Origin of the sequence: Labrys neptuniae (assembly GCF_040797145.1) — a bacterium.
Lineage (GTDB): Bacteria > Pseudomonadota > Alphaproteobacteria > Rhizobiales > Labraceae > Labrys > Labrys neptuniae.
Window position 1 is genome coordinate 1,222,924 of the sequence record NZ_JBFNQD010000001.1, and the last position, 56,073, is coordinate 1,278,996.

The 56,073-nt window shown below is 64.0% G+C and carries 55 protein-coding genes and 1 other RNA gene (2 of these 56 cut by a window edge); 17 read left to right on the forward strand and 39 right to left on the reverse strand.

Features of this window, described 5'->3' with window-relative positions:
- The 5 genes from lpxC to murB all read right to left on the reverse strand — a co-directional run.
- On the reverse strand, window positions 1–150 hold the 5' end (the start) of the coding sequence (lpxC, locus tag ABXS05_RS05835; protein WP_311941670.1) for a UDP-3-O-acyl-N-acetylglucosamine deacetylase. Its footprint begins 810 nt before the window's first position; only the first 150 of its 960 coding nucleotides appear in the window; the start codon lies at window positions 148–150; its stop codon lies off the left edge, out of view.
- Between the two features lie 326 nt (window positions 151–476).
- Window positions 477–2,141, reverse strand: coding sequence for a cell division protein FtsZ (gene ftsZ, locus ABXS05_RS05840; RefSeq protein ID WP_367623226.1), 1,665 nt, complete (start codon window positions 2,139–2,141; stop codon window positions 477–479).
- 239 nt (window positions 2,142–2,380) lie between these two features.
- Window positions 2,381–3,706, reverse strand: a complete 1,326-nt coding sequence (ftsA, locus tag ABXS05_RS05845; protein ID WP_068282115.1) for a cell division protein FtsA — start codon at window positions 3,704–3,706, stop codon at window positions 2,381–2,383.
- The gene (locus tag ABXS05_RS05850) at window positions 3,703–4,599 is read right to left on the reverse strand and encodes a cell division protein FtsQ/DivIB (protein WP_367623227.1); all 897 of its coding nucleotides are present in this window, start codon (window positions 4,597–4,599) and stop codon (window positions 3,703–3,705) included. The genes ftsA and ABXS05_RS05850 overlap by 4 nt, the downstream gene beginning before the upstream one ends.
- Window positions 4,600–4,960: 361 nt before the next feature.
- Window positions 4,961–5,878 (reverse strand): UDP-N-acetylmuramate dehydrogenase, encoded by a 918-nt coding sequence (gene murB, locus ABXS05_RS05855; protein WP_367623228.1) that lies wholly within the window; start codon window positions 5,876–5,878, stop codon window positions 4,961–4,963.
- Window positions 5,879–6,185: 307 nt separating this feature from the next.
- Between murB and ABXS05_RS05860 the strand changes: the two genes are divergently transcribed.
- Both ABXS05_RS05860 and ABXS05_RS05865 read left to right on the forward strand, forming a co-directional pair.
- Entirely contained in the window at window positions 6,186–6,707 is a 522-nt protein-coding gene (locus tag ABXS05_RS05860; RefSeq protein WP_311941685.1) for a nucleotidyltransferase family protein, read from the forward strand.
- Window positions 6,704–7,255 (forward strand): DUF4269 domain-containing protein, encoded by a 552-nt coding sequence (locus ABXS05_RS05865; protein WP_367623229.1) that lies wholly within the window; start codon window positions 6,704–6,706, stop codon window positions 7,253–7,255. Before ABXS05_RS05860 ends, ABXS05_RS05865 begins: the two co-directional genes overlap by 4 nt.
- A 33-nt stretch (window positions 7,256–7,288) precedes the next feature.
- Here ABXS05_RS05865 and ABXS05_RS05870 read toward each other — a convergent pair whose 3' ends face one another.
- From ABXS05_RS05870 to ABXS05_RS05890, 5 genes are all read right to left on the reverse strand, one after another.
- Entirely contained in the window at window positions 7,289–7,969 is a 681-nt protein-coding gene (locus ABXS05_RS05870) for a DNA alkylation repair protein (RefSeq protein WP_367623230.1), read from the reverse strand.
- 190 nt (window positions 7,970–8,159) lie between these two features.
- Window positions 8,160–9,563: a UDP-N-acetylmuramate--L-alanine ligase gene (gene murC / locus ABXS05_RS05875; RefSeq protein ID WP_367623231.1), complete on the reverse strand. Its 1,404-nt coding sequence runs from the start codon at window positions 9,561–9,563 to the stop codon at window positions 8,160–8,162.
- Between the two features lie 168 nt (window positions 9,564–9,731).
- On the reverse strand, window positions 9,732–10,823 hold the full coding sequence (gene murG / locus ABXS05_RS05880) for an undecaprenyldiphospho-muramoylpentapeptide beta-N-acetylglucosaminyltransferase (RefSeq protein ID WP_367623232.1): 1,092 nt from the start codon (window positions 10,821–10,823) through the stop codon (window positions 9,732–9,734).
- On the reverse strand, window positions 10,820–11,989 hold the full coding sequence (locus tag ABXS05_RS05885; protein WP_311941699.1) for an FtsW/RodA/SpoVE family cell cycle protein: 1,170 nt from the start codon (window positions 11,987–11,989) through the stop codon (window positions 10,820–10,822). The genes murG and ABXS05_RS05885 overlap by 4 nt, the downstream gene beginning before the upstream one ends.
- A gap of 178 nt (window positions 11,990–12,167) precedes the next feature.
- Window positions 12,168–12,785, reverse strand: coding sequence for a TetR/AcrR family transcriptional regulator (locus ABXS05_RS05890; protein WP_367623432.1), 618 nt, complete (start codon window positions 12,783–12,785; stop codon window positions 12,168–12,170).
- Window positions 12,786–12,863: 78 nt separating this feature from the next.
- On the opposite strand from ABXS05_RS05890, the gene ABXS05_RS05895 reads away from it, so the two are divergent.
- Complete coding sequence (locus tag ABXS05_RS05895) at window positions 12,864–13,832, forward strand: alpha/beta fold hydrolase (RefSeq protein ID WP_367623233.1); 969 nt, start codon at window positions 12,864–12,866, stop codon at window positions 13,830–13,832.
- A gap of 82 nt (window positions 13,833–13,914) precedes the next feature.
- Here ABXS05_RS05895 and ABXS05_RS05900 read toward each other — a convergent pair whose 3' ends face one another.
- Window positions 13,915–14,100 carry a 4-oxalocrotonate tautomerase gene (locus ABXS05_RS05900; protein WP_311942024.1) on the reverse strand — a complete coding sequence of 62 codons (186 nt, stop codon included), beginning with the start codon at window positions 14,098–14,100 and terminating at the stop codon, window positions 13,915–13,917.
- A 113-nt stretch (window positions 14,101–14,213) separates the two neighbouring features.
- On the opposite strand from ABXS05_RS05900, the gene ABXS05_RS05905 reads away from it, so the two are divergent.
- The gene (locus tag ABXS05_RS05905) at window positions 14,214–15,098 is read left to right on the forward strand and encodes a LysR family transcriptional regulator (RefSeq protein ID WP_367623234.1); all 885 of its coding nucleotides are present in this window, start codon (window positions 14,214–14,216) and stop codon (window positions 15,096–15,098) included.
- A gap of 11 nt (window positions 15,099–15,109) precedes the next feature.
- Here the strand turns inward: ABXS05_RS05905 and murD are convergent, their stop codons facing one another.
- From murD to rsmH, 6 genes are all read right to left on the reverse strand, one after another.
- Complete coding sequence (murD, locus tag ABXS05_RS05910) at window positions 15,110–16,516, reverse strand: UDP-N-acetylmuramoyl-L-alanine--D-glutamate ligase (RefSeq protein WP_367623235.1); 1,407 nt, start codon at window positions 16,514–16,516, stop codon at window positions 15,110–15,112.
- 14 nt (window positions 16,517–16,530) lie between these two features.
- Window positions 16,531–17,652 carry a phospho-N-acetylmuramoyl-pentapeptide-transferase gene (gene mraY, locus ABXS05_RS05915; RefSeq protein WP_311941710.1) on the reverse strand — a complete coding sequence of 374 codons (1,122 nt, stop codon included), beginning with the start codon at window positions 17,650–17,652 and terminating at the stop codon, window positions 16,531–16,533.
- 211 nt (window positions 17,653–17,863) lie between these two features.
- Entirely contained in the window at window positions 17,864–19,315 is a 1,452-nt protein-coding gene (locus ABXS05_RS05920; protein WP_367623236.1) for a UDP-N-acetylmuramoyl-L-alanyl-D-glutamate--2,6-diaminopimelate ligase, read from the reverse strand.
- Between the two features lie 151 nt (window positions 19,316–19,466).
- The gene (locus ABXS05_RS05925; RefSeq protein ID WP_367623237.1) at window positions 19,467–21,272 is read right to left on the reverse strand and encodes a peptidoglycan D,D-transpeptidase FtsI family protein; all 1,806 of its coding nucleotides are present in this window, start codon (window positions 21,270–21,272) and stop codon (window positions 19,467–19,469) included.
- 11 nt (window positions 21,273–21,283) lie between these two features.
- Entirely contained in the window at window positions 21,284–21,640 is a 357-nt protein-coding gene (gene ftsL, locus ABXS05_RS05930; protein WP_311941718.1) for a cell division protein FtsL, read from the reverse strand.
- Window positions 21,637–22,674: a 16S rRNA (cytosine(1402)-N(4))-methyltransferase RsmH gene (gene rsmH, locus ABXS05_RS05935; RefSeq protein WP_367623238.1), complete on the reverse strand. Its 1,038-nt coding sequence runs from the start codon at window positions 22,672–22,674 to the stop codon at window positions 21,637–21,639. Before rsmH ends, ftsL begins: the two co-directional genes overlap by 4 nt.
- Before the next feature lie 251 nt (window positions 22,675–22,925).
- Between rsmH and ABXS05_RS05940 the strand changes: the two genes are divergently transcribed.
- Window positions 22,926–23,960, forward strand: coding sequence for a DUF4424 family protein (locus ABXS05_RS05940; RefSeq protein WP_367623239.1), 1,035 nt, complete (start codon window positions 22,926–22,928; stop codon window positions 23,958–23,960).
- A 40-nt stretch (window positions 23,961–24,000) separates the two neighbouring features.
- On the opposite strand, the gene ABXS05_RS05945 is transcribed toward ABXS05_RS05940, so the two are convergent.
- The 7 genes from ABXS05_RS05945 to ABXS05_RS05975 all read right to left on the reverse strand — a co-directional run bounded on the left by ABXS05_RS05945 (window position 24,001) and on the right by ABXS05_RS05975 (window position 29,883).
- A complete protein-coding gene (locus tag ABXS05_RS05945) occupies window positions 24,001–24,831 on the reverse strand; it encodes a transglutaminase-like domain-containing protein (RefSeq protein WP_311941725.1) in 831 nt (276 codons plus the stop codon).
- 147 nt (window positions 24,832–24,978) lie between these two features.
- Window positions 24,979–26,508 carry a PAS domain S-box protein gene (locus ABXS05_RS05950; protein WP_367623240.1) on the reverse strand — a complete coding sequence of 510 codons (1,530 nt, stop codon included), beginning with the start codon at window positions 26,506–26,508 and terminating at the stop codon, window positions 24,979–24,981.
- A 154-nt stretch (window positions 26,509–26,662) separates the two neighbouring features.
- A complete protein-coding gene (locus tag ABXS05_RS05955) occupies window positions 26,663–26,845 on the reverse strand; it encodes a CsbD family protein (RefSeq protein ID WP_068282065.1) in 183 nt (60 codons plus the stop codon).
- A 171-nt stretch (window positions 26,846–27,016) separates the two neighbouring features.
- The gene (locus ABXS05_RS05960) at window positions 27,017–27,268 is read right to left on the reverse strand and encodes a GlsB/YeaQ/YmgE family stress response membrane protein (protein ID WP_068282064.1); all 252 of its coding nucleotides are present in this window, start codon (window positions 27,266–27,268) and stop codon (window positions 27,017–27,019) included.
- Between the two features lie 211 nt (window positions 27,269–27,479).
- Window positions 27,480–27,882, reverse strand: an RNA gene (gene rnpB, locus ABXS05_RS05965) — RNase P RNA component class A.
- A gap of 155 nt (window positions 27,883–28,037) precedes the next feature.
- Window positions 28,038–28,793: an N-acetylmuramoyl-L-alanine amidase gene (locus ABXS05_RS05970; RefSeq protein WP_367623241.1), complete on the reverse strand. Its 756-nt coding sequence runs from the start codon at window positions 28,791–28,793 to the stop codon at window positions 28,038–28,040.
- Window positions 28,794–28,854: 61 nt separating this feature from the next.
- On the reverse strand, window positions 28,855–29,883 hold the full coding sequence (locus ABXS05_RS05975; protein WP_367623242.1) for a CorA family divalent cation transporter: 1,029 nt from the start codon (window positions 29,881–29,883) through the stop codon (window positions 28,855–28,857).
- 203 nt (window positions 29,884–30,086) lie between these two features.
- On the opposite strand from ABXS05_RS05975, the gene ABXS05_RS05980 reads away from it, so the two are divergent.
- The 3 genes from ABXS05_RS05980 (at window position 30,087) to ABXS05_RS05990 (ending at window position 32,389) form a co-directional block, all read left to right on the forward strand.
- Window positions 30,087–30,794 (forward strand): B3/B4 domain-containing protein, encoded by a 708-nt coding sequence (locus ABXS05_RS05980; protein ID WP_367623243.1) that lies wholly within the window; start codon window positions 30,087–30,089, stop codon window positions 30,792–30,794.
- Window positions 30,795–31,022: 228 nt separating this feature from the next.
- Window positions 31,023–31,556: a GNAT family N-acetyltransferase gene (locus ABXS05_RS05985; protein ID WP_367623244.1), complete on the forward strand. Its 534-nt coding sequence runs from the start codon at window positions 31,023–31,025 to the stop codon at window positions 31,554–31,556.
- A 26-nt stretch (window positions 31,557–31,582) separates the two neighbouring features.
- Window positions 31,583–32,389 (forward strand): AAC(3) family N-acetyltransferase, encoded by an 807-nt coding sequence (locus ABXS05_RS05990; RefSeq protein WP_367623245.1) that lies wholly within the window; start codon window positions 31,583–31,585, stop codon window positions 32,387–32,389.
- 117 nt (window positions 32,390–32,506) lie between these two features.
- Here the strand turns inward: ABXS05_RS05990 and metF are convergent, their stop codons facing one another.
- Window positions 32,507–33,400, reverse strand: coding sequence for a methylenetetrahydrofolate reductase [NAD(P)H] (gene metF, locus ABXS05_RS05995; RefSeq protein WP_311941752.1), 894 nt, complete (start codon window positions 33,398–33,400; stop codon window positions 32,507–32,509).
- Entirely contained in the window at window positions 33,400–34,398 is a 999-nt protein-coding gene (locus tag ABXS05_RS06000; protein ID WP_367623246.1) for an ArsR/SmtB family transcription factor, read from the reverse strand. The genes metF and ABXS05_RS06000 overlap by 1 nt, the downstream gene beginning before the upstream one ends.
- A 202-nt stretch (window positions 34,399–34,600) precedes the next feature.
- Here ABXS05_RS06000 and ABXS05_RS06005 point away from each other — a divergent pair, with 202 nt between their 5' ends.
- Window positions 34,601–35,158, forward strand: a complete 558-nt coding sequence (locus tag ABXS05_RS06005) for a dihydrofolate reductase family protein (RefSeq protein WP_367623247.1) — start codon at window positions 34,601–34,603, stop codon at window positions 35,156–35,158.
- A 34-nt stretch (window positions 35,159–35,192) separates the two neighbouring features.
- Here the strand turns inward: ABXS05_RS06005 and ABXS05_RS06010 are convergent, their stop codons facing one another.
- From ABXS05_RS06010 to ABXS05_RS06035, 6 genes are all read right to left on the reverse strand, one after another.
- Window positions 35,193–35,804: an MOSC domain-containing protein gene (locus tag ABXS05_RS06010; protein ID WP_367623248.1), complete on the reverse strand. Its 612-nt coding sequence runs from the start codon at window positions 35,802–35,804 to the stop codon at window positions 35,193–35,195.
- 83 nt (window positions 35,805–35,887) lie between these two features.
- Entirely contained in the window at window positions 35,888–36,262 is a 375-nt protein-coding gene (locus tag ABXS05_RS06015) for a hypothetical protein (RefSeq protein ID WP_367623249.1), read from the reverse strand.
- A gap of 96 nt (window positions 36,263–36,358) precedes the next feature.
- Window positions 36,359–37,441, reverse strand: coding sequence for a 3-deoxy-7-phosphoheptulonate synthase (locus tag ABXS05_RS06020; RefSeq protein ID WP_367623250.1), 1,083 nt, complete (start codon window positions 37,439–37,441; stop codon window positions 36,359–36,361).
- Between the two features lie 250 nt (window positions 37,442–37,691).
- Window positions 37,692–38,330, reverse strand: coding sequence for an SGNH/GDSL hydrolase family protein (locus ABXS05_RS06025; RefSeq protein ID WP_367623251.1), 639 nt, complete (start codon window positions 38,328–38,330; stop codon window positions 37,692–37,694).
- Between the two features lie 106 nt (window positions 38,331–38,436).
- Complete coding sequence (gene tam, locus ABXS05_RS06030) at window positions 38,437–39,207, reverse strand: trans-aconitate 2-methyltransferase (protein ID WP_367623252.1); 771 nt, start codon at window positions 39,205–39,207, stop codon at window positions 38,437–38,439.
- A 169-nt stretch (window positions 39,208–39,376) separates the two neighbouring features.
- The gene (locus tag ABXS05_RS06035; protein WP_367623253.1) at window positions 39,377–40,102 is read right to left on the reverse strand and encodes an SDR family oxidoreductase; all 726 of its coding nucleotides are present in this window, start codon (window positions 40,100–40,102) and stop codon (window positions 39,377–39,379) included.
- Window positions 40,103–40,480: 378 nt separating this feature from the next.
- On the opposite strand from ABXS05_RS06035, the gene ABXS05_RS06040 reads away from it, so the two are divergent.
- Entirely contained in the window at window positions 40,481–41,818 is a 1,338-nt protein-coding gene (locus ABXS05_RS06040) for an Hsp70 family protein (RefSeq protein ID WP_367623254.1), read from the forward strand.
- A gap of 21 nt (window positions 41,819–41,839) precedes the next feature.
- Here the strand turns inward: ABXS05_RS06040 and ABXS05_RS06045 are convergent, their stop codons facing one another.
- The 5 genes from ABXS05_RS06045 to ABXS05_RS06065 form a co-directional block, all read right to left on the reverse strand.
- Complete coding sequence (locus ABXS05_RS06045; protein ID WP_311941782.1) at window positions 41,840–42,154, reverse strand: hypothetical protein; 315 nt, start codon at window positions 42,152–42,154, stop codon at window positions 41,840–41,842.
- 250 nt (window positions 42,155–42,404) lie between these two features.
- Entirely contained in the window at window positions 42,405–44,060 is a 1,656-nt protein-coding gene (gene ettA, locus ABXS05_RS06050; RefSeq protein WP_311941785.1) for an energy-dependent translational throttle protein EttA, read from the reverse strand.
- Between the two features lie 113 nt (window positions 44,061–44,173).
- Window positions 44,174–44,938, reverse strand: coding sequence for a site-2 protease family protein (locus ABXS05_RS06055; protein WP_311941788.1), 765 nt, complete (start codon window positions 44,936–44,938; stop codon window positions 44,174–44,176).
- 75 nt (window positions 44,939–45,013) lie between these two features.
- Complete coding sequence (locus ABXS05_RS06060) at window positions 45,014–46,045, reverse strand: transporter (RefSeq protein ID WP_311941791.1); 1,032 nt, start codon at window positions 46,043–46,045, stop codon at window positions 45,014–45,016.
- Window positions 46,046–46,198: 153 nt separating this feature from the next.
- The gene (locus ABXS05_RS06065) at window positions 46,199–46,651 is read right to left on the reverse strand and encodes an NUDIX hydrolase (RefSeq protein WP_311941794.1); all 453 of its coding nucleotides are present in this window, start codon (window positions 46,649–46,651) and stop codon (window positions 46,199–46,201) included.
- A gap of 619 nt (window positions 46,652–47,270) precedes the next feature.
- Here ABXS05_RS06065 and ABXS05_RS06070 point away from each other — a divergent pair.
- The gene (locus ABXS05_RS06070) at window positions 47,271–47,567 is read left to right on the forward strand and encodes a hypothetical protein (protein WP_367623255.1); all 297 of its coding nucleotides are present in this window, start codon (window positions 47,271–47,273) and stop codon (window positions 47,565–47,567) included.
- Between the two features lie 125 nt (window positions 47,568–47,692).
- Window positions 47,693–48,460, forward strand: coding sequence for a glucose 1-dehydrogenase (locus ABXS05_RS06075; RefSeq protein ID WP_367623256.1), 768 nt, complete (start codon window positions 47,693–47,695; stop codon window positions 48,458–48,460).
- A 43-nt stretch (window positions 48,461–48,503) separates the two neighbouring features.
- On the opposite strand, the gene ABXS05_RS06080 is transcribed toward ABXS05_RS06075, so the two are convergent.
- Window positions 48,504–49,463: a hypothetical protein gene (locus ABXS05_RS06080; protein ID WP_367623257.1), complete on the reverse strand. Its 960-nt coding sequence runs from the start codon at window positions 49,461–49,463 to the stop codon at window positions 48,504–48,506.
- A 235-nt stretch (window positions 49,464–49,698) separates the two neighbouring features.
- Here ABXS05_RS06080 and ABXS05_RS06085 point away from each other — a divergent pair, with 235 nt between their 5' ends.
- The 5 genes from ABXS05_RS06085 (at window position 49,699) to efeO (ABXS05_RS06105) (ending at window position 54,860) form a co-directional block, all read left to right on the forward strand.
- Window positions 49,699–50,208 carry a hypothetical protein gene (locus ABXS05_RS06085; RefSeq protein ID WP_367623258.1) on the forward strand — a complete coding sequence of 170 codons (510 nt, stop codon included), beginning with the start codon at window positions 49,699–49,701 and terminating at the stop codon, window positions 50,206–50,208.
- 470 nt (window positions 50,209–50,678) lie between these two features.
- Window positions 50,679–51,518 carry an iron uptake transporter permease EfeU gene (gene efeU / locus ABXS05_RS06090; RefSeq protein WP_367623259.1) on the forward strand — a complete coding sequence of 280 codons (840 nt, stop codon included), beginning with the start codon at window positions 50,679–50,681 and terminating at the stop codon, window positions 51,516–51,518.
- On the forward strand, window positions 51,515–52,684 hold the full coding sequence (gene efeO / locus ABXS05_RS06095) for an iron uptake system protein EfeO (protein ID WP_367623260.1): 1,170 nt from the start codon (window positions 51,515–51,517) through the stop codon (window positions 52,682–52,684). Before efeU ends, efeO (ABXS05_RS06095) begins: the two co-directional genes overlap by 4 nt.
- Before the next feature lie 13 nt (window positions 52,685–52,697).
- Window positions 52,698–53,990, forward strand: a complete 1,293-nt coding sequence (gene efeB, locus ABXS05_RS06100; protein ID WP_311941815.1) for an iron uptake transporter deferrochelatase/peroxidase subunit — start codon at window positions 52,698–52,700, stop codon at window positions 53,988–53,990.
- A 39-nt stretch (window positions 53,991–54,029) separates the two neighbouring features.
- Window positions 54,030–54,860, forward strand: a complete 831-nt coding sequence (efeO, locus tag ABXS05_RS06105; protein WP_311941818.1) for an iron uptake system protein EfeO — start codon at window positions 54,030–54,032, stop codon at window positions 54,858–54,860.
- A gap of 90 nt (window positions 54,861–54,950) precedes the next feature.
- Here the strand turns inward: efeO (ABXS05_RS06105) and ABXS05_RS06110 are convergent, their stop codons facing one another.
- Window positions 54,951–56,073, reverse strand: the 3' portion of a protein-coding gene (locus tag ABXS05_RS06110; protein WP_367623261.1) for a hypothetical protein. It continues 92 nt past the right edge of the window; only the last 1,123 of its 1,215 coding nucleotides appear in the window; its start codon lies off the right edge, out of view; the stop codon is at window positions 54,951–54,953.

Below are 56,073 nucleotides of genomic sequence, written 5' to 3' on the forward strand. Positions count from 1 at the left end.
GCGCCCGTTCTCCAGATGCGTGCGCAGGAAAACGATGCCGCTGTCGGCCTCGCTGGGATGCAGTGTGATGGAGACAGGCTTGCCAGAATGGACCCCGATCCCTTCGAGGGATACACGGTCATTCAAAGTCGTCTGGAAACCAGATTTCATGTGCGTATTCCACAAGCCGTCCGCCAGGGTGGCGGTACCCAACCGAAACTAGACCGGCCTGCTTTCTGTTTGACCCTTTGGTCCTTTCATTCCCTGCCACGGGGGCATGGACTCGGACCTTTCTTCGAAAATACGTAAAGCAAAAACCAAAGCTTTAGCCAAATCACGCTTTCTTACGGTCTGTAACACAAGCTCGCCAAGTTCCGGCTTGTGAGCCTAGTTTTAAAATCCTTAATCATTTCAAAAAATTACGGCCCGGGCGATGGACCCGGGCCGTCATTGATCCGCACTATGGTTACGATTTCGTCACGAAGGCGAAATCGGCCTCAATTCGAATGGCGGCGCAGGAAGGCCGGAATCTCGAGCTGATCGTCCTCGATCGAGCGGGACTGCTGCGGGGCCGGACGCGGCGCCGGCGGACGACGCTGGGCTTCGGGCGGACGCTGCGGAGCCGGGCGCGGCTCGGGCTGGCGCGCCACGGGCGCCGGCTCATGTTCGACTTCATCCGTCTCGGGACGGCCGAGGCCGACGGCAGCCAGGCGTTGAAGCAGCGTCATGCGCTTCTTGTCGCCAGCCTGGGGGGCTTCCGGACCACGCTGGGCGGCAATCTGGGCCTGCGCCGGCATCGGCAGATCCTCGATGCGCGGCATGCGCGGCGGGCGAACGACGGCCCGCTCCGGCGCCGGCGGCACGAAATGCTCGGGCTCGGGATGATGCTCGGGCGCACGCGGGGCTTCTTCGACCACCGGCTCGCGGAACAGGGTCGGCTTGGGCGCCAGCGGGCGCAGCGTCACGTCATTGGCAGCAGCCACCGGCTCCACCGGAGCGGCCGGTACCGGCTGGGCGATTTCCTGCTGGATCGGGGCGGGCTCGACCGCCACCGGGGCCGGAGCCGCCGGCGCGACATTGCGTGGCGCGGCAACGCGGGCAGCCTGAGCGGCCTGGGCTGCAGCCTGGTCACGCACGCGCTGGGTCATTTCCGCCAGGCGAATGTCGTCCTTGGAGGGCGAAGCCTGAGGCAGGATGGCCGAGTCGATGCCGGTGGCGACCACCGACACCCGCATCGTGCCTTCCAGCGACGGATCCTGGGTCGCTCCCAGAATGATGTTGGCTTCCGGATCGACCTCTTCACGAATGCGGGTCGCCGCCTCGTCGAGCTCGTAGAGCATCATGTCGGGGCCGCCGGTGATCGAGATCAGCAGGCCGCGGGCACCCTTCATCGAGACGTCGTCGAGCAACGGGTTGGCGATCGCCGCCTCGGCGGCCAGGATCGCGCGGCGCTCACCCGACGCTTCGCCGGTGCCCATCATCGCCTTGCCCATCTCGCGCATCACGGCGCGCACGTCGGCAAAGTCGAGATTGATCAGGCCGGGCTTGACCATGAGGTCGGTGATCGAAGCGACACCCGAATAGAGCACCTGGTCGGCCATGGCGAAGGCGTCGGCGAAGGTGGTCTTGTCGTTGGCGACCCGGAACAGGTTCTGGTTCGGAATGACGATGAGGGTATCGACGCTCTTCTGGAGCTCTGCGATGCCGGACTCGGCCAGGCGCATGCGGCGCAGGCCCTCGAAATGGAAGGGCTTGGTGACGACGCCGACGGTGAGGATACCGACCTCACGAGCGACGCGGGCGATGACCGGCGCAGCGCCAGTACCCGTGCCGCCGCCCATGCCGGCGGTGACGAAAACCATGTGGACGCCGTTGAGATGATCGCGGATCTCGTCGATCACTTCCTCTGCGGCGGCGCGACCGACCTCAGGCTGCGAACCCGCGCCGAGACCCTCGGTAACCTGGATGCCCATCTGCACGATGCGATCGGCCTTCGAAAGGGTCAGCGCCTGCGCGTCCGTGTTGGCGACGACGAAGTCGACGCCTTCCAGTCCGGCCTCGATCATGTTGTTGACGGCGTTGCCGCCAGCCCCACCAACGCCGAACACGGTGATACGCGGCTTCAACTCCCGGATATCCGGCATTTTGAGGTTGATCGTCATGGTTCGCCTCTTTTGCAAGACGCGTCGCCGCGCCCCTTAATTGACCTTCATCAAGGCCTTACGACCCCTTCCTGCCCTTTGAATCAGAAAGTTACTGATTTGCGAAGCAGGCATTTGTGTAATCCGGTTAAATTTGACCGGAAAAATTAGTCAAAATGGCCTTGAAAAACCGGCCATTCTTCATGTCTCAACGTTACCTTTGCGATTCGAAACTCGATTTCCCTTTTGCAAATCGAAGTTTAGAAACTGTGTTTCAACCAACGCCCGACCCGACCGAAATAACCGTCTGTTCCGGTAGCCTGCGCACGCGTCCGAACCTGCGGTTCGAAATGCTCGACTCCGGCGATTTGCGGATAGACCAGCAGGCCAGCTGCCGTAGCGAAAGGTGGCCCCTTGGCGGCTTCGGGCATGCCAGCGATGCCGAGCGGACGCCCGATGCGGACCTGCCGATCCAAAATCTTGCGCGCCAGTTCCACCGTGCCCGTCAACTGGCATGCGCCCCCGGTCAGTACGACACGGCGGCCCGCCTCGGCCCAGGCACCGGACCCGCGCAGGCGGTCGCGCACCATTTCGAGGATCTCCTCGATGCGCGGGCGGATGATGCGCACCAGCCGCGAACGCGGCACGTGATGGATGCCGTCGCCCTGCTCGTCCCCGACGGGCGGCACGGCGATCGTCTCGCGATCATCCGAGGGGCTGGCGATGGTGGCGCCATAGAGAACCTTCAGGCGCTCGGCTTCCGACAGCTTGGTCGACAGGCCGCGCGCCACGTCGGTCGTGACATGCGCCCCGCCCACCGGCAGGCTGTCGGCATGCACGAAGGCACGATTGGCGAAGACGGCGACAGAGGTGGTGCCAGCGCCCATGTCGATCAGGGTCACGCCCATCTCGGTCTCGTCGTCGACGAGCGCCGACAGGCCGGCGGCGTAGGGCGTAGCGACCATCGCCTCGACATGGAGATGGCAGCGCTCGATGGCGAGCATCAAATTCTTGGCCGGCGTCGACTCCGCCGTCACCACATGCATGTCGACACCGAGCTGGCGGCCCAGCATGCCTCGGGGATCGGAGATGCCGCCGACGCCGTCGAGCATGTGGCCGATCGGCAGCGAATGCAGCACGGCGCGTCCGTCACGCACCGAATGGCTGGCGCCGGCATCGAGAACGCGATGAATGTCGAGATCGCAGACCTGATGGCCGCCGACTTCCACCGTGGCCGAATAGTGCTCGCTCGCCACCCGCCCGCAGGAAATGTTGACGATCACCGAGTCCACCCGCACGCCGGCCATGCGCTCGGCGGCATCGACCGCATGGCGGATCGCCTGTTCGGCGGCCTCCATGTCGACGACGGCGCCGGACTTCAGCCCGCGCGAACGCTGATGGCCGATACCCAGGATCTGGGCCTGGTGACTGCGACCCGGCAGGAGATCGGCCCCTTCGAGCGGACGCAGCCGCGCGATCAGGCAGACGATCTTGTTGGTGCCGACGTCGAGCACCGACATCACCGTGGTGCGACGCGGCGCCAACGGCTTGAGCTTGGGGGTCAGGCCATTCTCGAAGGGGCTCATGCCTTGCCCCCCTTTGCCTTCTTCTTGGACAGCGCGTCGGCCCGGGCAGCCGCGGCCTGCTCACTCAAACGAAAGGTAGCGCGATCGGGCATACGCATGTCGACTGCCAGAATATCCTTTTCCAAAACCTTGCCCTTCCGCTCGAGGCCGGCCAGGCTCTTCAAGGCCTGGTCCGGATTGTCCTCGGGGAGGCGAACGACCACGCCATTGTCGAGCGTGAGATTCCAGCGGCGCTGGGAAACGAGCGTTGCCCCTCTGACCCGGCCGGTCAGTTCGGGCGTGGCGGCAACCGCCGCAACGATTTCGCTGGCCCGCTTGTCGGCCCCCTCGCCCACCACCAGCGGCAGAGCGGCAAAACGGGCCTCGACATGATCCTCGATCACGACGCCGTCTTCGGCGATCACGCTGACCGAGCCGTCACGCTGCCACAGGGCGTAGGGCGCGCGCTCCTCGATGGTGACCGAGAGCGTGGAGGGAAACAGCTTACGGACCTGTGCCGATTTCACCAGCGGCAGCTTCTCGAGCCCTTCGCGCGCCGCCTCGGCATCGAGAAACAGCAGCGACGAGGTGTTGGTGACCCCGGCAGCGGCGAAGATCTTCTGATCCGTCAGCTCGCGCTGGCCGGTGACGGCGACGGTCTCGACCCGGAAACCGAACAGATTGGCCGCCATGTCGAGCGGCGCGCCATACTGAACCTTCATCTGCGGCCAGACCGGTCCGGTCTGGGCACCATAGACGATGGTTCCCACCAGAAAGGCGGCCGACAGCATGAGGCCCAGTCCCCGCGGGGGCTTTGCCAGCAGACGCTGCAGCCGCGACGAGCGCTGATCCACGAACGTCCTGGTCGTGAATCCGGCTTGGCGCAGGGAGGACAGATTGAACAAACGCAGCATATGCTCGAAGCCAACGCTCTTGAGGAACCGCCGGTTGGGACGGTCTTTTGAAGGGCGATCTCAGGAGCTGACCACCCCCCTCAAGCGGGAAATGCTTCATGCCCCATTAAGGTTAGCTTTCGGACAAATCAGTAAACAATCGGTTAGCAGCGCTTCAGCTTTGCCGCTTTAGGCCCTGGCGCGGCTCAGAAATCGACACCACTTCCGGCTCGACATGCCGCAAGGTCACTCTGCACCCGGCAAACCGGGATTGTCGGCAGGGCCCATGACCGGATCACGCCGGGAATTTCCACGGACGTTCGTGTCTCGCGAGCTGCTCCCAGGCATGCCCGAGGCTCGATCGAGAGAAACGTGGTCGGGGTCAGGCCGCCCGTCCCACACGCTTGATTTCCCATTCGAGCTCGATGCCCGCATGGTTCCGTACGCGCTCGCGAACGGTCTCGCCCAGCGCTTCGATGTCGGCCGAGGAGGCCGTGCCAAGATTGACCAGGAAATTGGTGTGCATCGGCGAGACCTGGGCGCCGCCGACGGTCAAGCCGCGGCAACCGGCCTCGTCGACCAGCTTCCAGGCCGAATGGCCGGGCGGGTTCTTGAAGGTCGAGCCGCCTGTGCGGGTATTGACCGGCTGGGAAGAGGAACGCGCCTCGGTGATCTTCTGCATCTCCGCCAGGATCACCTCGCGATCCCCCGGCTTGCCCCGGAATGTCGCCTGCGTGAATACGACGTCCGTCGGCACGGCACAGCGACGATAGCTGAAGCCCATGGCGGGTGCGTCATAGATCAAGATCGAGCCGTCGCGGCCGACCGCCCGCGCCGAGGCGAAGACATCCTTGGTCTCGCCACCATAGGCGCCGCCATTCATGCGCAGCGCCCCACCGATCGCGCCGGGAATGCCGCGCAGGAAGGACAGGCCCTGGATGCCCGCTTCCGCTGCCGCACGCGCCACCTTGACATCCGGGGCTCCCGCGCCGGCCGTGATGGCGAGGCCATCGACGGCGATAGCGCCGAAACCCTTGCCGAGGCGGATCACCACGCCCTCGACGCCGCCGTCACGGACCAGAAGATTGGAGCCGAGTCCTACCACCATCCAGGGTGTCTGTGCGGGCAGGCCGGCCATGAACTGCGCCAGATCCTCCTCGTCCACCGGCGTGAACAGCAGCTGCGCCGGACCGCCGGTGCGAAACCAGGAGAGCGGCGCCATCGGCGCATTGGCTTCCAGCGTACCGCGCAATCCCGGCATGAGTGGGCGAAGCGAGGGAATGAGGTCGGGAAAGGTCATGGGGTCCGAAAAGATCCAATGGCGGAATATCTCAATGTTGCCCACGAATGGGCAGCATTGAGATATTCTGCAAGTGTTTAAAATCCTGCAGGGTCTTCTTGATCGCCCCATAGCGGGATCAGGGATTTGGAATGCCGGCCTTATCGCCTACATTCGCTTAAAAAGCCCAGCGATTCTGCCAAGGCGTCTTGCGATTTGCGGAAGCGCAAAGACGTGTCGAACCAACGAGTTGGAGCGAACATTGCCGGATCGGTCCACCTCCCCGGAAGAACGCCTCCGCGCCATCGTCCGCACGGATGAGAACCTCATGGCCTTTCTCGTCGCCGCCCGCTCGCTGCGTCTGCCGCAATGGCGGCTGGCGGCGGGCTGCGTCTACCAGAGCGTGTGGAACAGCCTGACCGGGAAATCCACCGGCACCGGCATCAAGGATTATGATCTCATCTATTTCGACGCCACCGATGTGAGCTGGGAAGCCGAGGATGCCGTGATCCGGCGTGCTGCTCCCCTCTTCGACGGGCGCTGGCCGGTCGAGATCCGCAACCAGGCCCGGGTCCATCTGTGGTTCGAGCAGCGTTTCGGCCTGCCCTATCCGCAACTCCATTCGGCCGACGAGGCCTTCGGGCACTATGCCGCTATCGTGCATGCGGTCGGCATTCGGCTGGAAGAAGACGACACGATCGACATCGCCGCCCCCTTCGGCCTCGATGACGTCTTCGGCATGGTCATCCGCCCCAATCCGGGGCGCCCGGGTGACAAGGGCCTGGCCGCCAAGGCTGCACGCGCCCAGGCGATCTGGCCCGAACTGCGCCTGGTGGATTTGCAGCCATGACGGCAAGGCCGGGCTATGCGCAGGCCCTGCAGGCAACCAGGCTGCTCGAATTGTTGCAGGCCTACGATCCGCATGTCGCGGGCACGCCCCCTCTCGGCGTCGACCTGCCCGCCAGCGACATCGACATCCTCTGCCACGCCCCGGATACCCTCGCCTTCACTCGGACAGTCTGGGAGGCTCTTGCTGAAGCGCCGGCCTTCTCCATCCATCAATGGACCGCAGGTGGGCGCCCGGTGGTCGCCACCTTTACGGCGCGGGGCTGGTGCTTCGAGATCTTCGCCTCCATTCAACCGGTGGCCGAACAGGCAGGCTGGCGCCATTATTTGGCAGAGCGGCGCTTGCTCACGCTGGGAGGAGAGCCCTTCCGCAGCAGCGTCATGCATCATCGCCGGGCCGGCCTGAAGACCGAACCCGCCTTCGCCGCGGCCCTGCGCCTGAAAGGCGATCCCTATCAGGCCCTGATCGAGCTCGGGCAATGGGAGGACGGTCATCTCCAGGTGCTCCTCGCCGCCGCCGGCTACCCTGCTCCCATCGCGCAAAGGGAATGACCCTTCGGAACCACTAATGAGCCCCGGTCAACCTCACCCTGCGATATGCTTCAAGGCCTCGCGACGGCTGAGATTGCTGAGTTCGGGGTGCTCGTCGACGTAACGGGCAACCTCCGCGGGATCGATGCGTGCATAATGCCTGAGAGCCCAGCCGATCGCCTTGCGCAGGAAAAATTCCTTGGAGCCGATCAACGGTGCGATGCAGGCGTAGAGAAGATCGAGATCGGTCTGCCCCTTGGCGTCGAGCTGGCAGAGGATCGCGCTTCGGCGCTTCCACATATCGGCATCGACGGCCCAGGCGAGCATCGCCTGCCGCATCGTCGCGCCGTCACTGCGCAGGATCGGCAGGAGACGGTGCGCGGCGATCGCATCGACATAGTCCCACCAGGCGCCGGTGACGATCAGCTCCTCATACATCGGCAGGACGTCGAAGCGCTGGAACGCCCTGGCGGCCCGCAGGCCGGTCAGCTCGATGGCGGCATAGCGCTCTTCGCGAAAACCGGCGCCACGCCAGATGGCGAGAACCTCTGCCTGCCAGTGCCCTGCGGTCTCGAAGCGCAGATCTGCGAAGATGGTCTTGCAGATCTGCCTGAGCGGCACAGCGGAAACACCGAGATAGGGCATCGCCGATTTCATATAGGCTTGCATGCCCGGCGCACGCGAGGGATCGGCAGCGGCCGCCAGACGTGCGCGGATCGTCTCGGCCAGGCGCATGCCCATTCTCCCAGCACCGCATCGGCGCTGCATGAGGGAACGCCGGATCAGTGGAGTGTCAACCTCCCGGCTGACACCCCGCTTGCCGACGAGCGTTCCTTTTCAAGATGTCAGCCGGGAGGCTGACACTCCAACCCCTCTTGGTATGAAAACGCGACCGAAGTGCAAGACCCCACTTACGGTTTGCATCTCACCCGAGCGCCGCCAGTTCCCCCGGTAGTGCATAGGCCCATTGCGTGATGTTACCGGCACCGAGGCAGATCACGTAGTCACCGGGCTTGGCCGCCGAAGCGACCAGGCCGGCAAGCGAGCCGGGACCATCGAGCGCGACGACATGGCGGTGGCCGCGCGCCCGGATACCGGCGACGAGGCCTTCCTTGTCGGCTCCCGGGATCGGGGCCTCGCCGGCCGCATAGACATCGGCGACCACGACCATGTCGGCATCGTTGAAGCAGGCGGAGAATTCGTTGAACAGGCTCGCCAGGCGGCTATAGCGATGCGGCTGCACCACCGCGATCACCTGCCCGGTGGTCGAGGCCCGCGCCGCCTTGAGCACGGCGGAGATCTCCACGGGATGGTGGCCGTAATCGTCGAACACGGTAACGCCGTTCCACTCCCCGGTGCGCGTGAAGCGCCTGTTGACACCGCCGAAGCCTTCCAGGCCCTTGCGGATCGCTTCGGCGTCCATGCCGAGATTGTGGGCAACGGCGATCGCAGCGGTCGCGTTGAGGGCATTGTGGCCGCCCGGCATGGGCAGGCCGAGATCGGGAAGCTCGACCACCGCGCCGGTCTTGCGGTCGCGAATGACGACACGAAAGCGCGAACGGCCTCCCGAGAGGTCGAGATCGAGAAGGCGCACATCGGACTGCGGGTTCTCGCCATAGGTGACGACGCGGCGGTCCTCGATGGTGCCGACCAGCTCCTGCACCACGGGATGATCGAGGCACATCACGGCAAAGCCGTAGAAGGGAATGTTCTCGACGAACGTCCGGAAGGCATCCTTGATGGCATCGAAGGTCTTGAAATGATCGAGATGCTCGGGATCGATATTGGTGACGATGGCGACGTCGGTCGGCAGCTTGAGGAAGGTGCCGTCGCTCTCGTCGGCCTCCACCACCATCCAGTCGCTCGAACCGAGCCGTGCATTGGTGCCATAGGCGTTGATGATGCCGCCATTGATCACGGTGGGATCGAAACCCCCGGCATCGAGCAGCGTCGCCACCAGCGAAGTCGTGGTGGTCTTGCCATGCGTGCCGGCAATGGAGACGCAGGTCTTCAATCGCATCAGCTCGGCCAGCATCTCGGCGCGGCGCACCACCGGCAAGCGCATCTCACGAGCAGCGACGAGCTCCGGGTTGTCGCGCTTGATCGCGGTGGAGACCACCACCACCTCGGCATCGCCGATATTCTCGGCGGCATGGCCGATGAAGGTCTTCACGCCCTTATCCTTCAGGCGCTTGACGTTGTAATTGTCGGCAGCGTCCGAGCCCTGCACCGTGTAGCCCAGATTGACCAGCACTTCGGCAATGCCGGACATGCCGATACCGCCGATGCCGACAAAGTGGATGGGGCCAATTTCACGGGGCAGCTTCATGAGGTCTCTCGAAAAGATGGGATTTCGGTTCGTATAGGGGCGACAGGGCCGGGAGGCAAATTTGGAGAAAATTCGGAGCGCGGACTTCCAGTCCGCCTCTTGGAGACGCCGCGCTTGCGAGACTGCAAAGAGCGGACAGGATGTCCGTGCTCCGAGGACCCGCCCCCGTCACATCGCCGCCAGCTTCACCACCCAGTCGGCGAGGCGATCGGCAGCGTCGGGAATGCCGGCGTTCCGGGCATTGGCGGCCATGGCCTGCAGCCCCACCGGATCGGCGAGCAGCGCGGTAAGATCGGCTGCCAGCGTTTCCGCGGTGAAGTCCGGCTGCATCACCATCCGGGCGCCATCGACATTGGCGAGCGTACGGGCGTTGGCAGCCTGGTCCTGGTCGAGCGCTCCCGGCAGCGGCACGAGGATCGATGGGCGGCCGATGACCGAAAGCTCGGCCACGGTCGAGGCACCGGAGCGGCTGATCACCAGATGGGCCCCCGCGATACGGGCGGGCAAGTCTCGGAAGAAATCCTGCACGTCCGCAGCAACGCCGAGGCCGGCATAGGTCTCACGCACGGCGGTAAGGTCCTCCTGGCGCGCCTGCTGCACGATCCTGAGCCGGCGGCGCAATGGTTCGTCCAGCCGCGCGATCGCCGACGGCACGATCGCCGACATCACGGCGGCGCCCTGGCTGCCGCCGAAGACCAATAGGTTGATGGGCCCGTCCAGGTCCGGATACGGCGTTTTGACCGCTTCCATCACGGCCGGCCTGACCGGGTTGCCGGTGTGGACGAGCTTCGACTTCGGCACATTGTCCATCATCGCCACATCGGCAAAGCCGGTGGCGATGCGGGTTACCTTGGGCGCCAGCATGCGGTTGGCCCGGCCCATCACCGCATTGGCCTCATGGATCATGGTGGGGATCCTGCGCCAAGCCGCAGCCGTCAGCGGCGGCAGGGTCGGATACCCGCCGAAACCCACCACCACGGCGGGGGCCAGACGCCCCAGCATGCGCCAGGCCGAAAACGTCCCCGTGCCGAGCTGCCAGAGCGTATTGGCCATGGCGAGCGGCGAGCGGGAACGCACGGTCTCGGATGGGATGACGTGGATGTCCTCCCAGGCAAAGGTGCCGGTATAGCGCTCCACCCGTTCGTCGGTGGCAAGATGCGGACGAAAGCCGAGCGGCATGAGCGCTCCCGCCAGCGCTTCGGCCGGGAACAGGTGGCCGCCGGTACCGCCGGCACAGAGCAAGATGATCTTGCCGCTCACGACGACAATCCGATACCAGCTGCGCCCTGGGCCCTGCGGTCGCGGAAGCTGAAGGCGCTTTCGAGCATGTCGGTACGTGGGCGGCGGCGGGTGAGCGCCAGCACCATGCCCATGCCATAGGCCACCGAGATCAGCGAGGAGCCGCCATAGGAGATGAAGGGCAGCGTCATGCCCTTGGCGGGCATCATGTGGAGATTGACCATCAAATTGATCGAGGACTGCATTCCGAACAGGAGGGTGAGGCCGGCGGTGGCGAAGCGGCAGAAGGGATCTTCGACCTTGTAGGCGTGCCAGAAGCCACGCAGCACGATGAGGGCGAACATCGCCACCACCACCATGACGAAAAGAAGGCCGAATTCCTCGCCGGTCACCGCCATGATGAAATCGGTGTGGGAATCCGGCAGGATCAATTTGTAGGTGCCCTCGCCCGGCCCCTTGCCCAGCCAGCCCCCCGACAGGAAGGCGTCACGCGCCACGTCGACCTGGAAGGTATCGGTGCCCTCCGGCTTGAGGAAGCGGTCGATGCGGGAGGTGACGTGCGGAATGAACTGATAGGCCGCCACGATGCCGACGACGCCGACGCCGCCGAGCCCGACCATCCAGAACCAGTGCAGCCCGGCCATGAAGAACAGCGCACCCCAGACGATGGAGATCAGCATGGTCTGGCCAAAGTCGGGTTGCAGGATGAGCAGTCCCGCCGAGCAGGCCAGCAGCAGCATGGCGAGGATGTTGGCGGGAACGTCCGGCCGCTTGACGTTTTCGGAAAACAGCCAGGCCGCCAGCACGACGAAGGCGGGCTTGAGGAACTCGGAAGGCTGGATACCGGCGATCCAACGCCTGGAACCCTTCACCTCAGCGCCGAACAACAGCGTCGCCGCGACAAGCGCGATCGAGATCAGGAACATCACCAGGGCCAGCCGACGGATGGACTGCGGCGACAGGAAGGAAATCCCGATCATTACCATCAGCGCCACCGGGATCATCATCGCCTGGCGGTTGACGAAGTGGAACATGTCGGAGATGCCGATACGCTCGGCGACGGCGGGGCTCGCCGCCAGCAGGAGGACGATACCGGTCAGCATCAGGGCCAGGATCGTCATCAGCATCAGCCGATCGACGGTCCACCACCAGGCATTGAAGGCTGAACGTTCGGTACGCGAGGCCATGAACAGGGAGTCCGTCAGCTGAGGGAGGATCGCCCTAGCAGTGCTCCCGACAGGGTTTAGGAACGGTTAAATGCGAAGGCCTCGTCGCGTTTTTGCCGGCAATGCCCCTGGAAATGCCGATTGAACCGGCTCGCCTTCCGTTCGCAACGGCCGGCATCGGCTGCCGCCTCGCCCTGTTCTATCGTGATGATTGGCTCCTGGATTGCCGGCGGTCGAGTCCCGCCACCACGTCCTCGACGATCTCCTGCAACTCGGCACGGCTGCTGCCGTCCCGGGCCTGGATCGAGATCCCCTGCATCACGGCCGCTAAATGGCGAGCCAGCCCGGGGATCGTCTCGTTGTCGCCAAAAGGCTGCAGCGCCTGCACGATCCTCATGCGGATATCCTCGCGTCGCGCAGCAAGGTCACGGGCGAGCGCGGCATGGTCGGGATGGCAGGTAACCATCCCGCTCGAGATCATGCAGCCACGCTCGCGATCGGGATGGGTGACGGCCTCGATCGCCGCTTCCAGCAGCAGGCGCACCGCCTTTGGCCGATCGTCCGCCTGCGCGACAGCGGCGAAATCGAGCCGGCCGATGCTACCCTCGTAGCGGGCCAGCGCTTCCTGGTAGAGCCCGGCCTTGCTGCCGAAGGCGGCGTAAAGGCTGGGGGGCGCGATCCCGATCGCCTTGGTGAGATCGCCGACCGAGACGCCCTCATAGCCGTGGCGCCAGAACAGCCGCATGGCTGTCTCGACCGCCTGTTCCCGATCGAAGCTCCAGGGTCGTCCGCCACGCGATTTCGAACCGCGTTCCATATCGAACACTAAACAACATCTTGACAGGCATCGTCAAGCAAGTTGAATAGTGATTGATAAACAACATCGGAGATCGCTATGGATCCTTCAAGACGCCTTTTCCTGGGTGCCGCCGCCGCCCTCACCGCCCTCGCCGTCGAATCGGGACTTGCAGGTTCCGCGGCGGGCGCAATCGGTAAGAAACACTCCGATGTCGCGAACGGAGGTAAACCAGGCTCAGGGCGTGAAAGCTTCTTCACCCGTTCGGCCGATGGCACGCTGCTGGCCGGCGAGGCGCAGGGCGACCCGGCGGCCCCTGAGATCCTGTTCATCCACGGCCTGCGCCAGAGCCGGCTGAGCTGGGACAAGCAGTTTGTCGATCCGGCCCTGACCGGCTTTCGACTGGTGAGGTTCGACCTGCGCGGCCATGGCGATTCCGACAAGCCTGCCTCGCCCGACGCCTATTCCGACCCGGATCGCTGGGCGGACGACGTGGCCGCGGTGATCGCAGCCGCGAAGCTGCGCCGTCCCATCCTGGTGGGCTGGTCACTGGGCGGCCATGTCGCCGGCACTTATCTGCGCAAATATGGCGGCTCGCGCATCGCCGGGATCAACCTGGTCGATGCGGTCACCAAGCTGTCGCCCGACCTTCTGACCCCGCTCGCCGTGAGCTTCGCCAAGACGGCGGTCTCACACGACCTGGGCGAACGAACCGCTGCGACGGCCGATTTTCTCGCGGCCTGTTTTCACAAACCGCTCACCGATATCGAACTGCAGCGTATGCTGGTGGTCAACGGCATGACCGAACGCGCCGTGAACGAGGGGTTCGTCAAGACGGCCACGCCCGATCTCGAGCCGGTGTTCCAGGCCTATCCCGGCCCGGTCCTGCTGACGCATGGCGTCCACGACCGACTGGTACGCCTCACCATGTCCGAGCGCATCAAGGCCCTTCATGCCGATAGCCGGCTCTCGGTCTATGCCGACAGCGGCCACAGCCCCTTCTACGAAGAGCCCGCGCGGTTCGGACGGGAACTCGCTGCTTTCACAACTGCATCGACAAGAGGCTGATGCCCGCGTGGAGCCGGCGCGATCCTGCCCGGCTCCCGCATATGCCACAGCAAGACTGTCGTCCCGCCGTGGAAAGGCACGCTCAACCGTCTGATTTCAGCTTCCCGGCAACGGCCCAGGCGTCCTTCGGAACTTCGATGATGATGATCTCGACGGATTCCGGCGGGCAAACCAGGGTTTCGACGACGGCCTTCGTCGCCGCCTGCACGAAATCGCGCTTTTGTTCGAGCGTCCGTCCGGGGTGCATTTCCACTCGCAGCACAGGCATGGTCACTTCCTCATGAAAAGGTCCGTTAGTCGACCTGCCGCAATGTTCTCCAAACCGATTTGCTGATAAATAGCCGCTTAGGCCTTTCATTCAGAACCGCATGGGTTGCAATCATGGACAAGCTCGCCGGCATGGCCATGTTCGTCAGGGTGGTGGAGGAAGGCAGCTTCGCCGCCGCAGCAGAGACCAGCCGGGTATCGGCGACAATGGTCGCCAAGCATGTCCGCCAGATCGAACAGCGCCTGGGTGCCCGACTGCTTCATCGCACCACCCGCCGCCACCAGCTCACGGAAGTCGGCAGGCTCTATTACGAACGCTGCAAGACGGCCCTGGCGGAGGTGGCCCTGGCCGAAGCGAGCGCCTCCGAATTGCAGGCCAATCCGCGCGGACGGTTGCGAATGGTCGCGCCGGTGAGCTTCGGCAGCGAAAGCCTGGTGCCGGCCCTGGTCGACTATCTGCAGCGCCATCTCGACGTCACCGTCGATCTCGTGCTCGACAACCGCACCGTGGACCTGATCGGCGAGGGCTGCGAACTCGGCATTCACATCGGCGACCTCACGGACGAAAACCTGGTCGCCCGCCCGCTGAAGCCCTATCGTCGCATCCTGGCCGCCGCGCCTTGCTACCTGGATCGACGCGGGCGGCCGCAGCATCCCCGCGAACTCGGCGATCATGATTGCCTTGGCCATGCCTATTGGCGCACGCAGGGCATCTGGCACCTTGTCGGCCCGGATGGGGAGACCTGCACGGTGAATATCGGCGGCCGCTTCACCACCAACCAGGGTTCGGCGCTGCGCGTGGCGGCGCTGCATGGGGCGGGCATCGTGCTCCAGCCGGAACTGCTGCTGATCAACGACATCGAGGCCGGCCGGCTCGAGCCCGTGCTGCCGCTCTGGTCCTATCGCCCCACGCCGATGCATCTGGTCTACGCGCCGGATCGTCGGCCGACGGCCATGCTGCGCAGCGCCATCGACTTCCTGCTGGCCCGCTTCGGCTGACCGAAAGGCCGTCAGGCCTTGCCGATACCCGGCAAGGATAGCACGGCCCGGGAGAAGGCCTTGCCCCGTTCCTCGAAATTGCGGAACTGGTCGAAGGAAGCGCAGGCCGGGGAAAGCAGGACCACGGCCTCGTCGAGGCCGGACGCTGCCGCATCAGCAGAGGCCAGCGGCACCGCCTTTTCGATCGTCTCGGCCCGCACATAGGGTACGTGCCCTTCAAGCGTCGCCGCGAATTCGTCCGTTGCCTCGCCGATCAGATAGGCCTTGCGGATCTTGGGAAAATACTTGGCCAGGGACTCGATGCCGCCGGTCTTGGGCTTGCCGCCGGCGATCCAGTACAGGGTCGGGAAGGATGACAGGGCCTTGGCCGCGGCATCGGCATTGGTGGCCTTGGAATCGTTGACGAACAGCACGGGGCCGAGCCGACCCACCTGCTCCATGCGATGGGCTAGGCCCGGGAAGCTACGCATGCCGGTCTTGATCTGATCCAGTGTCAACCCACCTGCGTGCGCTGCCGCCAGCGCCGCGCAGGCATTCTGGGCATTGTGCGCGCCACGCAGGGAGCCGATACCGGCCAGGCTCGCCACCTCGACCGCCCTCCCCGCTTGCGCGGAAAACAACCTGTCGCCAATGGCATAGACACCATCGCTCAATTGTCTCTCGACCGAGATGCGGACGGGCCGGCCACCCTTGGCTTCGATCTCGTCGGCGATGGCAGCGCACCAGACATCGTCGACGCCGACGACCGGCGTGGCCGCGCCTTCGACCAGGCGCGCCTTCACGGCCGCATAATGTTCCAGCGTGCCGTGGCGGTCGAGATGATCCTCGGTGACATTGAGCAGGATGGCGACGGAGGGATCGATGCTCGGCGCCAGGTCGATCTGGTAGGAGGAGCACTCGACGACATAAACTCTTTCGATCCCTTGCACCTTGTCGGGCGACGGCGGCTCCAGCGACAGGATCGCCGTGCCGATATTGCCGCCGAGCTGCACGTCGCGGCCGGCGGCCGCGAACAGATGCGCGATCAGCGCCGTGGTGGTGGATTTGCCGTTGGTGCCGGTGATGGCGATGAAGGGCGCGCCCGGCGCCCTCGCCCGGCGCTCGCGCACGAAGAGCTCGATATCGCCGATCACTTCCACCCCATGCGCAGCGGCAAGCTTGACCGACCAATGCGGCTCGGGATGGGTGAGCGGCACGCCGGGCGACAGGACCAGCGCGGCGACGGAGGACCAGTCGACCTCATTGAGGTCACGGACGTCAAGCCCCTTGTCGGCGGCGGCCTTGCGGCCGGCCTCGCCATCGTCCCAGACGATCGGCCTGGCGCCCCCGGCGGCGAGAGCCTCGGCCGTCACCAGGCCCGACCCGCCGAGGCCGAAGACGGCGACAGCACGGTCGCCGAAGGAAGTGATCGGGATCATGACGATCTTTCGTCCTATCTGAGCTTGAGCGTGGCAAGCCCGAGCAGGGCCAGCACCACCGCGATGATCCAGAAGCGGATCACGACCTGCGGTTCCTTCCAGCCGAGCTGCTCGAAATGGTGGTGGATCGGCGCCATCTTGAACACGCGCTTGCCGGTATAGCGGAACGACAGCACCTGGATGATCACCGACAGGGTTTCCGCCACGAACAGGCCGCCGACGACGAGCAGCACGATCTCATGCTTGGTCGCCACGGCAATCGAACCCAGCATGCCGCCGAGAGCGAGCGAGCCGGTATCGCCCATGAAGATCTGCGCCGGCGGCGCATTGAACCAGAGGAAGCCGAGCCCCGCCCCGATCATGGCGCCGCAGATCACCGCGAGCTCGCCGGTGCCGGGCACGAAATGGAGCTGCAGGTAATTGGCGAAATTGGCGTTGCCGACGAGATAGGCGATGACACCGAAGGTTCCGGCCGCCACCATCACCGGCACGATGGCAAGACCGTCCAGGCCGTCCGTCAGGTTCACGGCATTGCCGAAGCCCACGATGATGAAGGCACCAAAGACCACGAAGAAATAGGAGAGGTTGATCAGGAGTTCCTTGAAGAAGGGAAAGGCAAGCGATGTCGCCTGCGAGATCGGCGCTCCGCTGCCCCAGAGGAAGCCGAGGAAGCGCGCCCCACCTGCCTGTGCCATCAGGATCACGGCAACGCCGGCGATCAGGAATTCCAGACCGAGCCGCGCCCGCCCGGAAAAGCCCTTATGGCTCTGCTTGGTCACCTTGAGATAGTCGTCGTAAAAGCCGATAGCTCCGAAGCCGAGCGTCACCAGGAGCACGGCCCAGACATAGACATTGGCGAGATTCCCCCACAGCAGGGTCGACACGCCCAGCCCAGACAGGATCATCAGCCCGCCCATGGTCGGCGTGCCTCGCTTGGACAGATGCGACTGCGGGCCGTCGTCGCGGATCGGCTGGCCCTTGCCCTGCTTCACCCTGAGCCAGGAGATGGTCCACGGCCCGAAGAAGAACACGAACAGCAGCGCCGTGAAGATCGCCCCACCGGTCCGGAAGGTGATGTAGCGAAACAGGTTGAGGAGCTCGAAATGTTCGCTGAAGCGACTCAGCAGATAGAACATGGAAATCCTTTCAACCTCAGGCGTTTCGTCGGTAATTCTAGCCGTAATTTGTCCCGGGATTTGCGTCGCTGATACCAGCCCGTATGGCGATCGCCTCGCCCTGGGATCGCAGGCATCCTCGCCTGCTCTTGGAAGCGTCGCCGCTGGCGGGTGAGGAGAGCAGGCGAGGACGCCTGCGATCCCAGGATGCCATGTCGCACCAAACCGTCCATCATCCGGCCCTCGCCGCGATCGCCTCGCGGGCGACGTCGTGATCGGAGAAAGGCAATACAGTCTTGCCGACGATCTGGCCCGGCTCGTGCCCCTTGCCGGCGATCAGCAGCACGTCGCCCCGCGCCAGCTCTGCGACGGCCGTCTCGATCGCCTGGCGCCGGTCGCCGATCTCGATCGCATCGGGTGCAGCCGCCATGATGGCCGCTCGGATGGCGGCGGGATCCTCGCTGCGGGGATTGTCGTCGGTGACGATGACCTTGTCGGCCAACCTCGTGGCGATCTCGCCCATGATCGGACGCTTGCCGGCATCGCGATCGCCGCCGCAGCCGAAGATCACCACCAGCCTGCCCTGCGCGAAGGGGCGCAAGGCCTCCAGCGCTTTCTCGAGCGCATCGGGCTTGTGGGCGTAGTCGACGAGCACCGGAGCTCCCTCGACGGTACCGACGAGATCGAGGCGGCCCTTGGCGCCCTCGAGGTGCTCGAGGGCAGCGAACACCGCATCCGGCTCGCCGCCGGTCGAGAGGCAGAGGCCCGCGGCGACCAGGGCGTTCTCCACCTGGAAGCGTCCGGCGAGCGGCAGCCTGACCCGATAGGCCCGGCCCTGATAGTCGAGTTCGAGATGCTGGATGAAGCCCTCGATCTCGACCGATTTCAGGCGGATGCCCTCGCCCGTCTCACCGACGCTGAGGATACGCAGGCCCTTCTGGCGTGCGGCAGCCAGCACGGCGCCGGCCTCGGCATGATCGGCTGCCACGACGGCCCCTGCGCCGGCGGGCAGAAGGTCGCGGAACAGGCGCAGCTTGGCTTCGAGATAGGCTTCGAAACTCGCGTGATAATCGAGATGATCGCGCGACAGATTGGTGAAACCGCCGGCAGCAAGGCGCACGCCATCGAGCCGGAACTGATCGAGGCCGTGCGAGGAGGCCTCCATGGCGAGATGGGTGATACCCCGGCCCGCGAGTTCGTCGATCAGACGGTGCAGCTCGACCGGATCCGGCGTGGTGAGGGAACCATAGGTCTCGCCCCAGGGCGCCACGACGCCGACGGTACCGATCGACGCCGATTGATGACCGAGCCTGGCCCAGATCTGTCGCACGAAGGCGGCGACCGACGTCTTGCCGCTGGTACCGGTGACGGCAATGATGGTTGCCGGCTGGCGATCATAGAAGGCTGCCGCGATCTCGCTCAGAGCCTTGCGGGCATTGTCGACCCTGATCAGTGCGACAGGCGCAGGCACGTCGATCGCGGCTTCGGAGACGATCGCCACCGCACCGGCGGCGATGGCCTGCGGGACATAGGTGGCGCCGTCGCTCTTGGTGCCGGGAATGGCGACGAAGACGAAGCCGGGCTTCACCGCGCGGGAATCGGCTGTGATCCCCGTGACCTCGAGCGCGCGGGCATCGGCGGCAAGGGAGCCTTCGGAAACGATGTCGGCGAGGCGCTTGGTCATGAACGTCCTGTTTTCGGCGATTCGGAATCGGCGGCTTTATTAGAGTGCCTATGAGGATTGGCAATGCAGTTTCAATGGCCGATCGATGCATCCCGGCCATGCATCGACCGAACTGCAATGGGCGGATCTTGTGACCCGCCCATCGAATGGCCTATCGAGCCGCCAGCCACGCCATGCTCTGGTTGAGCTGGTCCTTGGGCGCGTAGAGCGGCGGGACCGGATTGGGAACCTCCATGAAGCGGGGTTTGACGCCGAGCAGCGGACCGACACGCTCCAGGATCTTGCCGGTGGTGACGCCGGCGTTCCAGGCGGCCGTGGAGTAGCCATAGGTCTCGGGCAGGCCCTTGGGCTCGTCATAGAGCACGGTGATCAGATATTTCGGCTTGTCGAAGGGAAACACCGCCATGAAGGTGGTGAAGTTCAGGTTCTTGTTGTAGCGCCCGCCGATCAGCTTTTCGGCCGTACCGGTCTTGCCGCCGACCTGGTAGCCGAAGATGTCGACCTTCTTGGCCGAGCCATTGGTGGCGTTGAGGCGCATGATGTAGCGCATCACGTCCGAGGTATGCGGCTTGAGCACCGTCTTGGACAAGGCCAGGGCTTCGTCCTGGTTGCGCTTGATGAAGGTCGGCTTCATCAGATGGCCGCCATTCATCATCGCGCCGACCGCCATGATTGCCTGCAGGGGCGCAACGGTGATGCCCTGGCCGAAGGCGATGGTGGCCGAGTTCAGCGTACCCCAGCGCCGCGGCAGAATCGGCGCGGCGTTTTCGGGCAGCTCCGTCACCAGGCGGTCGAGTTGGCCCATCTGGCGCAGGAAGGCCTGATGGGCGGGCACGCCGAGGCCCAGCGCCATGCGGATGACGCCGATATTGGACGAATAGGTGAACACTTCCGGCAGGCTCAGCATGCGGCGCTGCGGATGGTAGTCGCGAATGGTCCAGCGCCCGATGGTGACGCTGCCGGCTCGGGCATCCAGCATGGAATTGGTGGTGAAGCGGCCCGATTCGATCGCCATGGCCAGCGTCAGCGCCTTGAAGGTCGAGCCCATTTCATAGGTGCCGACATTGATGCGGTTGATCCGGTTGGGATCGAGGGCATCGGCGGGATTGTTGGGATCGAAATCAGGCAACGACACCAGCGAGATCATCTCGCCGGTGGTCACGTCCATGATGACACCGCCCGCGGCCTTGGCCTTGAAATGCTCCATGCCGGCGATGAGCTCGTCGCGCATCACCGCCTGGGCGCGCAGATCGATCGAGGTCTGCACCGGCTTCATCGCATCGGAGGTCGAGGCATAGCCGAGCGCCTGCAGTTCGGAGAGGCCGCGCTTGTTGTCGATATATTTCTCCAGGCCCGCAATGCCCTGGTTGTCGATGTTGACGGCGCCCAATACGTGGCTCACCGTCGGCCCGTTGGGGTAGATGCGCTTGTTCTCGTTGATGAAGCCGATGCCGGGAAGGCCAAGGGCGTAGATACGGTTGCGCTGCTCGGGCGTGATCTCGCGCTTGAGCCAGATGAAGCCCTTGCCGGAGGCGAGCTTGGCCCTGAGGTCGCGAGCATCGAGCTCCGGCATCTGGGCGGTGAGCAGCTCGGTCGCCTCGTCGACGTCGATGATCTTCTTCGGCTCGGCATAGAGCGAGGGCACCTGCACGTCGGTCGCCAGGATCCGTCCGTTGCGGTCGAGGATATCGGGGCGAGCCGCCGCCAACTGGTCGGCCGCCGAGCGGCGTGCATCATATTGCTGGTCGGGAGCGGTGCCGAACTGGGTAAGCCGCGCCATGATCGCCATGTAGATGCAGACGAACCCCACCACGATCAGCACGATGCGCCCAGCGCTCTTCTCGAGCTTGGACAGGCGCCGAGGCGGCGCCTTGGCGGGGCTGGTGGCATCAGGGTTCGCGCCGGTTTCCGGCACCGGCGTGCTTGCCGGATTATCCACGATGGTCCCGTCGCTCATGTTCCCCTCACTCATGGGGTCGATCCTGTGACTTGCGGCGCCCCGGCCAGGCCGAGCCCTTCGAGTTTTTCGGCAATCAGATCGCCTTCACGCGCTTTTTCGGGCAGATCGGCGACATCGACGGACTGGACGACCTTCATCGGCACGAGGTCGAGATGGCGCTTGGCCAATGCGCCGATACGATCGGGCTGGCTCATATAGGCCCATTCGGCCTTGAGCGATTCGATGGCCCGGCGTTCGGTCTCGATGGAGCGGCGGAGTTTCGCCACCTTCTCGGCCTGCAGGGTCGATTCATACTTGATCGAATAGACGCCGATGGCCGAAGCCACCAGCAGGCCGACCAGGATGAGATTGAGAATACGGGTCAACGGCCTCTCCCGGATTGAAGACTTACCTCAGGCAATCCGAGGAAACTGGTGCCGGTGTCACGAGCGGGAGCCTCGCTGCGGACAGCGAAGCGCAGCTTGGCGGAACGGGCGCGGGGATTGAGCTCGGCTTCCGCCTCGCTCGCCGCCAGCGCCCCCCGATGGGTCTGAACGAAGGTCGGGGGTGGCACCGCCGCCACCGGCTGATGGCGCGAACCGCCGGCCTGGCTGCGGGTACGGTCGGCGAAGAAGGTCTTGACGATGCGGTCCTCGAGCGAATGGAAGGTCACCACCACCAAGCGCCCACCGGGCTTGAGTGCCCTCTCGGCGGCCAGCAAAGCCTGGCCGAGCTCGTCGAGCTCGCCATTGACGGCAATGCGCAGGGCCTGGAAGGCACGGGTTGCGGGATGAATGTCGCCGGGCTTGGAACGGATCACCCGGCCACACAGATCCGCCAGTTGCATGGTGGTGAGAAAGGGTTCCTTCTGTCGGTCGGTGACGATGGCGCGGGCCAACGCATGGGCCCGGCGCTCCTCGCCCAGCACCTGGAAGATGCGCGCCAGCGCCTCTTCGGGCAATTGCGCCACGAGATCGGCGGCACTCAGCCCGGCATGCGAGCCCTCGCGCGACATGCGCATGTCGAGCGGCCCGTCCCTGCGAAAGGAAAAGCCGCGGTCGGCTTCGTCGAGCTGCATCGAGGACACCCCGATGTCCAGCACCACCCCATCGACGCCGCCCTCGCCCAGCATGGGAGCGAGCTTGTCGAGATGGGAGAAACGGTCCTCGACCAAAGTCAGGCGTCCCTGCATTTCGGACACCAGCGCCATGCCGTCGGTGATGGCATTGCGGTCGCGATCGATGGCGAGCACCTGCACGTCGGGCGCGGCCGCCAGGATGGCGCGCGTATACCCCCCTGCCCCGAAGGTGCCGTCGATGAAGCGCTCGTTTGCCCTGGGCTCGAGCGCCTTCAGCACCTCGGCGAGCATCACCGGCACATGCCGGGCGGCATCGTTGGCGGTTGCGGAGGAAGCGGGCATCGAACTCTCAAAGGCAGGAATTACAGGCGGAACCGGCCCGCAAATCGGGCAGATTTCTCCAATCCCATTAACGCCCATGAAAGGTTAATGAAGGGTTCGTGGAGCCCGGCTCGTCCCTTGAAAATTCCGTTACGTCATCATCCTCGCCAAGCAGTTGAGCCGCTGCCTTCTCTCCCTGCCTCTTTCGCACTGCCGCAAAGGCGGGCACTATCGCCGCCGAACCGTTTCGACGGTGTGGAGATTCGCAGCCGATGCCCCGACCCGCCAAAGCGCTCTATTGCGCTGCAGCCCTGACCCTCACGCTACCCATGACGGGTGTCTCGGCCGAGGAGAGCCTTGCCAATCTCGATGCCGGCGGGCTGATCGTCGAGCCGGCGGACCAGCTCGAATTGAAGGCGGAGGACATCTTCCTCTCGACCAGGCAGGTCCGGGCTGCCTATCGCTTTCTCAACAAGGCCAGCCAGGACCTGACGCTGACCGTCGCCTTCCCCTTGCCCGAGGTGACCGGCGAAACCGATCTCGATCTGGCCATTCCCAATCCGGCATCACCGAATTTCCTGAATGTCCAGGCCAGGGCCGCCGGCAAATCGGTCGAGACGAATGTGGAACAGCATGCCTTCTTCACGGCCGACGGCGGCAAGGAGAGCGAAATCACCGATCTGCTCAAGGGCATGAACATACCGCTGCTACCCGCCGGCACGACGACGGCCGAGGCCCTCAAGCGCCTGAGCAGCGAAGACCGAGCCAAGCTGAGCACGCCGGGCTACATCGAGCAGGCGGGCGAAAACTGGGTCCCGCTCTGGACCCTGCGGTCGAGGATCGTCCGCCAGCAGGTTCTGGCGGCCGGCAAGGAGATCATCCTGCAATACAGCTACACGCCGAGCGTGGGCTCGGCAGCCGGCCTCTATTTCGACCGCGCCAACCTGACAGGCGAGTCCCTGACGCAATATCAGAAGAAATACTGCGTCAATGAGGGCTTCCTGCGCGCAGCCGATGCCTTGACCAAGCGCCTCACCGCAGCCAAGCCGCAGCCGGGTGAGACCGCACAGGCACCCAAGACCCGCCAGACCTATTTCGGCTATGCCTTTATCGGTGGCGGCCGCTGGTCCGGCCCTGCCGGCCGATTCGGCCTGGTCATCGACAAGGCCTTTCCCGACAATCTGGTCTCCTTCTGTGCAGACGGCGCCAAGAAGGTCAGCAGCACCCGCTACGAGCTCAAGCGCAACAATTACGCGCCGGACCGCAATATCGACATCCTGATTCTCGACAAGAACGTCGCACCATAAACTCCTTGCGGATCACGCTTTTCAGCCGAGAGCGCTGCCGCTATGCACTCGCGGCTTCCTGCTCTTCCGCGGCCAGCTCGGTCACAACCTCGAATTTGCTCAGGCTGTGGCGGCCGAAGGAACTGATCATCGGGACGTCAGCGGCATCGCGGCCACAACCGATCAGGATCCGGCCGATCCGGCGCTGGTTGTGGCGTGGGTCGAAGCTGTACCATTCCCCGCCGAGATAGGCCTGGAACCAGGCGCTGAAATCCATGGCGGCGGGATCGGCAGGCACGCCGATGTCGCCGAGATAGCCATTGCAGTAGCGCGCCGGAATGTTGAGGCAGCGGCACAGCGCAACCGCCAGATGGGCGAAGTCGCGGCATACGCCGACCTTCTGCTCCAAGGCCTGCAGGGCCGAGCGCGTCGCGCTGGCATGCTCGTAGCCAAAGCTCAGATGCGAATGGACGAAGTCCGTGACGGCCTGAACCCGCTGCCAGCCATCGGTTATCTCTCCAAAATGCTTCCAGGCGAAATCGGCCAGGAGATCGGTTTCGCAATAGCGGCTGCCCTGCAGATAGATCAGCGCTTCCTTCGGCAGGGCCATGATGGGCAGGATTCTCGCTCTCTGCACCGCTTTGTCGGGCTCGCCACTGTCGCGGATGATGCCATCGCAATGCAGATGCAGGAAACCATCCTCGACATGGATGCGCCGACTGAGATTGCCGAAACTGTCGATATGGGCCTGGGTCGGATGGTTCGACAAGGCAGAGAGGTCCTGCTCGCGGACGATATCGCCGCGCCGCGATGGATGAACATCGAGGACGGTGATCAGCGTGGTCGGTTGCGAGAACTGCATCTCGATATCGAAACCGTAGCGGATATGCATCTTGGCTTTCCCATGAGCGGCGCCGGCCTGCATCCTCGTCCCGCTGGAGAGGTGGCGGCACGCCGAGGATTGCAGGCTAGCGCCAGGGAACCGACAGCAATAGAAGCCGCTATATCAGCGTTGCTAGTATGGATGCATCAGGTCACTTCAGCTCAAGCGGCGCGGTGCAGCCCTTTGCGAAGCCCCGGTAAATCCGCGCTCGCGCGCCCACACCACCGCGGCAGCCCGGCTGTGCACGCCAGCCTTGCCATAGATGCGCGCAACGTGGTTGCGCACCGTATTGCGGGTGAGCTTCAGGGCCTTGACGATCTGAGCATCACTCAGCCCCTGGCAAAGCAGGCCGAGCACTTCCAACTCCCTCGGAGTCAGGTCGGCGAGTTCCGTGGAAGCTCCATTCGACGCTCCTCCGTCGCGCAGATTGGCCAGTTTCTCGATCACGGTGCGGCTGAACCATGAGGTATCCTGCATCACAGCCTCGATCGCGGACATCAGCTCGACTTCCGATCGCTTGCGATCGGTAATGTCCTGCAGGACGATCAGCACGCAATCCTGGCCCTGGATGCCGACGGTCTCGGCCGAGACCAGGCAATCCAGGCTTTCGCCGTGCCGGCTGCGCAGCTCGAATTCCCTGTTGCGCAGGGTTCCATCGCTTTCGATGTCCCGTTCGAGCTGCCGCCACGATGCACTCGAAGACCAGATCGGCACCAGAGCTATGGGCTTGTCGATCACCTCATCAGGCGCATAGCCCAGCACCACGGCGAAGGCCTCGTTGACGTCCAGTACGCGGAAATCCTTGCGGGCCATCACAATGGTCGGCACGGGGGTCATGCGAAAGGCCCGGGAGAAGCGCTCCTCGCTCTGTCGCAAGGCCAGTTCGGCCCGCCTGCGCGGCTCCATGTCCATGAAGGTAAAGAGCATGCAGGGCTCCTCGCCAACCTCGATGGGCTGCCCGGCAACGATGACCAACTTCGGCTCACCGTCGGCCATGCGCAGGGTGGCCTCGGTCTGCGGAATCGTGCGCCCTTCGCGCAGGGCAGCGATGGCGCTGTCCCGACCGGCGGCATTCTCCAGCACGTCGATTTCATAGGTGGAGCGGCCGAGGACCTCCTCGCGCTTGTAGCCGGTCATTTCCAGGAAACCGTGATTGACCTTCACATAACGCAGATCGGCCAGCCGGCAGATGATCGCCGGCGCAGGGTTAGCCGCAAAAGTACGCTCGAAGCGCTCCTCCGCCGTAAAACGCTCGGTCAGATCCTGGATGACCAGGACATAGGATTCAGGATCGCCGGCGGAATCGGCAAGAGCCAGTCCCCGGAGCTGATGGATGCTGCGCCATCCCTCTTTCCCTTTGGGCGGCGCCGCCTTGACGACTTCGACGACCACATCCTCGAACACCTCTCCCGCCAGGAGGCGATCCAGCGGATATTGTTCGGGAGCCAGCGCGTGGTTGTTGCGGTATTTCAGCAGATAGGTCTGCCGATATTCAGCCGGCGTCCTGCCCAATGCGGCCAGTTCTTCGGCATCATGCAGGTCGAGTGCTCTCTCATTGGCCCAGACGATCCCCCCGGCAGGATCGATCAGCAAGATGCCTTCGGCCAGCCCTGCAATGATCTCCTGGAGCTGCCGTCGGTCCACCTGTCGCCGCAGGATGTTCACATCCGGAACCTCGTTCGCCATAACCCGTTCCCACTTGCCGGCAAGAGCCGCGGCACGCCACTTCTTGTAGGCGGAACCATAGTCCGGAAAGGTATGGGGCGAAAGGAACGGCGCCTGCTGGCAGGCGCCTAAATGACTGCTGCGGGGGAGCGCGTTGCGGCGCTCCCCGCCCTTCTCATTTCTTCAGCGCATCCCGCGCCGCATCCTTGGCGCCGCCCACCGCATTCTGGACCTTGCCCGCCAGCTTTTCGGCCTTGCCCTCGGCCTGGGTCTTTGTATCGCCAGTCACCTTGCCGACGGCCTCCTTGATGGTGCCCTTGACCTGCTTTGCGGCCCCTTCGACGCGATCCTTGTCCATGTCCGTCCTCCTGAGTTGCCACGGCCGGCGCGCCTGCGTCCGGCTACCTTTCCGATTGCCGCATGTCGCGCGCAATCGCGAAAGACGCCATGGCATCAAGCGGCCTGATCCATCTGTATCAGGAGCGGCAAGGCCAATTGTCGATAGGGCCGGGGCGAAGGCTTCGGAAACTCACGCACTGCGGGCAAAGGCCCGCCAGACCAGCAGCACGATGACAGCCCCGACGACGGCGCCGATGAAGCCCGCCTTTTCGCCGATCGTGTACCAGCCGATCTGCTGTCCGAGCCAGGTTGCCAGTGCGGCACCGACCACGCCAAGCACCGTGGTGAGGATGAAGCCGCTGGGATTGTGCTGGCCCGGCGAGAGGAAACGCGCGATCAGGCCAACGATGAAGCCGATAAGGATGGTCCAGACGATACCCATGATGTTACCCGGTTCGAAGTCCGCAGAAACTCGCCGGACCGCCACAGGCGGCTCGTTCCCGAATTCCGCGCGATTTCAACTGACTGCAGCGCCTCCCTGAATCGGAATCATACCCGCTGGGGAAGTCACCCGGCTGCAATGTGGCGGCGTTCGGTGACAAAAACAAGAACGGCCGGGCTCAAGGCCGGATCGCTTCATCTGCAGGAAAGGCAAGGCTAGCTGGCCTGTAAGCCGGGTTCTGTATGGCCCGCTTGCGCGGACGTGGCGACCATTCATCTGGGGCCACCGTCACCGGTGACCTCAACGCAACCAACCCGGACGGCAGCGCGGAAATGCGCTCCGGCGCGTCCGAAGACCGCCGCGGCCGTCCCTATTCGGTCTTGCTCCGGGTGGGGCTTGCCATGCCGCTGCCGTTACCGGCCGCGCGGTGCGCTCTTACCGCACCCTTTCACCCTTACCTCGGCAAGCGAGCCTGCCGAGGCGGTTTGCTTTCTGTGGCGCTTTCCCTGAGGTCGCCCCCGCCGGCCATTAACCGGCACCCTATTTCCGTGGAGCCCGGACTTTCCTCCATTCCCAGGTCGAGACCTGGCAACAGCGGCCGCCCGGCCAGCTAGCCGCGCCTGTGTGACGCCAAGCGTCAGCGGCGTCAACAAAGAAAACCGGCGCCCACCGATAGGATGGACGCCGGAAGTTGTGTCTTTGGGAGGAAATGGGAGAACCATTCGCCAATGACATTAGCGCCGGCCGGACCGGCACGCTGTGCGAAAAGTCACATCATCGCCTGCTTCGCCAGGATGAGGCTGCGCAGGGTTTCGATGGTGGAAGCGTCGCAGACGCCGTCGACCCTGGCCTGGCGAAAATGGCGCTGGAAGGCCGTCACCACCGCCTCGGTGAGCGTGTCGTAGATCCCGTTCACCTCGATGCCGTAACCATAGAGCGAGAACATCGCCTGCAGCGCCTCGATGGGTTGCCCGGCCTCGCCGGCGGAGAAAAAACGCCCTCCCTGGATGGCGGCAGGCTCTACGTGAAGGCCGACCCCTTCTCCGGCCAGACCTGCCCAGTCGAAGCGCTCGCCGGGATCGGTCTTGCGCAGGGGTGCAATATCCGAATGCCCGAGTACGTGATAAGGGCGAATAGCGTGGCGGCTGACAATATCGCGGCATAGGGCCTTGACCGCCGTCATCTGCACGGCGGGAAAATCCCGATAGCCCCATTCATGGCCGGGATTGACGATCTCGATGCCGATGGAACGGGAATTGATGTCGGCCATCCCCTCCCAGCTCGCCTGGCCGGCATGCCAGGCCCGGCGAGTCTCCGGCACCATCTGGACGATCCGCCCGTCCTCATCGACCAGATAGTGGCAGGAAACCTGCGAAGCCGGATCGGACAGCCGGGCCAGCGCCAACGCGCCATCGGGCATGCCGGTATAATGCAGGATCAAGAGAGCTGGCGACACGGGATCGAGGCGCTCGCCGTGATTGGGCGAGGCGACGGCATGGCTGGCGAGGGATGAATCGAGTTGCAAGGGCGGTCTTTTTGATGCGGCGGATGGAACGGCCGATCCGCTGTGTCGGCAGCAAAACCCCTTACAGCCAGTTGATGCGCTTGAGAACCCATAGTGTGACGATCGAAGTGACGGTAACGAAGCCCACGATGGTCGCAAAGGCCCAGCCCTTGTCGACGCCGGGAATGCCGCCGACATTCATGCCGAACAGGCCGGCCACCACGCTGGGCGGCAGCAGCAGCGCGGCAAGGGCGGCAAGGCGATTGGAATTATGGGCGATGCGCTCGCCGATCACGGTGGAAAGATCGTCATGCAGGATGCCGGTCCGGTCCCGGATCGCATCGAGATATTCGATGAAGCGCATCAGCTTGTCGATCACCTCGCGCAGGCGCAGCTTGTCGCGTTCATTCAACCACGGCGCGTCGTCATGCTCCATGCGATTGAGCGCATCGCGTTGGGGGGCGAGATAGCGGCGCAGCTGCACGGCGCGTCGCCTGAGCAGCTTCAGGCGCTCGCGCACCTCGCCGGCATCGCCCTGGAAGATCAGATCGTCGAGTTCGTCGACCTCCTCGTCCATGGCATCGAGCACCGGCTCAAGGTCACGCACCAGCTTGTCGCCGATCATCGCCAGGAGATCGCCGGAATGACTCGGCCCCTTGCCCTTGTGCAGCGCCTTGCGGATGTCGCGCAGAGCGGTGACATAGTGACCCTTGTCACGCAGGGAAATCACGCGATCGCCATCGACCCATAGATGCAGCGGTACCAGGTCGATGTCGGCAGGCTTCTCTTCCCCCTCCTCGGGCGAAGTCGCGCAGACGCCGCGCAGGATGATGAGCAGACCGTCATCGACCGGTTCCACACGCGGACGCGTTTCCTCTTCCAGGAGGGCGTCGGCGACCACCGGATCGAAATCGCCTCGGGTGTGCACCCAGTCGGCCGCCGCGGGATGATCACGCTCCAGGTGCAGCCAGAGCACACCGTCTCCGGGTTTCCAGGCCCTCGACTGCGCCATGTCGAGTTGGCAGCAGCCGCCCTTCCCATCGAGCAGGAGCGCAAAGCGCAGCCCCGGTTCGATACCATAGCTTGCCATCGGCGCGTTGACCGTTTCCATGCGGCCTCACCACAATCCGAGCGCGCAGGGCCTCCCGACGAAACCGAAAAGCCCAACCCGCACAAAAGCTTGCCCAGCCGGCCGGATTCACCTTATCCATTCGCGATCCGGTGGCAAGATCAATCAAAAGCATGATGATTCCTTTCTGACGCCCGTGCTGTTCCAGCCGGCCTCCCCCTCTTCTTCCCGCAAGCGATATGCCCATGCAGTTGACCATTGCCGAACTGACCGAGCGTTTTCCCGATTTCCGCGTCGCTGTCCTCGTGGCCGAAGATCTGGTTGTCGCCACCGGACGCCCCGGCCATCTCGATACGGCCATCCTGGCCTCGGAAGCCGCCTGCCGCAGCCAGCATGCAGGGCTGGAACTTTCCGCCATCCCGGGCGTCGCCGCCTGGCGCAGCGCCTATAAGGGTTTCGGCATCAAGAAGACCAGCTATCGCTCCTCGGTCGAGCGGCTGATCAAGCGCGTGCTGGCCGGCGATCGCCTGCCCGCCATCAACAATTTCGTCGACATCTACAACACGATCTCGCTGCAGCATGGCTTTTGCATCGGCGCCGACGATCTCGACAGGATCGCGCCACCGGTCGCCTTCCGCTTCTCGCGCCCCGGCGACAGCTTTCTCGACATGGGGGCCGAAGCCGGCGAGGATCCCAACGACCCGCCCAAGGATGGCGAGGTGGTGCTCGCCGATACGAGGCATGTGCTGTGCCGCCGCTGGAACTGGCGCCAGGACATGCGCTCGGCCATCACGCCGCAAACCCGGCGGGCGCTGGTGACGGTTCAGGCCAATGGCTGGGGCGAATTGGAGGAGGCCGCCAATCATCTCGCCGGCTGGCTCACTACCGATTGCGGCGCAAAGGTCTCGATCGCCTATGCCGACAGGAGCAATCCCACGGTTACGCCGGGTTGAGCGACGAATGCCTTTTCGCAGGGTGTTCTCGTGATCTTGCCGATCTCGAACCAATGACCTAGTGTCGACGCATGAACGCAAAGCGCATCACCTGCATGCATCCCGCCACGCACCTGCCTAGGGGCACGGGAAAGGTATTGCCGTAAGCGCGATACGATCGACCCATGAACCCTGCGAGGCGAGCAGGGTCCATGGCAGCCCGGCTCTCCCGCAAAAAGGAGAGTGACCATGTCCCCAGCCCTATACCATCCCTCCGATTCCCGGCCCGCACCGCCGGGGTTGTCGATACGTGCCACGCGTCTGGAGGATGTCGACGCGATCACCGCGCTCGCCAATCTTCCCGGCTATCGGGCCGGTACCCTTCGCCTGCCCTATCAGAAGCCGGAACTGGCTCGGCGCTGGCTGGAAGGCCAGGGGGCCGAGGCCTTCAATCTCGTCGCCGTCCTCGACGGCATTGTCGTCGGCAATGCCGGCCTGGACCGCTATGGCGGCCGGCGGAGCCATGCAGCAGGACTTGGCATGGGTGTCCACGACGACCATCGCGGCAAAGGTATCGGCACCGCGCTGCTGCGGGAGATCATCGACGCGGCCGATCAATGGCTGAGGATCGAACGTCTCGAACTGACGGTCTTTGCCGACAATCTGCGGGCCATACGCCTTTACGAACGGTTCGGTTTCGAGCAGGAGGGGTTCCTGCACAATTACGCATTCCGGGCCGGGGCGTTCGCGGATGCCCATTTGATGGCACGGTTGCGGGGTTGACCCCGCGCCCTGTCCCCGAGGACATCATGACCGAGGCAAGCATCATCCGGCAAAGCGCGATGCCGAGAACGCGGGAAAGCCTTGCCGCCGACCTGCGGACGCTGGGGGTCAGGGCCGGCGAAACCTTGCTCGTGCACAGTTCCCTCAAGGCGCTCGGCTGGGTCAATGGCGCCGAAACGGCGGTGATCCAGGCGCTTTGCGACGTCATCACGCCTGCAGGCACGCTCGTCATGCCGGCGATGTCGGCAGACCTCACCGATCCCGTCCACTGGGGCGCACCGCCCATCCCGCAAGCCTGGCATGAACCCGTGCGCCAATCGATGCCGGCCTTCGACCCCAAGCGGACGCCGACGCGGGGCATGGGCAGGATCGCCGAATTGTTCCGGACCTGGCCAGGGGTGTCGCGCAGCAGCCATCCCGCCAGCTCGCTGGCGGCCTGGGGGACGCAGGCCAGCGCGATCCTTCGCGATCAGCCTCTCGAAGACCCCTTCGGCGAGAACTCGCCGCTGGCAAGATTGTATGATCTGCAAGCCCGAGTGCTCCTGCTCGGGGTCACCTTCGAGAGCTGCACCGTGCTGCATCTGGCCGAACGCCGAACCTGGCCGCATCAGGCCTTGATCCAGGAGGGCGCTCCCTTGATGGTCGATGGCGAACGCCGCTGGGTGCGCTACGAGACACCGATCCTGCGTGTGGATCTTCTGGAGGATGCTGGACGGCATCTCGTCGAGACCGGCATCGCCCAAAGCGGCATCGTGGGATCGGCCCGGTCCTATCTCCTACCTGTCCGCGAGGCGGTCGATGCCACAGTCGCGCGCTGGCGTGGCATGGAATGAAGCACCGAGCCTTCCTGGAGCGCGGACATCGCAACGACATGCAGACATGTCGCGATGTCCGCACTTCGTCGTGCACGCACCTCGTTTGCCGGAGCGGACTAGTAGTCCGCGCTCCCGCTAAGCCGCCGCTTTTTCCACCTTCGGCCTGAGGCCGAGCAGATGGCAGATGGCATAGACCAGGTCGGCCTTGTTCATGGTGTAGAAGTGAAAATCGCTGACGCCGCGGTCGACGAGATCGAAGACCTGTTCGGCGGCGACGGCGGCGGCCACGAGTTTACGAGTGGCAACATCATTGTCCAGGCCCTCGAAACGATCGGCGAGGCGTTGCGGCACCTCGGTCCCGCAGCGCTCGGCGAAGTTGCGGACCTGGTTGAAATTCTGCACCGGCACGATGCCCGGCACGATCGGAATATCGATGCCCGCCTCGCGGACCCGATCGACGAAGCGCAGATAATGCTCGTTGTCGAAGAAGAACTGGGTGATGGCGCGCGTGGCGCCGGCATCGACCTTGGCTTTCAGGATATCGATGTCGAAGGCGAGCGACGGGCTTTCGGGGTGCTTCTCGGGATAGGCCGAGACGGAGACCTCGAAATCGCCCAGTGCCTTGATGCCCGCGACGAGGTCAGCCGAACTGGCATAGCCGCCCGGATGAGGTTCGTAGCGGGCACCGACGCCGGCCGGCGGATCGCCGCGCAGCGCCACGATGTGGCGCACACCCGCTTCGGCATAGCCGCGGATCACCTCGTCGATGGCCTCGCGCGTGGCCCCGACGCAGGTCAGATGCGCCGCTGGGCGGATATCTGTTTCCTGCACCATGCGCGCCACCGTGCCATGCGTGCGCTCGCGGGTGGTGCCGCCGGCACCATAGGTGACCGAGGCGAACAGGGGATCGAGCGGCGCCAGACGCTCGATCGCCTCCCACAGGGAGGCCTCCATCTCCGCGTTCTTCGGCGGGAAGAACTCGAAGGAAACCCGGATACCGCCGTGTGAGGGCAAGGCGTGACCAGCCATCACGCGACCTCCTGACCAAGAGTGACAGTGTCGGAAACCCGGCGCGGATCACGCCCGGTCCAGATCGATACGGTGAGGCTCGACGGCCCCTCCCCGGCATCCACCAGGCGCCAGCCATCCGGCCGCAGATGCGCGGCTTCCAGCCAGTGCTCGATGGTCTCGCGGGCAAATCCCAGACGACGATGCGCAAAATCCTCGCGCAGGAATTCGAGTTCGTGCGGAGCGAAATCGACGATGACCAGCCGGCCACCCGGGCGCAGGGCCCGCCCGATCTCGCGCAGGGCCTTGGCACCATCATCGAGATAATGCAGGACCTGATGCACGATGATGAGATCATAGGCGCCCGGTTCGACTGACAGCGCGAAGAGATCACCCTGCCGCACCACCGCGTTGCGGATGCCGTTGCGTTCCAGATTGGCCCTGGCGATCACCAGCATTTCGGCGCTGGCGTCGATGCCGACGGCCCGGGTCGCCAGGGGGGCGAACAGTTCGAGCATACGCCCGGTACCCGTGCCGATGTCGAGGAAAGCCTGGATGGGCTGGCTGCCGACCACATCGCGCAGCGCCGCCTCGACCGCCTCGTCGGGCGCATGCAGGGCGCGAATGCGATCCCAGTCGCCGGCATGGGCGCGGAAATAATCGGCAGCCACCGCCGCCCGCGTGCGCCTCACCTCGACGAGGCGGGAGCGGTCGCGGGCGAGAATACGGTCGCTGCGGTCGAGGCCCGCGAGAATCTCACCGAAAATCTCGGATTTCATCGTCCCTTCGGCCAGGCGGAAGAATGCCCAGGCGCCCTCGCGGATGCGCTCCACCAGCCCGGCCTCGACCAGGAGCTTGAGGTGACGCGAAATACGCGGCTGTGACTGGCCGAGGATCTCGGTGAGGTCGGTGACGTTGAGCTCGCCCTCCGCCAGAATGGCTAGCAGACGCAGGCGCGTCGGCTCGCCCGCCGCCTTGAGCGTGCCCAACACCGTCTCGAAAGGAGCCAAATTCGTCATTCCGCGCAACCACCTCTCACATAAAGATATGTTTATGTCATTTCCTAAAATGCGCAAGGAATTTGTTTTACAAGCGACGTCATAATGTGAACAGCCGACTTTTTGTGCCGGTAGACTGGCTAATTCACCCTCGCCCCTTCGAAACCGATTGCATAATGCAATTAGTTTGGGCATGGTAGGGAGAAGCGTGAGGGAGGTACCGATGGCCACGATTTTCTATGCCATGCTGATGTCTCTGGATGGCTATGTCGCGGGGCCGCAGCAGGAATTTGGCCTGCCGATCCCCCAGGCCGAGTTGCACCGGCATTTCAACCAGCTCATGCGACAGACTTCGGTCTCCCTCTATGGGCGGCACATGTATGAGGTGATGCGCTATTGGGACAGTCCCGAGCGCGAGCAGGACGCTGACGAGGTCGAGATCGATTTTGCCCATGCCTGGCGCGAGACGCCAAAGCTCGTCTTCTCGACGACATTGCGGGAGGTCGGGCCGAATGCAAGGCTGGTAAGTTCGGACGCCATGGCGGTGGTACGCTCGCTCAAGTCGGACAGCGATGGCCAGATCAGCGTCGCCGGCCCCACCCTCGCCGCCGAACTGGCACGATCGGGCCTCATCGACGAATACCGGCTCTATATGCACCCTATCGTCCTGGGCGGCGGCAAGCCCTATTTTCAGCAAGGCCTGTCGCTCGGACTGAAGCCGCTCGGCAATGAAAGCCTGCCCCAGGGCGTAACCTTGCTGCGCTATGCGCCCGCCAGCTGAAAGGCGAAACGGCATCCCCTCCGGGGAGGCCGGCTCAGCCCTGCCAGATCCATTGCTCGGGAACCCGCAGCTTGAACGTCTCTCCGCTCCGGATCGAACCGGGACGGTCGACAGTGGCGACCACACCGCGCAAGCGCTTGGCTGCGGCGGCAAAGCGCAGGGCCAGCCCCTCCTGCCCGATGAGGTGCCGTTCGACCTCGGCGCCGGCGATGCGGCAGGGATCGTTCTGGCCCATCACCGCAAGCACGGCGCCCGAGGGAAAGAACAGCCTGGAACCGCGCGGCAGGAAGGAGAAATCCGGCACGCCGCCCACGGCGAGATTGGCGCCGAGCCATTCCGGCTCCACGCGTTCGACGCCAAGATTGCCGGCGATCACCGCGAGGTCCTCCATCGAGACGATGGAAACCTGGCGCTCGTTGTGAATCGGCGCATTACGCTCGAACCACGGCACACGCACATCGGCAGGCCTGAGGAAGCCGGCATGCCGATCGCCCGGTATGCCCTCATGCGTGAGCACGAGCTCGGCAAGCCTTTCCGCCCCGATCGCATCTCCGCCGGCTACAGCGACCATGACCACCCGCCCCGCACGCTTGAGCACGGGCCTGACGGCGATGTCGGAGGTGGTGTTGATCAAAGGATCCGGCATGGTCTCACCTCGTCTGGCAGCATGGGAATCTCGGTCTGCCATCGAATCGGCAGCGACGCAAAGATGCCGCTCGATGGCTGGCCTCAACCCTCCTCGCCTGCGCTCACCAGCCCACAATCGCGCAGGATGCGGGGCATATGCCGCCGGATCTGCCAGCGTGTCAGCAGCACCAGGACGACCAGCATCGGCAGATTATCGAGAATGGCGCGGAAGAATCCGATCACCACATTGCCAATGAGGCCGCCGTCACCCAGAAAGGCCGAGACATCGCCACCCAGCAGCCCGGCAATCAGCATGGCGCCGTAATGGGAAATCGAGCCGGTGACCTGCAGCATCGGCGCGACATAGAACAGGAAGTTCAGCGCCCAGCCTACGGCGAAGACGAACAGGGCCACGGGAATGCCGATCCGCCACCAGACGGCAAAAACGACCTTCTTGATGATCTGTGTATCGCTCACGTCCTCGCCTCCGTTCCAGCGCGACCATGCCGGCTCAGGGCGGGCCGCGTCAAATCGGCGACAGTGGAAGGCGGGTCCGAAGACCCGCCCCCCCGATCACGCCCCGACCTTCACCGCATCGCGGTTGGCGATGCGGCGCTGCTCGACCGCCAGCGCCAGGCGTTCGAGGGCGACGACGGTGGTGTCCCAGTCGATGCAGCCATCGGTGATGCTCTGGCCATAGGTCAGCGGCTTGCCGGGCACCTGGTCCTGGCGGCCGGCAACGAGGTTGCTCTCGATCATCACGCCGATGATGCGATTGTCGCCTGCCGCAAGCTGCGTGCCGATATCAGCCAGCACCAGCGGCTGGTTCTCCGGCTTCTTCGAACTGTTGGCATGGCTGGCATCGATCATCACCACCGGCGACAGGCCGGACTTGGCGACTTCGCTGCAGGCCGCCTCGACGCTCGCCGCATCGTAATTGGTGCTCTTGCCGCCGCGCAGGATAATATGGCAATCCTCATTGCCTGACGTCGAGGCGATGGCCGAACGGCCATCCTTGGTCACCGCCATGAAGTGATGGGGTTGCGAGGCCGATTTCACCGCGTCGACCGCGATGCGCACATTGCCGTCCGTGCCGTTCTTGAACCCGACGGGGCAGCTGAGGCCCGAGGCCAGTTCGCGATGGATCTGGCTTTCGGTGGTCCGCGCGCCGATGGCGCCCCAGGCGACGAGGTCGGCGATATATTGCGGCGTGGTCATGTCGAGGAATTCGCAGGCCGCCGGCAGACCGAGATTGTTGATGTCGAGCAGCACCTTGCGGGCGATGCGCAACCCCTTGTCGATCTGGAACGAACCGTCGAGATCGGGGTCGTTGATCAGGCCTTTCCACCCCACCGTGGTACGCGGCTTCTCGAAATAGACCCGCATGATGATTTCCAGCGAGGAACCCAGGCGCTGGCGCAGCTTCATCAGGCGATCGGCATAGTCGAGGGCGGCCACCGGGTCGTGGATCGAACAAGGGCCGACCACCACGGCGAGACGATCGTCGCTGCCGCGCAGGATATCGTGCACGGCCTGCCGCGACTGCGTGACGGTGCGGGTGGCTTCCAGCGTGCGGGGATGCTCGCTCATCACGTCAGCCGGCGTGGTCAACGCCTTGATTTCACGGATACGAAGATCGTCGGTGGTGCTCAACATGGCCTGGGTTCCAGTCTCGGTTCGTTGGGGGTCTGGTAGGTCCCGGCCGGCGGCATAAAAAAACCGCCAGTCGGGCTGGCGGTTGTCTGGGTTTGATCTGTTGCTATGTTCAGATCGAGCGCACCCCTACCTCCGCCTGAGGCCTGCGAAAGCCAAAATACCAGTAAAAGGTGGGGGCGGATGCAAAGGTCATGGCAGGCATATAGCGACGGCGAAAGGTTTTGTCACGTATGAATTTGCCGGCAAGCAATCAGCTTCCCAGCGCCTGCACCCGTTCGGCAAACACCTGCCCGAGGGCGAGATGCGCGTCGGCTTCATAATGGATGCCGTCGATCGGGCTCACCTCGATCAGCGTGCCAACATCGAGAAATTCGGCACCGTGCCTGCGCGCGACCGCTTCGTAGAGGGGCGGCAGAGCCTGCGATTTTTCCACGCCGCCGGCGAAGAGCGATCCGAGGCAGCCGACTACGCGAATGGGCGGCGGACAGGCGATCAGGAGCTTGGCCGGTGGCCGATCGAGATTGGGCGCCGCGGCGATGATGCCGGCCAGGATGTCGACCCCGGCGGCAATGTCCTCCGGCGGTGCACCGAAGCGGGCCTTGAGGTCATTGGTACCCAGCATCAGCACGATGACGTCGAGCGGACGGTGGCTTTCGAGACAGGCAGCGAGATAGCGCCGGCCGTTCTTGTGGACGCCCTCGATGAGATCGTCGCGAATGGTGGTGCGCCCCGGCAGCCCCTCCTCGATCACATGCCAGGCATGGCCGAGGATCTTGCGCATCACCCCCGGCCACCGCGTCTTGCCGTCATAGCGGCGGGCCTCGTCCAGGCTGGCCAGAGGCGGCGTACCGAACGTGTTGGAATCGCCGAAACAAAGAACATTCTTCATGGGAACGACAAACTTTCTTCTGGGATCGCAGGCGTCTCGCCTGCTCTTGGAATTACCGCGCTTGGTATGAAGGGAATTGCAGGCGAGACGCCTGCTATCCCGGGATCTAGCGCTGCACCACGATGAAGAGCCGCGGAAAGGCCAGTACTACCTTGCCGTCGGTCCGCGGCGGATAGGCCTTGGCGATGCGCGCCGTATAGGCCTCCAGAAAGGCCGGCTGCTGGCCGGGATCGAGCGGATCGAGAAAGGCGCGCAGGCCGGTCGCCCTCAGCCAGGACACGATGGCCGGCGCATTATCAAGCACGTGATAATAGATGGTTCGCCAGATATCGATCGAGGACGCTTGTCCGGCGAACAGGTTGTAGTAGTCCTCGGCCGGCAGGATGCGCTCGCGGATGCGCGAGGCATCGCCGAGTCTGGCCGCCCAGGGGCCGTCCGCGGCCGTCTCGCGCATCAGGCGATGGGACGGCTCTGCCAGATTGTCGGGCATCTGCACGGCCAGCACGCCGCCCGGCGCGGTCTGGGCAAGCAGCCGCGGCAACAGCGCCGCATGTCCGGGAACCCACTGCATCACCGCGTTGGCGAAGATCAGTTCCGGCGGCTTTTCGGCCTGCCAGCTGGTCACGTCCCCCTGCTCGAAGCGCGCCGAAGGCAGGCGCTTGCGGGCCTCCGACAGCATGGTTTCGGAGGTGTCGATCCCGATCACCTCGGCAGCGGGCCAGCGCTTGGCCAGGAGCTCGGTGGAGTTGCCGGGGCCGCATCCCAAATCGACGGCAAGAGCAGCCGCCGCCAGGGGGACGCGATCGAGCAGGTCGCGCGCCGGTCGCGTGCGCTCGTCCTCGAAACGCAGATAAAGCGAGGGATTCCAATCGGCCATGAAAAATATCCTTGAATATTCGCCCCGACGAAGCGTCTAACGCGCCGTATCCGCCAGCGGAATTGGACCCGATGCTGCAGGTCTCATTGTCGCACCGCGAATGCTGAGAACAGGCACGCTTGTTCGGCACGATGCCACAGCACCGGCAGACGGAACGAGGCCGGCCGCATCAGGTGATCAGGAAGCCACCATCCACCGGCATGGCGACGCCGTTCACCATCGAGGCCTTGTCGCTGAGCAGAAAGGCGATGGTCTCGGCCACTTCCTCCGGCTCGAAGAAGCGTCCCAGCGGGATGCGCTGCAGCATGGGCGCGGCCTTGGCGGGATCGCTCCAGGCCTTCACCGCCATGGGCGTGAGGATCACCGTCGGGCAGATCGCATTGACGCGAATACCCTGGCGCCCGAGTTCGTTCGCCATCACCGTCGTCAGCGAGTCGAGCGCGCCCTTGCTGGCGCAATAGGCCGCGTGATCGGCAAAGCCGATCGAAGAGGAAATGCTGGATACGTTGACGATCGCCCCCTTCTTGCCGCGGGCAATCATGCTGCGCGCACATTCCTGGCCGAAGATCATGGCCGCGACCACGTTCACCGACATCAATTCCTGGAAGGCCTCGACGCTGGTTTCGAGGAAAGGCTCGAGCGTGGTGGTGCCGGCATTGTTGACCAGCCGGTCGACGGGCTGGATCGAACGGGCCACGGAGCGGACGGCCTCGGGATCGGCGAGGTCGACGGCATGGATCTCCGCCCCGGTCTCGGCGGACAGGCTTTCGAGCTCGGCCTGGTTGCGCCCGATGGCAATGATCTCAGCGCCCCGCGCCGCCAGCAGCTTGGCGGTGGCCCGCCCGATGCCCTTGGTTGCTCCCGTTACCACGATACGCTCGCCGGCAAATTCCATCGCGTCCTCCCGCATGTTTGGCGGCATGGTAGCGGGCGGGAGGCTGCTGACAAGTCTGACAAATCAAAGTCAGGAAATTTTGGATCGGCACGATAGCGTTTTGCGACTCAACGGAGTCACTTCGAATCGCAAAGACGCTTGAGCCAATCTTTCGGATTGGCTTGGGAACAAGGAGCTAGAGCAAAGGGACGTTCACACTTGAACGCACTTTGCTCTAGCTTTGGCGCGCCTCATGGGCTATTTCCCGCGGCCCTCTTCCCCATCGCCGGAGCAAAGCGCGTTCAATCCTGGACGCTTTACCTGCTCTGCCCTCAGCTTCGACGCGTCCTTGCGATTCTTGTCGGCCCCGACGGATCGCAAAACGCCCTAGGAGGCCTCATGCCGCCCCAATCCCCAGCAACGGGACAGAGCGCCCCTGTCTCTATCGGCATCGACTTCGGCACCAGCAATACGGTGGTCGCCTTTGCCCATGCCGACGGCCACACCGAGGCGCTGAACTTCGAGCATGGCGGCCAGGGCCTGAACCATTTCGTCACGGCCCTGTGCTTCTGGGACGAGCGCCGCCCGGGCAAGTCCACGATTCGCGTCGAGGGTGGGCCCTGGGCCATCGAGCAATTCGTCGAAGCGACGACCGCCCTCCGCTTCATCCAGTCCTTCAAGAGCTTTGCCGCCAGCGCCACCTTCCAGGAGACCCGCATCTTCCGCGAGCGCTTCCGTTTCGAGGACCTGCTGGCGACCTTCCTCAACACGCTGGTCAAGCATGCGGACGGCCGGCTCGATCTGTCGGCGGCCAACCTCGTCATCGGCCGTCCCGTGACCTTTGCCGGCCGGCAGCCCGATGACGATCTGGCCATGCAGCGCTATCGGACCGCCTTCGAGCGCCTCGGCGCCAGCAGCCCCACCTACGTCTATGAGCCGGTGGGCGCGGCCTTCTTCTATGCCCGCCAGCTCAAGCGCGACGCAACCGTGCTGGTCGCCGATTTCGGCGGCGGCACCAGCGACTTTTCGATCATGCGTTTCGAGCAGGTCGCCGGCCAGTTGAAGGCCGAACCCCTCGCCCATTCCGGTATCGGCATTGCCGGCGACGCCTTCGACTATTCGATCGTCGACCGCATCGTCTCGCCGCGCCTGGGCAAGGGCGGGCGCTTCCGCTCCTTCGACAAGGAACTGTCGATCCCCAATCACTATTATGCCAATTTGGCGCGCTGGCACCAGCTCGCCATGATGAAGACCAATGGCGATCTCAAGGGCTTGCAAGACCTGGCCAAGGTCGCGGTGGAACCGGAAAAGCTCGAGAAATTCATCGAGATCGTCGAGTTCGACATGGGATTTGCGCTCTACAGCGCCGTGTCCAAAGCCAAGATCGCCCTCTCCAGCCAGGACGAGACCGAGTTCCGTTTCGCCGGCGGCGACATCGAGATCTCGGCCGCGCTGAAGCGCCGCGATTTCGAGCGCTGGATCGCCGGAGACGTCGCCCGCATCGAGGCGAGCCTCGACGAGGGCCTCAGCCGGGCCAACACCCGGGCCGAGGAGATCGAGCGCGTCTTCCTCACCGGCGGCACCTCCTTCGTGCCGGCCATCCGCAAGCTCTTCGCCGAGCGGTTCGGCGAAGAGCGCCTGGTCTCCACCGACCAGTTCGAGTCGATCGCCTACGGCCTAGCCTTGATCGGGCAGGACAAGCAGAAGGAGCGCTGGGAGGTCAGGAAGGCGGCTTGAGAAAAATATCCAAGACTCTGGCTATCCAGCAGTTGCTCTTACAAACTGGCTCGCGAACTTTACATTGTAGGCGTGAAAGTTGCCTTCCGGCGTTATGACCAGTTCGGTGACGTTGGAGCGTTGGAATGTGTCCTCATTTGCAGCATCGTCAATTTTAAGGCTTATCGTAACGGCGCCATCGTCTTTGGCTATAAGCTTGTAATCGTACGGGATTTTTTGCCCGAAGCAGGTAACTTCGCTACCGTCCACGACCAACTCAGTCGATGGGTCGTCCATGTCGACCCAATGGCCTTGCATTTCGACGGGGAGTGGTGCCTCACGCTCAAGTCGTTCCATTCAACCCTCCAAGTCATATTCTCGGAGCTTATGAAGGGGCGAGAATGTCCGCAACCTCGGTGATTGCTGAATAGCAAATACCGTGAGGCTTTTCGTAAGTTCAGGCCGAAATCTAGGGCAACGGCATTTACCGGCCCTGAAGGGATATCGAAGATTGGGCCCGCAGCTGTTGGTAAAAAGAGAGCGGCACGTCATCGGGTGCGCTTTGCAGCAGGCCGATCTGAAGAACGGCCTGCCGATTTTCGACCTCTCACCTAGAGAACTTCTTGTACTGGATGCGCTTGGGAATGGTGGAATCGATGCCGAGGCGCCGCTTCTTGTCTTCCTCATAGGCCTCGAAATTGCCCTCGAACCACTCGACATGGCTGTCGCCCTCGAAGGCGAGGATGTGGGTAGCGAGGCGGTCGAGGAAGAAGCGATCATGCGAGATGATCACGGCGCAGCCGGCATAGTTCTCCAGCGCCTCTTCCAGGGCCCGCAGCGTTTCCACGTCGAGGTCGTTGGTCGGTTCGTCGAGAAAGAGGACGTTGGAACCTTCCTTCAGCATCTTGGCGAGTTGCACGCGGTTGCGCTCACCGCCCGAGAGCACGCCGACCTTCTTCTGCTGGTCGCCGCCCTTGAAGTTGAAGGCCGAGGTGTAGCCACGCGAATTCACTTCGCGCTTGCCGAGATAGAGGATCTCGTTGCCGCCGGAGATCTCTTCCCACACCGTCTTGTTGGGGTCGAGCGCATCGCGCGACTGGTCGACATAGCCCGGCTGCACCGTATCGCCGAAGGTGATGGTGCCGGCATCGGGCTTTTCCAGGCCGAGCAGCATGCGGAACAAAGTGGTCTTGCCGGCGCCGTTCGGGCCGATCACGCCGACGATGCCGCCGGGGGGCAGCGAGAACGAGAGATCGTCGATCAGCAGGCGATCGCCGAAGGCCTTGGAGACGCCCTCGACCTCGATGACCTTGCCGCCGAGGCGCGGACCGGTCTGGATCATGATCTGGGCCGTGGTCGGGCCCTTCTCGTTGGCCTTGGCGAGCAGGTCCTCATAGGCGTTGATGCGGGCCTTGGACTTGGCCTGGCGCGCCTTCGGGCTCGCGGCGATCCACTCCTGTTCGGCGGCCAGCTGCTTCTGGCGGCTCGCTTCCTCGCTCTTTTCCTGGGCGAGGCGCTTCTGCTTCTGCACCAGCCAGGTGGAGTAGTTGCCCTCATAGGGAATGCCGCGGCCGCGATCGAGCTCGAGGATCCAGCCCGTGACGTTGTCGAGGAAATAGCGGTCATGGGTGACGATCAGGATCGCACCCGGATAGGTGCGCAGATGGCCTTCGAGCCAAGCCACCGTCTCGGCGTCGAGATGGTTAGTCGGTTCGTCCAGCAGCAGGAGTTCCGGCTGTTCGAGCAGCAGGCGGCACAACGCCACGCGGCGGCGCTCACCGCCCGAAAGCGTTGAAACGTCGGCATCGTCGGGCGGGCAGCGCAGCGCGTCCATGGCCTGGTCGATCTGGCTGTCGAGGTCCCAGAGATTCTTGGCGTCGATCTCGTCCTGCAGGCGGGTCATCTCGTCCGCCGTCTCGTCCGAATAGTTCATGGCCAGTTCGTTGTAGCGGTCGAGGATCGCCTTCTTGGCGGCGACGCCGTCCATGACGTTCTCGCGCACGCTCTTGTTGGGATCGAGCTGCGGCTCCTGCGGCAGATAGCCGACGCGGGCGCCTTCGGCCACCCAGCCATCGCCGGTGAAGTCCTTGTCGATGCCGGCCATGATGCGCAGCAGCGTCGACTTACCCGAGCCGTTCACGCCGAGCACGCCGATCTTGGCGTCCGGGTAGAAGGACAGATGGATATTGTCGAGGACCTTCTTGCCGCCCGGATAGGTCTTGTTCAGACCCTGCATGTGGTAGACGAATTGATACGCGGCCATTGCTGCCTGCTCGAGCTTTCGTGGAAAGGGGATTGGGGCGGTGTGTAGCCGAGCGGGGGCAGCGGGGCAAGGGCGCAGCCGTAATTAGCGCGCAGCCCTGCCCGCGAATGGGGCTACCGCCAGAAACGGAACAGATAATAGCCCAGCGCCACATAGTTCGGATAGATGTCGAACAAGGCGGCAAGCCTGTAGACCGCGTTCCAGATCGCCCCGCTGACCTGGGTGGTGAACAACAGGAACAGGAAGCCCATCATCGCCAGGGGTGCGATGGCGTTGGCCTGGGCCTGCATCTCATAGGGCAGATAGGGCCGGATGATCGCAAAGCCGTCGAAGCCGGGAACCGGCAGGAGGTTGAGCACCACGGCCGAGGCCTGCAGCGCGGCGAGGAAGGCCACGCCGGCCCAAAGCTGGGGCGAGCCCATCGTCTCCGGCAGGCCGATGAGGAAGGGCAGCCCCAAAGCGATCAGGCAGACGAGATTGGCCATCGGCCCGGCCAGGGCCACGAAGGCATCCCAGTGCCGGTTCTTGAGCACGGCCCGGTTGATATAGACGGCCCCGCCCGGCAGGCCGATGCCGCCCAGGATGAGGAAGAGCAAAGGGAAGCCGAAGCTGGTCAACGGGTCGGCATAGGCAAGCGGATTGAGGCTCAGATAGCCCTTCTCCACCACGGACCGATCCCCGCCCCAATAGGCGGCGAGCGCATGCGCCCCTTCGTGCAGGCATAGCGAGATCAGCCAGCCCGAGACCACGAAAGCGAACACGGCAATGCCTGAATCGAACCAGCCCGTCGCCAGGCTGACGGCCGTCACCAGGAAGACGGCGAGGATCGGGAGGAAATTGGCGCTCAGGCGCCAGGGCATCGCCGCAACTCTGGACAAGGGGAACTCGTTCTCGAAAAAAGGTTGCCCTATTGTGGGAAGTTGCGCCTCGTTTCGCAAGGGCAGGCATGGCGCTCAGATGCGCAGCCCCGCCCCGACGCGCCGGAGGATCCAGTAGAACAACGCCGTCGCCGCCGCGCCGATCAGGATGGCGAACCAGAACCCTCCTTCCGTCTCGAGGAAGGGCAGATCCTTGGTGTTCATGCCGAAAATGCCGGCAACGAGGCTACCAGGCAGCAGCAGGGCCGTCAGGATCGAGAGGGCGCGCAGCGAGCGGTTGGTCTCTTCGGCCAGCCGCGCCCCGACCTCATCCTGCAAGAGCTTGGCCCGTTCCTGCAGGGTGAGGATGTCGTGATCGAGCGATTCCAGCCGGTCGGCCAGGCGTTCGGCCGCAATCGGCAGGGCCGGCTTGTCGGCCTCGTCCGAACGTTCCTCCCAATCGCGCAGCACATGGCCGAGCGAAGAGAGCTGGCGGTGGACCCGGACCGTCATGCGGCGGACTTCGATCAGCCGGACCCGCTCGGTGGCGGCCATGTCCTCGACGACGCGGTCTTCGGCGGTATCGAGCTCGTCGGTCATGCCGGCGACGCGACGAGCGACCGAATCACAGAAGCGATCGATGATCGTCTCGATCAGACGGCCCGCGGCGGGCAGGTTGAGCCCCTTCTGCACGGCACGATGGATCTCCTCGACCGAACGCAGCGGATGCCGACGCCCCGAAATCACCAGCCTCTCGTTCAGCGCAAAGCGCAGGCGGCCAAGATGGTCGCTCTCCCCGCCGAGCTCGCTGTGAAAATCGGCGATGACGCCGAAGATGACGTGGTCGATCGTGTGCAGGCCAAGCGGTTCGTCCTTGGCCAGGAACAGGGCCCGCACCTGTTCGGGAAGATCTTCGAAGGAAGACAGCCAATCCCGGGCGAGCCGATCGGTCAGGCTGAAATGCAGCCAGAGCCAGCCATCCTCCGCCGCCAGCGCTGCCGGCACGTCGCGCGGATCGATCGCTTCGGGCTCGTAGCCCTCGCGAAAGCGGTAGGCCCAAATCAGGCCGGCGATGGCCGCCGGCACGAAATTGACGCCCGGCAGTTGTTGCTGCTGAATACTGTCCATGGCGCCTCCGCCAAGCGGTCCACGCCTCCCCACCCGAGGCCCGAACGCCGCATAGCTTCAAGTTCAGGCAACGCCCCGCCCCTGGGATAGCCGCCTGGAATGACGGGGCTAGATCAACCATGTGACAGAGAGATGACAGTCGCGTAGCGACTGTCATGCAGGGCTGGCGACCTGCTCCAGCAGGGCGGACAGGCCAGGCTCCTCGACCAGAAGAGCGGCGTCCCCCGGGGCGAACCAGCGCACTTCACGCTCGTTCATCTCGCGCCAGACCGGCAGATGGCCGGTGACGTCGAGACGATAGACGAAGACGCGGACGAGATCGAAATGCAGATCGCGGCGCTTCCAGTAGAGATATTCGCCAACCGGTTCCTTGCCGATCTTGCCAAGCAGCCCTGCTTCCTCTTCAGCCTCGATGGCGGCAGCGCGGCAGTCCTTATGGCCCTTCATCGGCCATCCCTTGGGGATGGTCCAGCGCCGCGTTTCCCGTGTGGTCACCAGGCAAACCTCGATCTTCCCGCGCTGGATCCGCAAGGGCAACGCACCGACCTGGCGAAGCTCCGTGGCTGCAACGGGTGACTTGAGAGGATATTTGTCGACTCTGGCCATGTAACGTGAGGAAACTCCAACACTGCACTCGGCAGCTCTACTCATACCGCAAATATATCAAATATTCCTTAGCATTCGCGTGCCTTTGCACACCAACTTTGTTCTACCACTTTCGAACAAGCGCGTTTCCTCAATAGGCAACGAACTTGCGGGCAAGTTTCCAGGCGTCCTCTGACAGCTGGTCGTTCTGGTCTGACAAGACACCACATAGACCCTTATGTTGTTATTTTTTTGTCGTATGCAATCCCTTTCTCCTGCAACGATGCCGTCTTGTTGCATTGCAATAGAAACTACGGGAGGCGAACGAATAGCCGATCTGCTCTCCCTGGAGACATGTGCGTCATGTCGGTGCAATTTTGCTGTTTCATTGTGAATAACCATCATATTACCGAACAGTACAGGGTCGAATGCGGCAGCATTGTGTTGAAACTCCTCATCGCTTCGCTTATGGCGAGTGGACTGGGCGGCTTTCGATTCGGGCGAGATGTGCACAAACGCACGTCGTGCATGATGATGGCCGGCTAGGGGTTCGCCGCCGGCGCATTCTCACCTGTGCCGCAGCACCACGAAGTTTTGGGCGATCCAAAACCGACCTTCCACGGTGAGGAAAGGAAGCCCCATGAGAAAAATGTTGCTTGCCGCCGCTTTCGGCTCTCTCGCTCTCGCCCTCGCCTCCTGTGGCGGTGGCAGCTCGAGCTGCACGGTCGAGGCTATTACCCAGAAGGGCAAGGACCTGACGGAAGCCATGACCAACGCCATGAAGGATCCGGCCAAGGCTCAGGCGAACGCACAGACTTGGGCTCAGAAGGCGCAGGAGCTGCTCACCAAGGCCCAGGCTGCCCAGTCCGCCGGCGGCAAGCCGACCGACGAGCTCTGCAAGGCCTATGACGAGCTGATCGCGGCCGTCAAGAAGTAAGCCTCCTCCGGCTAGACCGGCTCGATGTGGCTCCGAGGCCCGCCTCGGAGCCTTTTTTATTGGTCAGATGAAAACGCCTGGCTGCCTGCCGGCCCAAGCGATAGCTTGATGGCGGGAGGTTCGCCATGCTCACTGATATTTTCGACCTGACGGGGCGGATCGGCCTCGTCACCGGCTCCAGCCAGGGAATCGGCTTGGCCATTGCCCGCGGACTGGCCGGCGCCGGTGCGACCGTCGTTCTCAACGGCCGCAACCAGGCCAGGCTCGATGCCGCCGCCCGCCAACTCACCGAAGAAGGCCTGACCGTGGAGACGGCCGCCTTCGACGTCACCGACCCCGCCGGCGTGGAAACGACGATCTCGGCCATCGAAGCCCGCCATGGCCGCCTCGACATCCTGGTCAACAATGCCGGCATCCAGCGCCGGGCCCCTTTCGTGGACTTTCCGCTCGACGCCTTCCGCGACGTGCAATCCACCAATGTCGAGGGTGTCTTCCTGGTCGCACAGTCCGCGGCGCGCGGCATGATCGCACGGCGTTCCGGCAAGATAATCAACATCTGCTCGGTGATGAGCGAACTTGGCCGCGCCAACATCGTGCCCTATGTCGCTGCCAAGGGCGCCGTGCGCACGATGACCAAGGCCCTGTGCGCAGAACTCGCTCGCTACAATATCCAAGTCAACGGCATCGGTCCGGGCTATATCGAAACCGAGCTCAACACGGCGCTGATGCAGGACGCTGCCTTCTCCGCCTGGGTCGAGGCGCGTACGCCGGCGGGACGTTGGGGCAAGGTCGAGGAGTTGGCCGGAGCCGCCATCTTCCTCGCCGGCAATGCCTCCAATTTCGTCAACGGCCACATCCTCTATGTCGACGGCGGCCTCACGGCCTGTGTCTGAGGAATCCTACGGTATCATCGCCCCGACAGCGCTGCGGCAAGAGCTATTTTCCGGACTGGGAAGAGACTGGTGCAGACTGCGACGCTGCGGCCTGCCAGGCCGCCAGCAGGACTTTGAAGTGGGCCGCCGCTGCCGCAGCCTCGCGGCCGATCTGCGGCGTCACCGTCCGAAACTCCAGCCGCGCCCGCAGGCCCCCTTCAAGGCCGAGCGTGCCGACGCAATAATGCTCGCCCGTGACCGGCAGGCCGTCCACGTCACAGGAAACCAGGAAGGGCGCAGCGGATTTGGCATCGCGTTCGAGCCAGATCCCGCCTGGATAGACGTCATAGTCGCCGTCCGGCTGGGCGGGAGGCGGCGTCCCCGCCTTGGTCAGCCGATCCTTCCAAGCCTTGAAATTGTCGAGGTCCGGGGCCTGCGTCTGGAACATGCTGTCGCCCTGGAAGGAAGCGGGTTCATAGAGCGCAATGGTGGCCAACGAGCGCAGCGCCCCGCTCGGCCGTTCCTCGCCACGACACAGGAAGAGCGTAGCGGTATCCTCGCCCTCCTTGCAGAATTCTGCCCGCCAGCTCGCTGCCGCGCCGAAGGGCTTGTCCATCGCCTCCAGCGTGAGCACCAACGCCTTGGCCGTCACCTCGGGCTGCGAACAGGCTTTCTCCAATCCGGCCTTGGTCGAGAAATTGATCTCCTCGTCAGCTTTCTCTCCCGTCACCAGCGTCAAGGCTGGCGGACCGGAAACACGCAGGCTCGCCCTGCCGAGCTTCATCCCGATCCCCTTGCGCAGGCAGTCGGCATAGGGGGTGGGTTGTGCCGCGGGGATCGGTGCAGGAGCCTGGCCCGCCTTTACTGCGGGTACCGGCTGCGGGTTCGTCGTCTCCGCGCCCGCCATCGCCGCTTCCGCCACGGCGGAATGCGGGGCTGGGCTGTGCAGCACAAAACCGCCGACAGCCAACACCAGCCCGATCGTGCCAAGAGCCGCCAGGCCGATACGTTCGCGCGCTTCCATCGTCTCTCCTGAACCGAACGCCCCCTGCCGGGCTCGCTCATTACACCCCGCGCAATAAGGCAAAAGTGGGAGAAATGCCACCAAGGCGGCATCGCCACTCCCCATTGACGGTCGAAAGCGTAAACACCGCGTGGGAATATCGTGGAATGGGCGTTGCCAACTGCGCGGCAGCTTCTCACATTCACCGGATGCGGCTTTCCCTGGCCCGCCGTCCGTTCGAGGATCCTGTACTGCCATGACGCTCAAGCGCCTCGTCCTCCTGCCGCTGCAGGTCCTCCTTGCGATCCTGGTGATCATCGACGAACTGGCCCGCCCGGTCTACGGACCACTGATCCGCCGCTTCGCCGCCCTGCGCCTCGTCGAAATCGGGGAGCGCGCCGTCGCGGCGCTGCCGCGTTTCGTCATCCTCGTTCTCCTCGCCGTACCTCTTGCCGTAGCCGAACCCTTGAAGATCTACGGCCTGTTGCTCCTGGGCCAGGGCCGGCTGGTTCGTGGCCTTCTCATCCTGGCCATCGCCTATCTCGCGAGCTTCCTGCTGATCGAGCGCATCTATGCCGCCGGCAAGCCCAAGCTGATGACCATAGGCTGGTTCGCCTGGTTCATGGGCCTGATCGACTGGATCCGCCGGATGTTGCTCGACTGGCTGAAAGGCACCCCGATCTGGGCCGTGGTCACCGCCGCCCGCAGCTTTGCGGCCCGCGTCGCCGCCGTATTCCGGGCTACCGTCTCGCAAAGGCGCGGGTAATCTTTCGGGCATCCGGAGAAGGGGCTTCTCACCGATCCCGGAGCAAGGCGCTCCCGGCCGAATGCCTTTTCGCCCTCGCTCGTCGTAGTCGGTGCGCATTTGCGATTCTTGCAGAGGCCATCAAATCGCAAACGCACCGGCATTCGGACGGTCATTCAAGACCGCATGGCCTTCCGCATGAGCGGGATCGTCGGCGGGTCGAATCTTCCCGCACACGCTCGCCAGCGCAGTTAGCCCGAGCGCAGCTCTCGGAGAAGACAGGATTATTTGCCCGCTTTGGAATAACTCTAAAAATATATCAGGAATTGCACAATTTAGAACTGCTATGAACTATAATTTAGAATCACTCTTATCTTTGATCCATAACGGTTTTCTGCGTCATAGCCCCTTGTTCAGCAGAATTGAACGCGTGTAATAGCTTGCCGATTGTTAATCTTGCATCGGCTGTGGGGGCGCGCAGGAACGACACAATGCTCGTACCATTTCTCATCATGCTCAGGGAGGGCATCGAGGCAGCGCTGATCGTCGGCATTGTTGCGAGCTATCTGCGTGTCACCGGGCGAAGCGCCTGGATGCCGGCCGTGTGGTGCGGCATCATCCTGGCCGTTGGCCTTTCTTTTTCCGTGTTCGTCGCGCTGCACGTCGCCAGCGCCGAATTTCCCCAGCGCACCCAGGAACTGTTCGAGGCCGTGGTCGGCCTGATCGCGGTCTGCCTGTTGACCGCCATGGTGTTCTGGATGGTGCGGGCCTCGCGCAGCATCAAGGCCGAACTGCAGCATTCCGTCGATGCCGCCCTGGCTTCATCGGACCATCAAGGCCTTGCGCTGGTCGGCATGGTCTTCCTGGCGGTCGCGCGCGAAGGGCTGGAATCGGCCTTCTTCCTGCTGGCGACCTTCGAACAGAATGTCGGCTATGGCGCGCCGCTCGGTGCTGCGCTCGGCCTCGTCTGCGCGGCCGTCTTCGGTATCGCGCTCTATTACGGCGGCGCCCGCCTCAATCTGCGCCTGTTCTTCCGCTGGACCAGCATCCTGATCATCTTCGTGGCGGCCGGCCTGGTGGCGACGGCGGTGCGCTCGCTGCACGAAGCCGGCCTGTGGAACCATCTGCAGGGCATCGCCTTCGACATCTCCGGCATCCTGCCCGGCGACAGCACGCTCGGCACCGTGCTCGGCGGCCTGTTCGGCTATCACGACACGCCCACCCATGGCGAGGTGATCGCCTATCTCCTCTATCTCATCCCGGCGCTGTTCCTCTTCCTGATGGCGCCAACCTCTCCGTCCCCATCCAAATCGAAGGCCGCACGATCGTGACAGCCCCGCGCATCAATTATCCGGCTGTCGGGGCCGGCATGCTCGCCCTCATCGTGGCGGTGGGCGTCGGCACCTATTTCCTGGTCGCCAAGCCGCCGGGATCCGAGACGGCCAAGACCGGCGATACCGTCGCCATCGCCGTCACGGCGACGGCCTGCGAGCCGAACGAACTGACGGTTCCCGAAGGGCGCACCACCTTCGCCATCACCAACAAGAGCAACCGGGCGATGGAATGGGAGATCCTGCAAGGCGTGATGGTGGTGGAGGAGCGCGAAAACATCGCTCCCGGCTTCACCCAGAAGCTGACCGCCAAGCTCGAGCCGGGCGACTACGAGATCGCCTGCGGCCTGCTCACCAATCCCAGGGGCAAGCTCAAGGTCACCGCGCTCGCCAATGCCCCCAAAGAGGTCAAGCCGAGCCTGACGCAGTTGATCGGGCCGCTGGCCGAGTACAAGGTCTATGTCACCCTGGAGGTCGACGACCTCACCGAAGCGACCAAGGCCTTCACCGACGCGATCAAGGCCGGCGACCTCGCCAAGGCCCGTGAACTCTATGCGCCGACCCGCCAGTCCTATGAGCGCATCGAGCCCGTTGCCGAACTGTTTTCCGATCTCGACAAGTCGATCGACGCCCGCGCCGATGTCTTCGAGAAGCTGGAGGCCGATCCGGCCTTTACCGGCTTCCATCGTCTGGAATACGGCCTGTTCAAGCAGGGCAGCACCGAGGGGCTCGCGCCTTTCGCCGACAAATTGCAGGCCGATGTCACCGAGCTGCAGAACCGGATCTCGACCCTGGTCGTACCGCCTTCCAAGATGGTCGGCGGCGCGGCCGTGCTGATCGAGGAAGTCGCCTCCAACAAGATCTCCGGCGAGGAAGACCGCTACAGCCGCACGGATCTGTGGGACTTCCAGGCCAATATCGACGGGGCCCGCAAGATCGTCGAACTGCTCGCCCCCCTGACCACCAAGGCAGATGCGGCGCGCCAGAAGAGCATCGACGACAATTTCGCCGCCGTGAATGCCATCCTTGCCAAATACCGCACGCCCGACGGCGGCTTCAAATCCTATGACACCTTGAGCCAGGACGATCGTGTGGCCCTGCAAAAGCCGGTAACGACGCTGGCCGAAAGCCTGTCGACGCTACGCGGCACGCTAGGCCTCGACTGAAGGGGAAGGAACAATGACCGACAAGACCCCCTGCCCGCCCCAACCTGACACGGACGCCCCGCGTTCTCCGGGCCGACGCTCCATGCTGCTGGGCCTCGGCGCCGCCGGCGGCGGCGCGCTGCTGGCTACCCTGCCAAGTCAGCAGGCAGCTGCGGAGGAAGCCGGTTCCACCGGCCATCTCAGCGACCGTGTGACCTATCTCGGGGCCCACCAAGCCGGCGTCACCACCGATCGCCCGCCGATGGGGTTGGTGGTCGCCTTCAACATCCTCGCCACCAAACGCAGCGATCTCGAACGCCTGTTCCGTGTCCTCACCGATCGCATCGCTTTCCTCACCCAGGGCGGCACGCCGCCGGTGATCGATCCGAAGTTCCCGCCCCCCGATTCCGGGCTGATGGGGCCCGTGGTCTCCCCGGACAATCTCACCATCACCGTGGGCGTGGGCGCCTCGCTGTTCGACCAACGCTTCGGGCTCGCCGACAAGAAGCCGCGGCAGCTGATCAAGATGCCGCAATTTCCCAACGACGCGCTGTCGGCCGAACTCTGCCACGGCGATCTGATGATCCAGATCTGCTCCAACACCACCGACAGCAACCTGCATGCCCTGCGCGACATCGTGAAGAACACGCCGGATCTGCTGATGGTGCGCTGGAAGCAGGAAGGCTTCGTGCCGCCACCGCGCGCGACAGGCGAAACCCAATCGGCACCGCGCAACCTGCTCGGCTTCAAGGACGGCACGGCCAATCCCGACCACAAGGACGAGGCCGAGATGAACCGCCTGGTCTGGGTCCAGCATGGCGCCACGGAGCCTGCCTGGGCGACCGGCGGCAGCTACGGCGTGGTGCGCATCATCCGCAATTTCGTGGAGCGCTGGGACCGCACGCCGCTTGGCGAGCAGGAAGCCATCATGGGCCGGCACAAGCCGAACGGCGCACCGCTCGGCATGAAGGTCGAAGCCGACATCCCGAGCTATCACGACGATCCGGAAGGCAAGCGTACGCCTTTGGACGCCCATATCCGCCTTGCCAATCCGCGCACGGCGGACTCGCGCAGGAATCTGATCCTGCGCCGTCCCTTCAACTATTCCAACGGCATCACCAAGTCGGGCCAGCTCGACATGGGACTGCTCTTCATCTGCTTCCAGTCCGATCTGGATGCCGGCTTTGCCACGGTCCAGCAACGCCTGAACGGCGAACCGCTGGAGGAATACATCAAGCCAGTCGGCGGCGGCTACTTCTTCATCCTGCCCGGCATTCCCGACAAGACAGCCTTTCTCGGCCAGTCCCTGCTGGCGGAGACCGCGTGAACGATCCTTCAACCTTGAACTGAAGAGAGAGAGAACCCCATGACACATCTCAAATGGCGCATGCTGCTGGGCGCCGCGATTATCGGTCTTGCCACGACCGCCAGCGCCAACGCGCCGGCCGTCTCCCCGCTGGACCTGGTCCAGCCCGTGGCCGACTACAAGGTCTATATCAGCAAGGGCGTCAAGAAACTGGTGGAAGACACCGCCAAGTTCACGGCTGCGGTCAAGGCCGGCGATCTCAAGAAGGCCCAGGCCCTCTACGCCCCCACCCGCTTCCACTACGAGATGATCGAGCCGGTCGCCGAGCTCTTCTCCGATCTCGACGGCAGCATCGATTCGCGCGCCGACGATCATGAGAAGAAAGAGGCCGACGATGCCTTTACCGGCTTCCATCGCCTTGAATATGGCCTGTTCGAAAAGAAGAGCACCGAGGGTCTCTCCAGCTTCGCCGACAAGCTGAACACCGATGTCGCCGAACTGCAGAAGCGCATCGCCGGCCTCACCATTCCGCCCGAGAAAATGGTGGGCGGTGCCGCTGCGCTGATCGAGGAAGTCGGCGCAACCAAGATCACCGGCGAGGAAGATCGCTACAGCCACACCGATCTGTGGGACTTCAAGGCCAATATCGACGGCGCCCGCAAGATCGTCGATCTCCTGCATCCGCTGACGGTCAAGGCCGACAAGGACCTGTCCAAGAAGATCGGCACGAATTTCGAGACGGTCGAGAAGATCCTGGCCAAGTACAAGACCAAGGACGGCTACGAGACCTATGACAAGCTGACACCTGAGGACCGTACGGCCCTGCAGGGTCCGATCACCACGCTGGCGGAAGATCTTTCCAAGCTGCGCGGCACACTCGGCTTGAACTGAAATCCAGAGCGGAATGCTCTGTCGGGCGGCGGGCCTTCGGGCCCGCCCATCGCTCGCGGCTAGAGGCTGTTGTGAACCATGACAGCCTCTCTATTTGTCGATCAGTTCGATCGAGCGGGTCAATGTGACCTTGCGATCGCCGACATTGTCCTTGAGCAGGACGTCGATCCGATAGGGGCCAGGCTTGTCGTTCGGCTCGAAATGAACGGACAGGGTCGAGCGGCTGTCGACCAGGTTGAAGCGGCCGCCAACCTTTTCCTTGAGCGCCGTCACGTCCTGCTGCGCCGAACGGGGATCGACTGAGCCGTCGGGCCCGGTCACCTTGATGTCGTAGCTCACATTCGCAGAAAGATCCTCCTGCAGGGCCATACCGGAAAACAGCACGGTCACGCCGATGGTATCGCCGCGGCGTGCCTGCGGCATCGTCCCGGTCAGAACCGCCGCCTCAGGGACGTCACCATTCGCTCCTGACTTGTCGGGCAGCTTGAGCATGGCGATGCTGCCTGAAAAATCACCGTCGCGGTCGGGGGCAGGCTTGAAGATCTGGCTTCTACTCGCCAACAGGGCGTCGAGCGCCTGCTTGTAAGGGCCCGAAGCTTCTACGGCCCGCCGCCGCAGATAGCGTTCCAACACCTCATGCTGGCGCAGATTATAGGCGAGGCCTTGCGCAGCATTGATGCGGATCGACTTGTCGAGCTCGTTGCTGCCGGTCAACGCCCTACCCGGATCGAGCGCGTCGACCAAGGTTGCGAGGAAACCGGGATTGCCGGTTGCAAAGAAGGCCCCCCATTTGAGATCCATCTCCACCGGCCGGCTTGGCGCCAGCGTGTAGAGATTGCCGGGCTTGTCCCTGAGAAAGCCGGGCTCCTCGTGGAAAAGCGAAGCAATCAGATCGGCATTGCCCGACTGCCACAGCGCGAAGATGAGGACCGACTTGCTGTCGGCCGGATAGTCGGCGCCGGCCCCGATCCAGCCGCCCACCCGGGCGCGGTTCTGCAGGAACAGCATGGAGAAAAAGCCGGCCAGTGTTGCACGCGAGAGACCGGTGCCGGCGATCGTTTGCGAGTTCCTCATGGCAGCGAGCATGTCGGGCACCGCCGCAGGATCTTTGCGCACGTAGAAGAAGACGATGCTCTCGGCGAGCTTGAAGGCGGCTGCACTCGGCAGGGCCTTGGCCGGTGGCGGAGAAGATGGCTGGGGCGGCAATGCCGGC

Coding starts and splice junctions, on each gene's coding strand:
- ABXS05_RS05960 (WP_068282064.1), bottom strand. CDS start 27,268: ATGGGTATCGTCTGGACCATCCTTATCGGCTTCATCGTTGGCCTGATC.
- ABXS05_RS06040 (WP_367623254.1), top strand. CDS start 40,481: ATGCCGCCCCAATCCCCAGCAACGGGACAGAGCGCCCCTGTCTCTATC.
- ABXS05_RS05870 (WP_367623230.1), bottom strand. CDS start 7,969: ATGCGCCTGGCCGAGACGATCCGCGCACGTCTGGCGGCCGCTGCCGAT.
- efeB (WP_311941815.1), top strand. CDS start 52,698: ATGACCGACAAGACCCCCTGCCCGCCCCAACCTGACACGGACGCCCCG.
- ABXS05_RS05980 (WP_367623243.1), top strand. CDS start 30,087: ATGCAGTTGACCATTGCCGAACTGACCGAGCGTTTTCCCGATTTCCGC.
- murD (WP_367623235.1), bottom strand. CDS start 16,516: ATGATCCCGATCACTTCCTTCGGCGACCGTGCTGTCGCCGTCTTCGGC.
- ABXS05_RS05945 (WP_311941725.1), bottom strand. CDS start 24,831: ATGCATATCCGCTACGGTTTCGATATCGAGATGCAGTTCTCGCAACCG.
- ABXS05_RS05940 (WP_367623239.1), top strand. CDS start 22,926: ATGCCCCGACCCGCCAAAGCGCTCTATTGCGCTGCAGCCCTGACCCTC.
- ABXS05_RS06025 (WP_367623251.1), bottom strand. CDS start 38,330: ATGAAGAATGTTCTTTGTTTCGGCGATTCCAACACGTTCGGTACGCCG.
- ABXS05_RS05885 (WP_311941699.1), bottom strand. CDS start 11,989: ATGGCCTCGCGTACCGAACGTTCAGCCTTCAATGCCTGGTGGTGGACC.
- ABXS05_RS05925 (WP_367623237.1), bottom strand. CDS start 21,272: ATGAGCGACGGGACCATCGTGGATAATCCGGCAAGCACGCCGGTGCCG.
- ABXS05_RS06000 (WP_367623246.1), bottom strand. CDS start 34,398: ATGACGAATTTGGCTCCTTTCGAGACGGTGTTGGGCACGCTCAAGGCG.
- ABXS05_RS06020 (WP_367623250.1), bottom strand. CDS start 37,441: ATGTTGAGCACCACCGACGATCTTCGTATCCGTGAAATCAAGGCGTTG.
- ABXS05_RS05895 (WP_367623233.1), top strand. CDS start 12,864: ATGGATCCTTCAAGACGCCTTTTCCTGGGTGCCGCCGCCGCCCTCACC.
- ABXS05_RS05975 (WP_367623242.1), bottom strand. CDS start 29,883: ATGGAAACGGTCAACGCGCCGATGGCAAGCTATGGTATCGAACCGGGG.
- ABXS05_RS05865 (WP_367623229.1), top strand. CDS start 6,704: ATGACGGCAAGGCCGGGCTATGCGCAGGCCCTGCAGGCAACCAGGCTG.
- ABXS05_RS06045 (WP_311941782.1), bottom strand. CDS start 42,154: ATGGAACGACTTGAGCGTGAGGCACCACTCCCCGTCGAAATGCAAGGC.
- ABXS05_RS05955 (WP_068282065.1), bottom strand. CDS start 26,845: ATGGACAAGGATCGCGTCGAAGGGGCCGCAAAGCAGGTCAAGGGCACC.
- efeO (WP_311941818.1), top strand. CDS start 54,030: ATGACACATCTCAAATGGCGCATGCTGCTGGGCGCCGCGATTATCGGT.
- murB (WP_367623228.1), bottom strand. CDS start 5,878: ATGACCTTTCCCGACCTCATTCCCTCGCTTCGCCCACTCATGCCGGGA.
- ABXS05_RS05890 (WP_367623432.1), bottom strand. CDS start 12,785: ATGGAACGCGGTTCGAAATCGCGTGGCGGACGACCCTGGAGCTTCGAT.
- ABXS05_RS06065 (WP_311941794.1), bottom strand. CDS start 46,651: ATGGCCAGAGTCGACAAATATCCTCTCAAGTCACCCGTTGCAGCCACG.
- ABXS05_RS06075 (WP_367623256.1), top strand. CDS start 47,693: ATGCTCACTGATATTTTCGACCTGACGGGGCGGATCGGCCTCGTCACC.
- mraY (WP_311941710.1), bottom strand. CDS start 17,652: ATGTTCTATCTGCTGAGTCGCTTCAGCGAACATTTCGAGCTCCTCAAC.
- ABXS05_RS05900 (WP_311942024.1), bottom strand. CDS start 14,100: ATGCCTGTGCTGCGAGTGGAAATGCACCCCGGACGGACGCTCGAACAA.
- rsmH (WP_367623238.1), bottom strand. CDS start 22,674: ATGCCCGCTTCCTCCGCAACCGCCAACGATGCCGCCCGGCATGTGCCG.
- ABXS05_RS06010 (WP_367623248.1), bottom strand. CDS start 35,804: ATGCCGGATCCTTTGATCAACACCACCTCCGACATCGCCGTCAGGCCC.
- ABXS05_RS05905 (WP_367623234.1), top strand. CDS start 14,214: ATGGACAAGCTCGCCGGCATGGCCATGTTCGTCAGGGTGGTGGAGGAA.
- ettA (WP_311941785.1), bottom strand. CDS start 44,060: ATGGCCGCGTATCAATTCGTCTACCACATGCAGGGTCTGAACAAGACC.
- tam (WP_367623252.1), bottom strand. CDS start 39,207: ATGGCCGATTGGAATCCCTCGCTTTATCTGCGTTTCGAGGACGAGCGC.
- ABXS05_RS06080 (WP_367623257.1), bottom strand. CDS start 49,463: ATGGAAGCGCGCGAACGTATCGGCCTGGCGGCTCTTGGCACGATCGGG.
- ABXS05_RS05985 (WP_367623244.1), top strand. CDS start 31,023: ATGTCCCCAGCCCTATACCATCCCTCCGATTCCCGGCCCGCACCGCCG.
- metF (WP_311941752.1), bottom strand. CDS start 33,400: ATGGCTGGTCACGCCTTGCCCTCACACGGCGGTATCCGGGTTTCCTTC.
- ABXS05_RS06060 (WP_311941791.1), bottom strand. CDS start 46,045: ATGGACAGTATTCAGCAGCAACAACTGCCGGGCGTCAATTTCGTGCCG.
- ABXS05_RS05990 (WP_367623245.1), top strand. CDS start 31,583: ATGACCGAGGCAAGCATCATCCGGCAAAGCGCGATGCCGAGAACGCGG.
- efeU (WP_367623259.1), top strand. CDS start 50,679: ATGCTCGTACCATTTCTCATCATGCTCAGGGAGGGCATCGAGGCAGCG.
- murC (WP_367623231.1), bottom strand. CDS start 9,563: ATGAAGCTGCCCCGTGAAATTGGCCCCATCCACTTTGTCGGCATCGGC.
- ABXS05_RS05950 (WP_367623240.1), bottom strand. CDS start 26,508: ATGGCGAACGAGGTTCCGGATGTGAACATCCTGCGGCGACAGGTGGAC.
- ABXS05_RS06005 (WP_367623247.1), top strand. CDS start 34,601: ATGGCCACGATTTTCTATGCCATGCTGATGTCTCTGGATGGCTATGTC.
- ABXS05_RS06085 (WP_367623258.1), top strand. CDS start 49,699: ATGACGCTCAAGCGCCTCGTCCTCCTGCCGCTGCAGGTCCTCCTTGCG.
- ABXS05_RS05860 (WP_311941685.1), top strand. CDS start 6,186: ATGGCCTTTCTCGTCGCCGCCCGCTCGCTGCGTCTGCCGCAATGGCGG.
- ABXS05_RS05920 (WP_367623236.1), bottom strand. CDS start 19,315: ATGACCAAGCGCCTCGCCGACATCGTTTCCGAAGGCTCCCTTGCCGCC.
- ABXS05_RS06070 (WP_367623255.1), top strand. CDS start 47,271: ATGAGAAAAATGTTGCTTGCCGCCGCTTTCGGCTCTCTCGCTCTCGCC.
- ftsA (WP_068282115.1), bottom strand. CDS start 3,706: ATGAGCCCCTTCGAGAATGGCCTGACCCCCAAGCTCAAGCCGTTGGCG.
- ABXS05_RS05850 (WP_367623227.1), bottom strand. CDS start 4,599: ATGCTGCGTTTGTTCAATCTGTCCTCCCTGCGCCAAGCCGGATTCACG.
- ftsZ (WP_367623226.1), bottom strand. CDS start 2,141: ATGACGATCAACCTCAAAATGCCGGATATCCGGGAGTTGAAGCCGCGT.
- ABXS05_RS06035 (WP_367623253.1), bottom strand. CDS start 40,102: ATGGAATTTGCCGGCGAGCGTATCGTGGTAACGGGAGCAACCAAGGGC.